This is a genomic window from Streptomyces sp. NBC_00154, assembly GCF_026342835.1.
GTDB lineage: Bacteria > Actinomycetota > Actinomycetes > Streptomycetales > Streptomycetaceae > Streptomyces.
Window position 1 is genome coordinate 7,605,619 of the sequence record NZ_JAPEMI010000001.1, and the last position, 56,097, is coordinate 7,661,715.

The 56,097-nt window shown below is 69.0% G+C and carries 51 protein-coding genes and 10 pseudogenes (2 of these 61 cut by a window edge); 29 read left to right on the forward strand and 32 right to left on the reverse strand.

Annotated features, from left to right (window positions below):
* Positions 1-103: the start of an MFS transporter gene (locus OHA03_RS34165; RefSeq protein WP_267007536.1), read on the reverse strand. 1,121 nt of this gene lie to the left of the window's left edge; the window shows 103 of its 1,224 coding nt (coding positions 1-103); its start codon is at positions 101-103; its stop codon lies off the left edge, out of view.
* 72 nt (positions 104-175) lie between these two features.
* On the opposite strand from OHA03_RS34165, the gene OHA03_RS34170 reads away from it, so the two are divergent.
* Positions 176-1,018 carry a LysR family transcriptional regulator gene (locus OHA03_RS34170; RefSeq protein WP_267007537.1) on the forward strand — a complete coding sequence of 281 codons (843 nt, stop codon included), beginning with the start codon at positions 176-178 and terminating at the stop codon, positions 1,016-1,018.
* Between the two features lie 880 nt (positions 1,019-1,898).
* Here the strand turns inward: OHA03_RS34170 and OHA03_RS34175 are convergent.
* Complete coding sequence (locus OHA03_RS34175; RefSeq protein ID WP_267007538.1) at positions 1,899-2,030, reverse strand: hypothetical protein; 132 nt, start codon at positions 2,028-2,030, stop codon at positions 1,899-1,901.
* 108 nt (positions 2,031-2,138) lie between these two features.
* Positions 2,139-3,047, reverse strand: a complete 909-nt coding sequence (locus OHA03_RS34180; protein ID WP_267007539.1) for an aminoglycoside phosphotransferase family protein — start codon at positions 3,045-3,047, stop codon at positions 2,139-2,141.
* Positions 3,048-3,293: 246 nt separating this feature from the next.
* Here OHA03_RS34180 and OHA03_RS34185 point away from each other — a divergent pair, with 246 nt between their 5' ends.
* Positions 3,294-3,716, forward strand: a complete 423-nt coding sequence (locus tag OHA03_RS34185) for a hypothetical protein (protein ID WP_267007540.1) — start codon at positions 3,294-3,296, stop codon at positions 3,714-3,716.
* Positions 3,717-3,816: 100 nt separating this feature from the next.
* Here OHA03_RS34185 and OHA03_RS34190 read toward each other — a convergent pair whose 3' ends face one another.
* On the reverse strand, positions 3,817-4,221 hold the full coding sequence (locus tag OHA03_RS34190; RefSeq protein WP_267007541.1) for a hypothetical protein: 405 nt from the start codon (positions 4,219-4,221) through the stop codon (positions 3,817-3,819).
* Entirely contained in the window at positions 4,218-5,066 is an 849-nt protein-coding gene (locus OHA03_RS34195; RefSeq protein ID WP_267007542.1) for an IS5 family transposase, read from the reverse strand. The genes OHA03_RS34190 and OHA03_RS34195 overlap by 4 nt, the downstream gene beginning before the upstream one ends.
* A 184-nt stretch (positions 5,067-5,250) precedes the next feature.
* Between OHA03_RS34195 and OHA03_RS34200 the strand changes: the two genes are divergently transcribed.
* Positions 5,251-5,961: a hypothetical protein gene (locus OHA03_RS34200; protein ID WP_267007543.1), complete on the forward strand. Its 711-nt coding sequence runs from the start codon at positions 5,251-5,253 to the stop codon at positions 5,959-5,961.
* Positions 5,962-6,412: 451 nt separating this feature from the next.
* Here OHA03_RS34200 and OHA03_RS34205 read toward each other — a convergent pair whose 3' ends face one another.
* Positions 6,413-7,279, reverse strand: coding sequence for a class I SAM-dependent methyltransferase (locus tag OHA03_RS34205; RefSeq protein ID WP_267007544.1), 867 nt, complete (start codon positions 7,277-7,279; stop codon positions 6,413-6,415).
* Positions 7,280-7,304: 25 nt separating this feature from the next.
* Positions 7,305-7,691: a hypothetical protein gene (locus OHA03_RS34210; RefSeq protein ID WP_267007545.1), complete on the reverse strand. Its 387-nt coding sequence runs from the start codon at positions 7,689-7,691 to the stop codon at positions 7,305-7,307.
* Between the two features lie 24 nt (positions 7,692-7,715).
* Between OHA03_RS34210 and OHA03_RS34215 the strand changes: the two are divergent.
* Both OHA03_RS34215 and OHA03_RS34220 read left to right on the forward strand, forming a co-directional pair.
* Positions 7,716-8,091: pseudogene (locus tag OHA03_RS34215) on the forward strand (substrate-binding domain-containing protein); the annotation flags it as partial.
* A 236-nt stretch (positions 8,092-8,327) separates the two neighbouring features.
* Positions 8,328-9,671: an amidase gene (locus tag OHA03_RS34220; RefSeq protein WP_267007546.1), complete on the forward strand. Its 1,344-nt coding sequence runs from the start codon at positions 8,328-8,330 to the stop codon at positions 9,669-9,671.
* A 56-nt stretch (positions 9,672-9,727) separates the two neighbouring features.
* On the opposite strand, the pseudogene OHA03_RS34225 reads toward OHA03_RS34220, so the two are convergent.
* A pseudogene (locus tag OHA03_RS34225) lies at positions 9,728-9,823 on the reverse strand (GNAT family N-acetyltransferase); the annotation flags it as partial.
* Here OHA03_RS34225 and OHA03_RS34230 point away from each other — a divergent pair.
* Together OHA03_RS34230 and OHA03_RS34235 are read left to right on the forward strand one after the other, a co-directional pair.
* Complete coding sequence (locus tag OHA03_RS34230) at positions 9,810-9,953, forward strand: hypothetical protein (RefSeq protein WP_267008290.1); 144 nt, start codon at positions 9,810-9,812, stop codon at positions 9,951-9,953. The pseudogene OHA03_RS34225 and the gene OHA03_RS34230 overlap by 14 nt on opposite strands.
* Positions 9,954-10,038: 85 nt before the next feature.
* Positions 10,039-10,686, forward strand: coding sequence for an SDR family NAD(P)-dependent oxidoreductase (locus OHA03_RS34235; protein ID WP_267007547.1), 648 nt, complete (start codon positions 10,039-10,041; stop codon positions 10,684-10,686).
* A 101-nt stretch (positions 10,687-10,787) separates the two neighbouring features.
* On the opposite strand, the pseudogene OHA03_RS34240 reads toward OHA03_RS34235, so the two are convergent.
* Both OHA03_RS34240 and OHA03_RS34245 read right to left on the reverse strand, forming a co-directional pair.
* Positions 10,788-11,033: pseudogene (locus OHA03_RS34240) on the reverse strand (transposase); the annotation flags it as partial.
* 12 nt (positions 11,034-11,045) lie between these two features.
* Complete coding sequence (locus OHA03_RS34245) at positions 11,046-11,825, reverse strand: hypothetical protein (protein WP_267007548.1); 780 nt, start codon at positions 11,823-11,825, stop codon at positions 11,046-11,048.
* A 757-nt stretch (positions 11,826-12,582) separates the two neighbouring features.
* Here OHA03_RS34245 and OHA03_RS34250 point away from each other — a divergent pair.
* A pseudogene (locus OHA03_RS34250) lies at positions 12,583-12,818 on the forward strand (HU family DNA-binding protein); the annotation flags it as partial.
* A gap of 28 nt (positions 12,819-12,846) precedes the next feature.
* A pseudogene (locus tag OHA03_RS34255) lies at positions 12,847-13,511 on the forward strand (transposase); the annotation flags it as partial.
* Positions 13,512-13,518: 7 nt separating this feature from the next.
* Here OHA03_RS34255 and OHA03_RS34260 read toward each other — a convergent pair.
* From OHA03_RS34260 to tnpA, 3 genes are all read right to left on the reverse strand, one after another.
* On the reverse strand, positions 13,519-13,959 hold the full coding sequence (locus OHA03_RS34260; protein WP_267007549.1) for a hypothetical protein: 441 nt from the start codon (positions 13,957-13,959) through the stop codon (positions 13,519-13,521).
* A 471-nt stretch (positions 13,960-14,430) separates the two neighbouring features.
* Positions 14,431-15,369 carry a sigma-70 family RNA polymerase sigma factor gene (locus OHA03_RS34265; RefSeq protein ID WP_267007550.1) on the reverse strand — a complete coding sequence of 313 codons (939 nt, stop codon included), beginning with the start codon at positions 15,367-15,369 and terminating at the stop codon, positions 14,431-14,433.
* Positions 15,370-15,472: 103 nt separating this feature from the next.
* Entirely contained in the window at positions 15,473-15,901 is a 429-nt protein-coding gene (tnpA, locus tag OHA03_RS34270) for an IS200/IS605 family transposase (protein ID WP_267007551.1), read from the reverse strand.
* A gap of 60 nt (positions 15,902-15,961) precedes the next feature.
* Between tnpA and OHA03_RS34275 the strand changes: the two genes are divergently transcribed.
* Positions 15,962-17,176: a transposase gene (locus OHA03_RS34275; RefSeq protein ID WP_267007552.1), complete on the forward strand. Its 1,215-nt coding sequence runs from the start codon at positions 15,962-15,964 to the stop codon at positions 17,174-17,176.
* A gap of 46 nt (positions 17,177-17,222) precedes the next feature.
* Here the strand turns inward: OHA03_RS34275 and OHA03_RS34280 are convergent, their stop codons facing one another.
* On the reverse strand, positions 17,223-18,413 hold the full coding sequence (locus OHA03_RS34280) for an NAD(P)/FAD-dependent oxidoreductase (RefSeq protein ID WP_267007553.1): 1,191 nt from the start codon (positions 18,411-18,413) through the stop codon (positions 17,223-17,225).
* Positions 18,414-18,534: 121 nt separating this feature from the next.
* Between OHA03_RS34280 and OHA03_RS34285 the strand changes: the two are divergent.
* Positions 18,535-18,816: pseudogene (locus OHA03_RS34285) on the forward strand (amino acid permease); the annotation flags it as partial.
* A gap of 47 nt (positions 18,817-18,863) precedes the next feature.
* Here OHA03_RS34285 and OHA03_RS34290 read toward each other — a convergent pair.
* Positions 18,864-19,223 (reverse strand): DUF6223 family protein, encoded by a 360-nt coding sequence (locus OHA03_RS34290; protein ID WP_267007554.1) that lies wholly within the window; start codon positions 19,221-19,223, stop codon positions 18,864-18,866.
* 230 nt (positions 19,224-19,453) lie between these two features.
* Between OHA03_RS34290 and OHA03_RS34295 the strand changes: the two genes are divergently transcribed.
* The 3 genes from OHA03_RS34295 (at position 19,454) to OHA03_RS34305 (ending at position 22,600) form a co-directional block, all read left to right on the forward strand.
* Positions 19,454-20,581, forward strand: coding sequence for a sensor histidine kinase (locus tag OHA03_RS34295; protein ID WP_267007555.1), 1,128 nt, complete (start codon positions 19,454-19,456; stop codon positions 20,579-20,581).
* On the forward strand, positions 20,578-21,234 hold the full coding sequence (locus tag OHA03_RS34300) for a response regulator transcription factor (RefSeq protein ID WP_267007556.1): 657 nt from the start codon (positions 20,578-20,580) through the stop codon (positions 21,232-21,234). Before OHA03_RS34295 ends, OHA03_RS34300 begins: the two co-directional genes overlap by 4 nt.
* A gap of 151 nt (positions 21,235-21,385) precedes the next feature.
* Positions 21,386-22,600: a transposase gene (locus tag OHA03_RS34305; protein WP_267007557.1), complete on the forward strand. Its 1,215-nt coding sequence runs from the start codon at positions 21,386-21,388 to the stop codon at positions 22,598-22,600.
* Positions 22,601-22,664: 64 nt separating this feature from the next.
* Here OHA03_RS34305 and OHA03_RS34310 read toward each other — a convergent pair whose 3' ends face one another.
* The 4 genes from OHA03_RS34310 to OHA03_RS34325 all read right to left on the reverse strand — a co-directional run bounded on the left by OHA03_RS34310 (position 22,665) and on the right by OHA03_RS34325 (position 26,673).
* On the reverse strand, positions 22,665-23,300 hold the full coding sequence (locus tag OHA03_RS34310) for a class F sortase (protein WP_267007558.1): 636 nt from the start codon (positions 23,298-23,300) through the stop codon (positions 22,665-22,667).
* A gap of 75 nt (positions 23,301-23,375) precedes the next feature.
* Positions 23,376-23,813 carry a hypothetical protein gene (locus tag OHA03_RS34315; RefSeq protein WP_267007559.1) on the reverse strand — a complete coding sequence of 146 codons (438 nt, stop codon included), beginning with the start codon at positions 23,811-23,813 and terminating at the stop codon, positions 23,376-23,378.
* 123 nt (positions 23,814-23,936) lie between these two features.
* Positions 23,937-25,943: a cell wall metabolism sensor histidine kinase WalK gene (locus OHA03_RS34320; RefSeq protein ID WP_267007560.1), complete on the reverse strand. Its 2,007-nt coding sequence runs from the start codon at positions 25,941-25,943 to the stop codon at positions 23,937-23,939.
* Positions 25,930-26,673: a response regulator transcription factor gene (locus tag OHA03_RS34325; protein WP_267007561.1), complete on the reverse strand. Its 744-nt coding sequence runs from the start codon at positions 26,671-26,673 to the stop codon at positions 25,930-25,932. Before OHA03_RS34325 ends, OHA03_RS34320 begins: the two co-directional genes overlap by 14 nt.
* A gap of 1,272 nt (positions 26,674-27,945) precedes the next feature.
* Between OHA03_RS34325 and OHA03_RS34330 the strand changes: the two genes are divergently transcribed.
* The 3 genes and pseudogenes from OHA03_RS34330 to OHA03_RS34340 all read left to right on the forward strand — a co-directional run.
* Complete coding sequence (locus OHA03_RS34330) at positions 27,946-28,569, forward strand: RNA polymerase sigma factor (protein WP_267007562.1); 624 nt, start codon at positions 27,946-27,948, stop codon at positions 28,567-28,569.
* Positions 28,570-28,600: 31 nt separating this feature from the next.
* The gene (locus OHA03_RS34335) at positions 28,601-29,650 is read left to right on the forward strand and encodes a CU044_5270 family protein (protein ID WP_267008262.1); all 1,050 of its coding nucleotides are present in this window, start codon (positions 28,601-28,603) and stop codon (positions 29,648-29,650) included.
* A gap of 147 nt (positions 29,651-29,797) precedes the next feature.
* Positions 29,798-30,042 (forward strand): annotated as a pseudogene (locus OHA03_RS34340) (response regulator); the annotation flags it as partial.
* Positions 30,043-30,358: 316 nt separating this feature from the next.
* On the opposite strand, the gene OHA03_RS34345 reads toward OHA03_RS34340, so the two are convergent.
* Together OHA03_RS34345 and OHA03_RS34350 are read right to left on the reverse strand one after the other, a co-directional pair.
* Entirely contained in the window at positions 30,359-30,547 is a 189-nt protein-coding gene (locus tag OHA03_RS34345; RefSeq protein ID WP_267007563.1) for a hypothetical protein, read from the reverse strand.
* Between the two features lie 64 nt (positions 30,548-30,611).
* Positions 30,612-31,112, reverse strand: coding sequence for a bifunctional 2-polyprenyl-6-hydroxyphenol methylase/3-demethylubiquinol 3-O-methyltransferase UbiG (locus OHA03_RS34350; protein WP_267007564.1), 501 nt, complete (start codon positions 31,110-31,112; stop codon positions 30,612-30,614).
* Positions 31,113-31,844: 732 nt separating this feature from the next.
* On the opposite strand from OHA03_RS34350, the gene OHA03_RS34355 reads away from it, so the two are divergent.
* From OHA03_RS34355 to OHA03_RS34365, 3 genes are all read left to right on the forward strand, one after another.
* Positions 31,845-34,103 carry a M4 family metallopeptidase gene (locus OHA03_RS34355; RefSeq protein WP_267007565.1) on the forward strand — a complete coding sequence of 753 codons (2,259 nt, stop codon included), beginning with the start codon at positions 31,845-31,847 and terminating at the stop codon, positions 34,101-34,103.
* 77 nt (positions 34,104-34,180) lie between these two features.
* A complete protein-coding gene (locus tag OHA03_RS34360) occupies positions 34,181-38,065 on the forward strand; it encodes a S8 family peptidase (RefSeq protein ID WP_267007566.1) in 3,885 nt (1,294 codons plus the stop codon).
* Between the two features lie 324 nt (positions 38,066-38,389).
* Positions 38,390-38,830, forward strand: coding sequence for a LexA family transcriptional regulator (locus tag OHA03_RS34365; RefSeq protein WP_267007567.1), 441 nt, complete (start codon positions 38,390-38,392; stop codon positions 38,828-38,830).
* A gap of 259 nt (positions 38,831-39,089) precedes the next feature.
* On the opposite strand, the gene OHA03_RS34370 is transcribed toward OHA03_RS34365, so the two are convergent.
* Positions 39,090-39,230, reverse strand: a complete 141-nt coding sequence (locus tag OHA03_RS34370; RefSeq protein ID WP_267007568.1) for a hypothetical protein — start codon at positions 39,228-39,230, stop codon at positions 39,090-39,092.
* Between the two features lie 195 nt (positions 39,231-39,425).
* Here OHA03_RS34370 and OHA03_RS34375 point away from each other — a divergent pair, with 195 nt between their 5' ends.
* The 3 genes and pseudogenes from OHA03_RS34375 (at position 39,426) to OHA03_RS34385 (ending at position 40,590) form a co-directional block, all read left to right on the forward strand.
* Positions 39,426-39,836, forward strand: coding sequence for a hypothetical protein (locus OHA03_RS34375; protein WP_267007569.1), 411 nt, complete (start codon positions 39,426-39,428; stop codon positions 39,834-39,836).
* Between the two features lie 217 nt (positions 39,837-40,053).
* Positions 40,054-40,232: pseudogene (locus OHA03_RS34380) on the forward strand (CbtB-domain containing protein).
* Complete coding sequence (locus OHA03_RS34385; protein WP_323181299.1) at positions 40,225-40,590, forward strand: hypothetical protein; 366 nt, start codon at positions 40,225-40,227, stop codon at positions 40,588-40,590. Before OHA03_RS34380 ends, OHA03_RS34385 begins: the two are co-directional and overlap by 8 nt.
* Before the next feature lie 330 nt (positions 40,591-40,920).
* On the opposite strand, the gene OHA03_RS34390 is transcribed toward OHA03_RS34385, so the two are convergent.
* The 6 genes and pseudogenes from OHA03_RS34390 to OHA03_RS34415 form a co-directional block, all read right to left on the reverse strand.
* The gene (locus OHA03_RS34390; protein WP_267007570.1) at positions 40,921-41,373 is read right to left on the reverse strand and encodes a MarR family winged helix-turn-helix transcriptional regulator; all 453 of its coding nucleotides are present in this window, start codon (positions 41,371-41,373) and stop codon (positions 40,921-40,923) included.
* A gap of 478 nt (positions 41,374-41,851) precedes the next feature.
* Positions 41,852-42,754: pseudogene (locus tag OHA03_RS34395) on the reverse strand (alpha/beta hydrolase); the annotation flags it as partial.
* 19 nt (positions 42,755-42,773) lie between these two features.
* Positions 42,774-43,982, reverse strand: a complete 1,209-nt coding sequence (locus tag OHA03_RS34400) for an alpha/beta fold hydrolase (RefSeq protein WP_267007571.1) — start codon at positions 43,980-43,982, stop codon at positions 42,774-42,776.
* A 215-nt stretch (positions 43,983-44,197) separates the two neighbouring features.
* Positions 44,198-44,599: a tautomerase family protein gene (locus OHA03_RS34405; protein ID WP_267007572.1), complete on the reverse strand. Its 402-nt coding sequence runs from the start codon at positions 44,597-44,599 to the stop codon at positions 44,198-44,200.
* A 153-nt stretch (positions 44,600-44,752) separates the two neighbouring features.
* Positions 44,753-45,463 (reverse strand): flavin reductase family protein, encoded by a 711-nt coding sequence (locus OHA03_RS34410; RefSeq protein WP_267007573.1) that lies wholly within the window; start codon positions 45,461-45,463, stop codon positions 44,753-44,755.
* 253 nt (positions 45,464-45,716) lie between these two features.
* Entirely contained in the window at positions 45,717-46,142 is a 426-nt protein-coding gene (locus tag OHA03_RS34415) for a nuclear transport factor 2 family protein (protein ID WP_267007574.1), read from the reverse strand.
* A 291-nt stretch (positions 46,143-46,433) separates the two neighbouring features.
* Between OHA03_RS34415 and OHA03_RS34420 the strand changes: the two genes are divergently transcribed.
* From OHA03_RS34420 to OHA03_RS34435, 4 genes and pseudogenes are all read left to right on the forward strand, one after another.
* Positions 46,434-46,901 carry a helix-turn-helix domain-containing protein gene (locus OHA03_RS34420; protein ID WP_267007575.1) on the forward strand — a complete coding sequence of 156 codons (468 nt, stop codon included), beginning with the start codon at positions 46,434-46,436 and terminating at the stop codon, positions 46,899-46,901.
* A 398-nt stretch (positions 46,902-47,299) separates the two neighbouring features.
* The gene (locus tag OHA03_RS34425; protein ID WP_267007576.1) at positions 47,300-47,905 is read left to right on the forward strand and encodes a CGNR zinc finger domain-containing protein; all 606 of its coding nucleotides are present in this window, start codon (positions 47,300-47,302) and stop codon (positions 47,903-47,905) included.
* Positions 47,906-48,691: 786 nt separating this feature from the next.
* Positions 48,692-49,549, forward strand: a complete 858-nt coding sequence (locus OHA03_RS34430) for an MBL fold metallo-hydrolase (protein ID WP_267007577.1) — start codon at positions 48,692-48,694, stop codon at positions 49,547-49,549.
* A gap of 76 nt (positions 49,550-49,625) precedes the next feature.
* A pseudogene (locus OHA03_RS34435) lies at positions 49,626-50,291 on the forward strand (RNA-guided endonuclease TnpB family protein); the annotation flags it as partial.
* Positions 50,292-50,403: 112 nt separating this feature from the next.
* Here the strand turns inward: OHA03_RS34435 and OHA03_RS34440 are convergent.
* The 3 genes from OHA03_RS34440 to OHA03_RS34450 are packed head-to-tail and all read right to left on the reverse strand — an operon-like array spanning position 50,404 to position 51,507.
* On the reverse strand, positions 50,404-50,862 hold the full coding sequence (locus OHA03_RS34440) for a hypothetical protein (protein WP_267008291.1): 459 nt from the start codon (positions 50,860-50,862) through the stop codon (positions 50,404-50,406).
* Between the two features lie 14 nt (positions 50,863-50,876).
* On the reverse strand, positions 50,877-51,047 hold the full coding sequence (locus tag OHA03_RS34445; RefSeq protein ID WP_267007578.1) for a hypothetical protein: 171 nt from the start codon (positions 51,045-51,047) through the stop codon (positions 50,877-50,879).
* A gap of 43 nt (positions 51,048-51,090) precedes the next feature.
* Positions 51,091-51,507: a hypothetical protein gene (locus OHA03_RS34450; protein ID WP_267007579.1), complete on the reverse strand. Its 417-nt coding sequence runs from the start codon at positions 51,505-51,507 to the stop codon at positions 51,091-51,093.
* Positions 51,508-51,888: 381 nt separating this feature from the next.
* Between OHA03_RS34450 and OHA03_RS34455 the strand changes: the two genes are divergently transcribed.
* Positions 51,889-52,878: a nitrilase-related carbon-nitrogen hydrolase gene (locus OHA03_RS34455; protein WP_267007580.1), complete on the forward strand. Its 990-nt coding sequence runs from the start codon at positions 51,889-51,891 to the stop codon at positions 52,876-52,878.
* 263 nt (positions 52,879-53,141) lie between these two features.
* The gene (locus OHA03_RS34460; RefSeq protein ID WP_267007581.1) at positions 53,142-55,391 is read left to right on the forward strand and encodes a SpoIIE family protein phosphatase; all 2,250 of its coding nucleotides are present in this window, start codon (positions 53,142-53,144) and stop codon (positions 55,389-55,391) included.
* A gap of 493 nt (positions 55,392-55,884) precedes the next feature.
* Here OHA03_RS34460 and OHA03_RS34465 read toward each other — a convergent pair whose 3' ends face one another.
* A protein-coding gene (locus OHA03_RS34465; RefSeq protein WP_267007582.1) for a hypothetical protein crosses the window boundary here: on the reverse strand, positions 55,885-56,097 show its final stretch. It continues 489 nt past the right edge of the window; 213 of the gene's 702 nt are visible here — the last part of the coding sequence; its start codon lies off the right edge, out of view; it ends in the stop codon at positions 55,885-55,887.

Below are 56,097 nucleotides of genomic sequence, written 5' to 3' on the forward strand. Positions count from 1 at the left end.
TCAGTGCCATCACGACAGCCGTGATCGCGGTACGGGCGAGAAAGGAAACGCCCAACAGCGATGCCATCCCTGGCACGGCGAGTATCTGCCGGTATCCGGTCACTTGCGTGACGCTAGATCCTCCGCCATGCCATAGGTAGTGGTTCATTTAATGGGGCTGACATAATGAATCGTTATGGCCAGGGATCTTGAAACCGCATTGCTGCGGTCCTTCGTCACCATCGTGCAAGCGGGCAGCATCAGCCGCGCCGCGATCACGCTTGGACATACCCAGCCCGCGCTCAGCCAGCAGGTGCGCAAGCTTGAGAGGGCCATCGGCCGTCCGCTGCTTTACCGATCACCGTCCGGTGTTTCGCTGACCCGGGCGGGCGAGGAGCTCCTGCCGTATGCCGAACGCATTCTCTCGCTCTCCGCACAGGCACTCACCGAAACCGGGCGCACGCTTACCGGCCGCTGCGGCGTCGGGTTGCTCGAAGACCTCGCTGCGTCCCAGCTTCCGCAGGCCCTCGCCGACCTCGCCCGGCTGCACCCCGGCGCAACCCTGGAGGTGCTCAGCATGTCCAACGCCGCGATGCAGGAGGCCTACGACACGGGCCGCGTCCAACTCGTGCTCAACGAGGTGCCGGCCGTTCCCGGACCGCCGCGCTGGACGGTACGCCGCCCGCTGGTCTGGGCGATCGGCCAGGGTGTGGACGTGGCTGCCGATCCGCTGCCGGTGGTGCTGTTCTCGAACATGTGCTCCTGGCGTACGGCGGTGCTGGAAACCCTGGAACGTGCCGATCGGCCCTGGCGGGTGGCGTTCGAAAGCAACAGCCTGGTCGGTGTGCTCGCCGCGGTACGGGCAGGACTCGGCGTCGCCGCGCTCATGCCCACGAACCTTGAACCGGCCATGGCCTGCCACGACGCGGACGCCCTGCCCACCCTGCCGGACGTCGAGCTCGGCCTCGCACGGCACCCACGATCCGAAGGTGATCCGCTGATCGATGCCGTTGAGACCGCGCTACGACGCATGATCTGAGTTTCGAGGCTGGCCAACGCGCCGGTTTGCGTCCAACCCGCAACGGGAATTGGCCAGGCGCCCATGCGCTGGCGTCGTGAACTTTCCTGCGGTGCCGGAGCTCTGCCGGTCTGGAGCCGAGGTGGGAACGTGGCTCACCCAGGGCGGCTCCGGCCGGGACTTCACGCTCTGCCTCGATCCCGTGAAATGAGCAGTCTCATGAAGGGGTGATTTCGCCGGCGCCCGGCGGTCAGCCTGCCGCCTCGCGCAGCACGTCATTCTCAGCCCCAGCAGGATCGGTGATGTCGCCTGCGCTGCCCTCGTTCTCAACGGGAGCTGGAAGCGATCACCGTTGAGAAAGCCTCACTGAGCCGGATTCCTTCATCATCGACCCGGTCACCTACCAGCTCGGTCGCCTCACCTATCTGGGGTTGATAACTCGCAGCGGTCGACGCCAACGCCCAGTCAGGGGCGCTACGCGATCGCAGTAAGCGGGTGTGGTCTGCGATGGTGATCGGTGCCTGGCGGTGTTGTCCCCTCGAAGCCGATGCCACCGCCAGGCACTCCACGCCGGTCATCTGCCCGCCTGCGAGAAGCTCCTCGACTCCGCGACGGCAGCGTTCCGCCGCGCAGGGCCGAAGCCGACCCACCTGCCGTTGCCACTGCACCGGTGCTCGTTGCCTTCGCGGTACTGGCGGCACGTGCCGTCTCCCCAACTGGGGCCGGACCCGGTGCAGGGCGGGATGCCCGCCGGGAGCGCAGTTGCCCGGGTCGGGGTGCTGCACGGGGTCCCAGCAGGCGTACGAGGCCGGGTGCCGGGCGGCCGGCGAGCGGGCCCGGGTCACGGACGACGCGGCCCGCGACTGAGCGGCTCCGAAGTCGAGCCGGCCACCCCGCCGGATCACCGCCTCGCGTCCAGCGCGGTGCCCGGCCGCAGCGCCATGCCGGCCAGGGCCAGGTCCATCCAGCACGGCGTGACGACCCTCCCGGACCGGGCATACAGGATCACCGTGTCATCGGTACGCCGCAGCACGACTCGGTGTCTGCTGTTCTCCGGACTTCGGTGTGTCTCATGAGACACGAAGTGACCTGTTGGTGGGTGGCGTTGGGCGGTGAGGGAGTGCGCCGGCGTCGGTCCGGGTTACGCGAAGCGTTCGTGGTCGGCCAGCACCGCGTCGATCACATCGAGATGGATGGCGACTCGCTCGTCCCTGGGATCGGAGCACTGGGTCAACGTCAGCAGGGACTTCCACAGCGCCCAGCCCCTGGCTCTGGCCCAGGTGCCGTCATCCTGGTCGACTGTGTGCCGGAATGCCTCGCGGCTTTCCTCGCGGAGCATCGTCCAGGAGATCACGAGATCGCAGGCGGGGTCGCCGGTGCCCGAGGTGCCGAAGTCGATGACGGCCGACAGCTTGCCGTCGGTGACAAGCAGGTTGTTGCCGCCGATGTCGCCGTGGAACCACACCGGCGTTCCACGCCATTGGGCCTCGAGTGCCGCTTGCCAGGTCTCGGTGGCCCTCACGGTGTCGATCCGGCCGCTCAGAGCGGTGATGCAGCGACGCGTCTCGTCGTCGTAGTGGGCGGGTGATGCGCCGCGATAGCCGCTGTGCGCCCCGGCGAGAGGGCCGCCCTTGGGGTCACAGCGCTGAAGGGCGAGGATGAATCCGGCGAGACTGGTGGCGAACTGGGTCATGTCGTCGATGCGTTCGGGAGAAGCCGTCTCGCCGGGCAGCCAGCCGCGCACGGACCAGGGGTAGGGGTATCCCGCGCCGGGGGCTCCCTTGGCCAGGACGGTGGGGACAGCCACCGGCAGCACGGGGGCCAGGCGAGGCAGCCAGTCGCATTCCTTGTCGACCGCAGGGGCGTAGCCGGCTGCGGTGGGCAGGCGGACCGTCATGTCGTCACCGAGGCGGTAGGTGCGGTTGTCCCAGCCGTCCACAGCCACCGGGACCACGGGCAGACGGCTCCACTGAGGGAACTGGGTGGTGATCAACCGCTTCACCAGGGCGGCGTTGATTCCCGCGCGCCCGTCCGACACAGCTGTAAGCACCCGCTGATCCTCACCGGTGAGGTCGTACCAGGCAAGTGATTAACGACGCGAGACACATCTGAATGTCTGGAGAACCGTCGAACTCCGCAAAATCGAGCCGGGCTTGCACTGGAGGCATGGCGGCGGTGGTCTGAGAGGGCGGTTTGAGAGTACTTGATGAGGGGTGGCGGGCGCGGGCCTGGTGGACCTTCATCGGCGACCACTTCCACCACGCTGTACGAGGCGGCGCTACGCGATACTTGTCCTGTGGAGTGGTTCGAGCAGGCCCGGGCAGCGGAACAACTCGGGGATTGGGATGCGGCCATCACGTTGGTAAGCGCCCAGGCCGAGTGCTACTCCACCGATCACTACATGCACAACAACCATCTGTGGCACATGGATTTGCTCGCCCGTTCGGAACGGCTCCCGGAACTCATGGAACTCGCTCGCACGGACGTCCATGCACGTCGGAGACTCAACAGATCGCTTCGCGAGCGGGGGATGGAGGCCGCGCTGCGCAGCCGCGCCAAAGATGGTGACCGTGATGCTCTGTACGTCTTTGTCCGGCTTTTGTGCGAGACAAATCGAGCCCAGACGGCCTATCTAGCGGTCCAGGACTTCGGCCCGGAGGATCAGTACGCACACCAGATCGTGGCCCGCTTTCGATCGCCATCAAGCGGTGCGCAGTAACGCTCGACGCCTGCCTTGTCCGACCTTTCATGAGGCTGTTCGTGGAGTGTCGTTTTCGGGTGAGGCAGTATCAGCGTTGCCGATCGCGGTACTTGGTCCGTTACTGCTTCGTGGCGAAGCTGCCGGCGTCGTCCTCGGTGAGGATGTCCAGTTTGACCAGGCGTTTCAGCGTGGCGCGGGTGCCTTCGATGTTCTTCGGCAGTAGTTCGTGGTCGAGGGCATCGCAGATGTCGCGGGCGCGGAGGGGGCCGGTGGCCTCGTTGAAGACGGCGAGGATGCGGGGGTAGTCCGGGTGCTCGGGCAGGTCCGGCGAGGCGGTTTGGGTAGGGATCCGGTCGGCGAGGGCGGTGACGGTCTTTCGGGTGATCGCGAGGTGCTCGAGGTGGGTCTCGGCCTCCCGTAGTCGGGCCTGTAGCTCTTCGGCTTGGGTTCGGAGGTCGTCGGTCAGGGTCCGGGCTGCGTCTTCCTGGACATCCAGTGCTTCGAGCAGGGGCTGGATGTTCATGCGGTCACGGCCTGCGGGTCGCGCCAGGTGGGGGTGATCGTGCCGGTGAGCCGGCGGGTCATGGTGTGGGTCATCGCCCAGTAGACGCGGGAGGCGGAGGAGGCCGGGTGGTGTTCGTAGTCACGGACCAGGCGCCGGTGCAGTATCAGGATCCCGTAGGTCTGCTCGACCCTCCACCGGATCGGCTGCGGGACGAACCCCCTGTCCTGCAGGTTGCGTTCAACAATCTCGACATCGATACCCATGCCGGAGCCGTGCACGACGACCTGCTTCTTGAAGCCCTGATCGACGAGCGCCTTGCTGACAGTGCCGCCGGTGCGTTCGGCGACCTGGTCCAGCAGGGCGATACCCGCGGCGTTGTCATGCGTGCTGGCGGCGAGCACGATGACGGCGATGACCAGGCCCAGAACATCCACCGCCAGTGCCCGCTTGCGGCCCGGCACCCGTTTCGCCGGGTCCCGCCCGGTCGTGGTGGCGGGGACCCCGGCGGCGACGTGGATGCTCTGCGTGTCCAGCACTACCAGGGTCGGGTCCTCTAATCGGCGGGCTCTCTCACGTACCTGGCAGCGCAGGAGTTCATGGATGACCTGGTCGGTCCCGTCGTCGCGCCACGCGGCGAAGTAGTAGTACGTCGCACTCTTCGGCGGCAGGTCGTGCGGGAGGTAGGCCCACTGGCAGCCGGTCCGGCCCTGGTAGAGAATCGCGTTCACGATCTCCCGCATCGCGTAGGCGCCCTGGTGACCGCTGACCGAACGGTGCCGGTCCTTCCACGCCGTGATCACCGGCTCGATCAACGACCACTGCCCGTCCGACAAGTCGCTCGGGTACGGCTTGCGTTCACTCACCCCGCCACCCCAGCAGACCAACGGCCACGGACCAGCAGATTCCGCCCCCACCCACACCATCAGGTGACGGCAGAACGCATCAATGACTCACAAACCGCCCTCTGAGAGATCGCCGGTGTGGGTCGTTCGCCCACCCTATGATCACGCTGACCCGATCAGCGGGCCGGATCCAAGGGGCGGGGCAGTGGGCAGAGCTGTGGGGAACCGATGCGGGGCCGTCACGCTGGGCGTGGGGATCGTGCTCGGTGTGGGCGCCTGCGGGGGCGGCGAGGAGCCGGCCGAACACGCGGCGGCGAAGCCGCGGGTGGTCGAACGTGTCCTTAGTCAGCGAGAGTTGGAGCACCTGGTCCTGCCCGGCGGCACGAAGCTCGGCAGCGGCACGCGTGGGGTGGGCAACGGAACGCTGAAGGCCGTCTCGCACCACGCCACCCGTCCAGCAGCTTGCGTGCCCGTGCTCGCCGCCACCGATGGTGCGAGCGAGCACGCACCCACGGGCAGCGTGACCCGCATGATGCTTGACCAGGACGGCCTGGTCATCAACCTGGCTGCGTACCAGGGGCAGGACGCCTCCCGCGTCATGGCAGAACTGCGGACCGCGCTGCGCACGTGCCGGAAGTTCCCCGTTGCGGGGACCGGCGGCGTGACTTGGTCCGGTATCCGGTCGACGCGCCAACTCGGGGAAGGCGACCAGGAGATGGCGTTCCGTGGTGAGGTGCAGATGGGTTCCGCGAAGGGCGATCCGATCGTGCCGAATGAGGTGCACGTCATCCGCGTAGGCACGACGATCGCGACGTTCACGTCGCAGAACGTCACCGCGACGGCGGCCTCGCCTGTCGTGCCCCGGGACGTGGTGCATCGCCAGGTCACCGCGCTCATGGCCTTGTCGGCAGGTTGATTCCGGTGGTCCGGATTGGGTAACGACGAATCGGTGTGAGGGCTTGCCCACGACGTCCCGGGCTTGCCCACCGCCCCCGAGGCTTGCCCAACCCGCTGACCTAGAACAACGGCCGACGGGTTCACGTACCGGCATGGGGCGCATCCACTGGCCTGACATGGCTGACCGAGCCCGGGACATCGCGCCCGGCTACGGGAGCTGCGGTGGATGTCCTCGTAGCGATGCTGCGTCCGCTCGATGATCTGAGTGCGGGGTAGTTCCGGAACCGGCGGTTCCATCGGGGCCGGTTCCGGCACGGTCGGCTCCGTCTCCTGCTCGGCGTGTTTGCGCAGGCAGTCTGTCCTGTCGCATTCCACTTGGCAGGAGGAGAGGTCCTGGCCTGCAGGGGTGCCAGGTGGTGTGAAAATGCGGTCCGGCGCCATTCTCAAATGAGTTGGCCTCCGCGGAACGGTCACGCGGTCAGCACGGATCCCGGTTCAACGGGGTCATTCCACCAGACGAAGAACTCGGTGCTCGGCTGGCGCTCAGAGAACCAGCCCGACGGGGAGACTTCCCGCAGCAGTCGACGAAGGTCTGCCTCGAATTCGTCACCGCGCGGGCCGAACAGGTGCGGAGCCGAGAACGACATCGAGAACACCCCCGCGACGACGGCGTCAGCTGTGCGTTCCAGCGGCTGTCCGCCGGGAACGACTTGGCGCTGCGGACCGGAGAAACCCGCCCGGGCGAGCACGGCGGTCTCACCGCCAGGTGTTCCCTGCGGCAGCACGCCCCGGCCGGCTCGTCGGACCGGTCCGAGGTAGTGCCTGACGAGCTCCTCGATCGCGGTATAGGGCACCGCCGGATGTGGAAGACCGTCGACGGTTCGGGACTCCGTTTTCAAGTCCGCGATGTGCACCAGCGCCCCTCCGGGCTGGAGCATGTCCCTGGTGGTCGCCGCCACCAGGACGCGATCCATCCAGTGGAAGGACTGCCCGAAGGTCGCAACGGTGAACGTTCCAAGTCCTGCGGGCAGATCCTCGGCCCGGGCCTGGACCCACTGTGCTTTCCCAGTGATTCCTTGCTCAGCGGCTTCGCGCGTCGCTTCGGCGATCATCCCACTGTCCGGATCCACGCCGACGATCTCGCTGAACAAGTGAGCCAGGCTCAGGGCGAGTGTGCCCGGTCCGCATCCCACGTCGATGAGGCGTCCTCGCCCGTCGAGTTTCAGAACCTTGGCGAGCACGTTCGTCAGTCCGGGGGCGTAAGGGAGCCTCCCGCGCTGGTAGTAGCTGGCCGTGCCCGAGAACAATGTGTCGTCCCATTCCCAGTCGGCAGCCATATCCACCTACCACCCTTCACAGAGATCACGTGCCTATCCGGCGGCCCGATGATTCCACGGCTTGATCGGGTTGAGGAATTGATCCAGGCCGTGGGGCAGGCGGCTGGCAGAGGTGCCGGTAGAGGGGGTCCTGGGTTCCGAGGGTGGTGTAGATCCGCGCGAATCGTCGGCTCAGCTCGGCGGTCGTCGCCAGGTAGAGCTCTTTGGGGTCGAGGGCGGTTGTGGGCGGGTTGAGGATCAGGTGCGTCAGCACCACGATCTCGGGGAACGCCGCGAGGTGACTGCGGTCCTCAGCCGAGATCTTCTTGCTGACGGCGAGAGCTTCGACGCGGTCGAGGCGATCGGTCCACTCCTTCCCGAGGTCGATCGGCATGCCGGAGGCGGACCAGTCCTCGACGACTTTCCGCGCCATGTCGAGGGCCCGGCTGGTCTGCCGGTGACGGAGGTGCGCTCGGTGACCACCGACTACTCGGACGCTCAGGCCGCGGCCGTCACACGCCGCGTGCTGGAGGGCGACACCGCCGACCGCGCTGGTCTACGACAGCGACGTGACGGCCGTCGCCGGGGTCGCCGCCGCGACGGAACTGGGCTTCTCCGTGCCGGGCGATGTGTCGGTCGTCGCCTGGGAGGACTCCGCGCTGTGCCGCATGGTCACGCCCTGGCTGTCGGCGCTCTCCCGCGACACGGTGGAGTTCGGCCGCACCGCGGCCCAGGAGCTGACGGCGCTCCTGGACGGCGGTCCGGCGCGGACGGTGCAGGTTCCGGTGCCCCGGTTGATCGAGCGGGACAGTACGGGGCCCTGCGGGGTGTGAACCGGCAGGAGAGGGCGGCGGACGTCAGCCGTGCCGGTTCAGCGGGTGAGGGTCAGCCGCGCAGGTTCAGCGCGCGGGAGTCAGCATGTCGGTTCATTGGTCGGAGGACTGAAGGTTCAAGGCTGACAGCTCTCGACGCGACACCCCACCCCAGGGCAGAGTGCTCCTCGTAACACCTGACGAGTACGACCACGAGGACGACCACGCGTACGTCCCGACGACAACAAGGAGCGCCCGTGACCACCTGGCTCGGCCGGACCGCGACCGAGATCGCAGCAGCCGTACGCGAGAAGCGCGCCACTCCCCGGGAGGTGGTGGCCGAGCATCTCGCGCGCATCGAACGGCTCGACGGGCGCGTCGGAGCCTTCCGTACGGTCCGGGCGGACGCGGCACTCGCCGAGGCGGACGAGGTGGCGACCCGGTCCGACCTGGCCGAACTCCCCCTCGCGGGTGTGCCCGTGGCCGTGAAGGACAACCTCGCCGTGCGCGGCGAGTCCACCCGTGTCGGCTCCGCCGCGACCCCGGACACGCCCGCCACCGACGACCACGTCACCGTGGCCCGACTACGGGCGGCGGGCGCGGTGGTCGTGGGGCTGACCAACGTGCCCGAGCTCTGCGTCTTCGGCACGACGGAGGGCGTGCTCGGCACCACTCGCAACCCTTGGGACGCCTCGCGCACAGCGGGCGGTTCGTCGGGTGGCAGCGCGGCGGCGGTCGCCGCTGGCATGGTGCCGATCGCCCTCGGCAACGACGGCATGGGCTCCCTGCGGATACCGGCGGCCAACTGCGGCCTGGTCACCATCAAGCCGGGGCACGGGGTCGTGCCCGCGGGCATCAGCGACGGTGACTGGTTCGGCATGTCCGAGAACGGGCCGCTCGCGACGACGGTCGAGGACGCCCGCCTGATGTTCTCGGTCCTCGCGGACACCGAGGTCGTACGCCCGGACGACACCGTCACGCGCAAAGTCGCCGTCTCGCTGCGCAGCCCGCTCGTCGGCGTGACCGTCGGCAAACCGTATACAACCGCGGTCCTGGAGGCCGCCGGGCTGCTGGCCGGGGTGGGTCACCAGGTGCGGCGCGCCGACCCGCCGTATCCGCTGTCGCTCGGTGTCACCTTGCTCCGGCACTGGACGGCGGGCGTGGCGGTGGACGCCAAGGATCTCGACCCACGTCTGTTGACACGGCGCACCCGGGTCCACGCGGCCGTGGGGCGCCTTTTCGTGAACGGGGTCCGTGGGGGCACCGGCCGGGAGCAGCTGCGCCGGCGCCTGGACCCCTTCTTCGCCGAGCACGACGTCCTGCTCACTCCGGCGCTCGCCCGGCGCTCGCCGAAGGCCGGGTCCTGGCACGAGCGGGGCTGGCTGCGCAATGTGCTGGCCAACACGAACTACACACCGCTGACGCCGCCGTGGAACCTCACCGGCTGGCCCGCGATGTCGGTGCCGTTCGGCACGCTGCCCTCGGGCGCCCCCTGCGCCGTACAGCTGGTGGGACGCCCGGGGTCGGAGGCGGCGCTGCTGGAGCTTGCGGAGGAGCTGGAGAAGCTGCGTCCGTGGCAGCGGACGGCGCCGCTCGGCTGAAGCGCGAGGAACGCTGTTGGGGTGCGAGGTGCTCGGTCGGAGCACGCGGAACTCGGCTAGAGAGCGCGGTACATGATGTGCAGCCCGACGCGTCCGTGGCGTGCGTGGTCGTACGCGTCCGGTACGGTGCCCAGGATCGTGAAGCCGGAGGACGCCGTGACGCTGCGGCAGGCCGACGACGCGGGCAAGGTCGTCGGCCTGGACGCCGGGGTCATGGAGGACTGGCGCACGGTCCTGGAACTGGTGGCGGCTCACCATGCGCGACTCGGGGCCGTCGACTGACGGCACTCGCGACTCAGAGCTATCGCCTGACGGCGTTCAGGGCTGGGGACTGTTGACTGACGGCCCGTCATGAGACCGTACGCGGATGACGTCGCCGTACGGGATCGAAGGCAGGGCCGCCATCGTCACCGGAGCCTCGCGCGGGATCGGCCTTGCCGTCGCCGAGGCGCTCGCCGCTGCCGGAGCCCGGGTGTGCGTGACCGCTCGGGATCCCGAGGGGGTGGGCCGGGCCGCCGAGCGGGTCGGCGGTATCGGGCTCGCCGGTTCGGTGGCCGACCCCGCTCATCTGCGGGAGTTGACCGAGCTGGCGCTGCGGGAGTTCGGGCGCATCGACGTCGTGGTGAACAACGCGGCGACCAACCAGCCGTATGGCCCTCTCATGGACGCCGACCCGGACCGCTGGCGCGAGGCGTTCACGGTCAACGTCGAGGCCCCGCTGCGGCTGGTGCAGTGCGTGTGGCGGGGGTGGACGCGCGAGCACGGCGGGGCCGTCGTGAACATCTGCACGGAGGGCGCCGGGCATGTGGGGCCTCATGTGGGCGCGTACGGCACCGGGAGCACCGACTCGAACCGAACCCGGGACACCGCCTCCAGCACGGACTTCCGCAGCCCACCGCCTTCAGCGTCAGCCCACTCGACATCGACCAGCCCCAGATCCATCGCCACCCCCGGCTCCGCGTACCTGCCGAAAACGACCGTGACAGGTACCGCGAGAACCGGACCAGGAAAATGAGATCAAACCCCACGTACGGGGCAAACGCCGCCGCTCATCGCGCGGCGCAATGAGAATCCGACAGCTTCAGTGCGACAGGACACAGTCGCGGGTTGCTGGTGTCAGGTCTTCTCCACTGCGGCAGACAGGTTCTGCAGCAGGTGCCATCTGTCGGCGACTTCGAGGGAGCTGGGGGTGGCTTCCTTGATCGACTTGGTGTAGGCGGTGGCACGGTCGGGGCAGATGATCTCCGCACCGGGATGATCCTTGAGCCAGGCCGCGAATGTCTGCGAGGCGCGGTCGGGCAGCACGTCCACGACCCGGCCGGCCTCGACGTCGACCAGGACCGTGCCGTAGGTGCAGCCCCTGCGGAAGGCGAACTATGAGGCCCGGTCACCCGAAGGCCGGGGTGCCGTCGGCTCGTCGGTGGAGCGCAGCAGGCGCAGGAACGCCTTCACGCCCGCGATGATTTCCTGGTTGTCGGTGAGGCGGTTCACCGTGGACTCGAACTCCCTGCCCAGCGCGGAGATCCTGCGGTTCGCCTCCTCGGTCCGCTCGTACGTGCTCATGGCCAGCGCGTCCACGGTGCGGCGCAGTTCGGCGAGGGCTCGGTACTGTTCCTCCGCCTTCTCCTCCAGGACCCGCGTCCCGGCCGCGGCGCGGTTCAGCCGGGCATGCAGCTCAACGACGTCGTCCCGCGGATACGTGACGTCCCTCAGGAGGGTGCCCAGGCGCCGCCGGAGCTGGCCGAAGTAAGCGCTGGCCGGACGGAAGAAGGTGCTCAGCAGGAAGAATGCGGCGAACCAGTAACCCGTGAACTCGCCCGTCGCCCAGGTGACCGCCAAGACAACGGCCGCCGTCAGGACGTGACCCGCGACCGCCGCCCGGAGCATCGTACGGGCGATGCGCGCGGCCTCGGCATCCCGGGCCGGGGAGACCTCCATGCCCTTCTCACGGCTTACCGCGATCTCGGCGAGCACCGCATGCGCGCGGAAGTACAGGTTCCAGGGCAGCGTGAGCAGGAGCAGCAGCCACAGAAGGCTCAGCACGCCCGCCCCGACGGCGAATACCACTGCGGGCGGTGTCCCCACCACGTATGCGAAGACCAGCGCTGCGGCCCCCGCCCCGACGGCCACCACCGCCCCCAGAAATCTGCCCATGCCCCCGCCTTCCGTCAGTACGCCGACACAGCCCATGGTCCCTGGCGCGGTGCGGGGCGGCATGAGTAGACGTACTCAGTGGAGCGTGCGGAGCGGCAGTGTTCGCCAGTCGTCGATACGGGTGGTCACGGCCGGTTCCCAGATTGGGAACAGGCTGGCGGCGAAGACTTCGAGCGTGATGAGGAAGACCGCGAAGGACGCCGGGACACCCCCGATCGAAACGCCCGCCGATCCGCCTCGGGGAGATCAAGACCAGTCGAATCGTCAACCGCCCGCGGGAGCTGCACGAGTTGGGCGGGGATCCGGCGTACGAGCGCTTCCCTGCCTCGGAGGAGCTACTCGTGTGGAGCACGCGCAGACGTGGGCCGGGAAGCTGAAGCAGCCGAAGGACAGCCTGGTCAACCTGTGGGCGGGGCCGTGGTGCTGCGCGCGAAGTTGTGGCAGTACTTACGCGAGCAGGCCGACGCCGGACAGCTGAAGCCGAGCCCCGCCCCGTCCGCAGCTCAGCCTGACTGGCCGCACTGTGGCCACGGCACCACCCCGGAGGACCCCGTCGCTTGCTCATGAGGGAGGACCCGGTGGCGCCAGGCGGCCCGCAGCGCAGACAGCGCCCTTCTTCCCTACCCGGCGGTCATGGGCAGGTCAATGGCATGGGCTGACAGGGCGAACTGCAGGAGCTCCCGGTCAGGCCTCCGTCGGGAAGCTGAGGCCGTGGCTATCGTCGGACTATTCCCCACCTCCACCTACCGGGATGGACATGAACAAGGCTCAGCTCGTCGAAGCGATTGCTGACAAGCTCGGTGGGCAGCAGCAGGCCGCCCACGCGGTCGATGCGGTCCTCGACGCCATGGTCCGCGCAGTTGTCGCGGGCGAACGGGTGTCGGTCGCCGGAATCGGCAGCTTCGAAAGGCTTGACCGGACCGCTCGTAACGCATGCAAGCCGCAGACCGGCGAGCGCGCGCCCGCCAAGAAGAGTGCCGATTGAAATCCGGCGACGCCCTAGATCTATTTCCTCGGGGCGGCACCGACCCCGGCCCTGACCGCCGAGCTCCCGCTGTGGAAGCTCCGGCTGATGATGCACAACGCGGGCCGCCGGCGCGGTATCAACGAGGACGCCGAGCGTCTGCACACGCTGTTCCGGCAGGCGGCCGCGCGCCGGCCGGCGGCGGTGGAAGAGGCCATGGGCATCCAGGCCAAGGCCCTGTTGGTCCAGTTGAATGCCGTCTGCAAGGCCGTCGACGAGCTGGCCGAGGCGGTGGAGCGGGCCTTCCGCACTCACCCCGACGCGCCGATCATGCTCAGCTTTCCCGGCATCGGACCTGGGGCCGGCGCACGGCTCTGGCCGAGATCGGCGACGACCGCACCCGATTTGGCACCGCCGGCGGCCTGAATGCATACGCCGGCGCGGCCCCGATCACCCTGGCCTCGGGCAAACGCAAGTACGTCGGGCGCCGGTTTGTGAAGAACAACCGGCTCAATCACGCCGGATACCTGTGGGCCTTCGCCACCCTCACCCACTCGCCAGGTGCCAACGCCCACTATCGGCGCCGACGCAAGACCGGGGACTGGCACGCACAGGCCCTGCGCCATCTGTTCGACCGTATGCTCGGACAGCTCCACCGCTGCCTGCTGCACCGATGCGACTTTGATGAAGGCACGGCGTTTCCCTCACCCGCCGTCGGCTGACCTAGCCTCAGAAGTCGATGTCCCATGCTTCGTAGCCCTCCAGCCCAATGGTCAGTAGGGACGGCACCAGTGCGTGGAGGTACCAGCCCACGTCGGTGAAGTCGGACGAGCCGGACAGCTTCCGCGTGTTGATGGTCGGGATGAAACTGCAGGCTGTGCGGCGCGGGAGGAAGAGGAGCTGACCGCCCGTTTCCGCTTGCGCGTGGTAGACGCAGAGGGCGACGTGGTAATCCGTGTTCGCGGGCGAGTCCAGGAGGGTCAGAACTTCTTCCGCGCGGTCGGTGGTGGTGGACAGCCAGTCGTACGAGTCGTCGTTGTCGTTCACTACGTACGAGAGGCCAAGAGGCTCCTCAAGCGACCACCCCGTGGTCGCCAGGGCGTCGACGGTGGACCGGACCGTGACCTCGCGCGTGAACGTGAAGTCGATGTCTGCGCTCCTGGACGACACGGAGGGCTCCTGGGTGAGGTGGTCAGTGGCACCGCATCGTCGCCGACGACGCGGAGGGCTGTCGATCGATTTGACGGCTTGGCCGCATGAGGTCATAGAAGGCAGGACCTCGGCCACACGTGGTGACAACTGGTTCGTTGTGGGCCCCGGCCCTCGTGCGGCACCTGGCCGATCTGGTGGCGTTCGTGCGGCTGCTGCGGGGTGCCGACGACCGGTTCACGGACGAAGTCCGCCACGGCCCTCAATCGTTGGCGCAGAGCGCATTCACCGAGCGCGGCAGGTGCGTCGATGAGGTGCTCAGGTCCCGAGGAGCGGAGCGCCGATGGGCATGGGGAACTGAGATTGCTCAGCGCCGGCAGCAACTCGACCGGGAGATCTACGTGCTTCGCCCCCCGTGCTGCTGTGCAGCGCGGGGGCCGAAGGGGTGTCGTCCTCGCTCCGACTCAGGTCACTGGATTCCGGTGGTTCTGGTCACCATGCGTTGATGACCGGCGCGTCGGGTTCGTGCTGCCGCCAGGCCTTGTTGAGGCGCGCGAGCCGGTCCGCGGCGGCGATGCCGCGCAGGGACGCGACCTTGCCGTCGCTGACTTCGAACGCCACGGCGCCCACGACCCGGTCGTCGACCACGGCGAGGACGGCCGGGGAGCCGTTGACCAGCGCGATATGGATCGCGGGCGAGCCGCCGGCCAGCCGCCGCTTCGCCGGCGTGGGCTTGAAGCCGGCCCGCACGTAGGAGGCGACCCGCTCGCGCGTCTTGTACCGCAACAGCCGCTTGCCCAGTCCGGCGCCGTCCGAGACCGCCGTCACGTCGTCGGTGAGCAGCGCCACCAGCCGTTCGGTGCGCCCCGACGTGGCGGCGGCGAGGAATTCCTTGACGACCCGGCGCGCGGCCGCGGGGTCGGCCTCGCCGCCGCGGCGGCGCTCGGCGGCGACCCGGATCCGGGCTCGGTGGACATGCTGCTGGCTCGCGGATTCGGTGATGTCGAGGATCCCGGCGATCTCGGCATGGCTGTACGAGAAGGCCTCACGCAGGACATAGACGGCCCGCTCGACCGGCGAGAGGCGCTCCAAGAGGGTCAGTACGGCCAAGGACACCGATTCGCGCTGCTCGAAGGTGTCGGCCGGGCCGAGCATCGGGTCGCCCTCGAGGAGCGGCTCGGGCAGCCAGACACCGGCCACTCGCTCGTGGCGCGCCTGCGCCGACCGGAGCCGGTCGAGGCAGAGATTGGTGACGACCTTGGTCAGCCACGCTTCCGGCACCTCGACCCTTTCGCGGTCTGCGGCCAGCCAGCGCAGGAACGTGTCCTGCACGGTGTCCTCGGCGTCGGCGGCCGAGCCGAGCAGACGGTACGCGAGCGAGGCCAGCCGGCCCCGGCTGGCCTCGAACCGATCTATGGCTGCGCTGTCCATCCACTGATCTTCGCAGGGAATCCCGGCCTTCCGGCCGGGGAATGCGATCCTGGGCCCGAAGCCGCGAAGCGGCGGAGTTCCCTGCGAGGACTGGCGCGAAGCGCTAGACCGGGCGCTTCTGGTTCTCGATGTACTCCTTGACGATGCTCAACGGTGCGCCACCGCAGGAGCCCGCGAAGTATGAGGGCGACCAGAGGACGGACCCCGTGCCGATCCGGTTGATCCGGCCGGTGTACTCGGCCCGCAGATACCGGGAGCTGACGCCCTTGAGACTGTTCACCAGCTTGGAAAGGGCAACCTTCGGTGGGTAGTGCACGAGCAGGTGGACGTGGTCGCCCTCCCCGTTGAACTCGCGAAGCTCGGCCTCGAAGGATTGGCACACGTCCCGCATGATCGCTTCGCAGCGCGTCAGCATCTCGTCATCGAAGACGCCACGGCGGTACTTGGTGATAAACACCAAGTGAACGTGCAGGTTGTAGATGACATGGTTTCCTCGACGGATGTCGGGATCCGGCTCCCAGCGCGGTGACATCCACCAAGTCTGACACATGGTAAGGTGATCTCCGAACCCGACTGAAAAGGGGGTGGGCTGATGATCCGTGCGTACAAGTTCCTCATGAGGCCCACCGTGGGCCAGGCCCAAGCCCTCGGCGAGATGCTGCGGGATCACTGCTCGCTCTACAACGGAGCCTTGCAGGAGCGCCGTGACGCCTACCGGCACGTCTCGAAGACCTCGATCAAGTACGGGATGCAGTCCGCTCAGCTCAAGGACATTCGTACCTTCGATCCCGATCGTCAGGGCCGCTGGTCGTTCTCCAGTCAGCAGGCCACCCTGCGGCGTCTCGACAAGGCATTCCAGGCGTTCTTCCGGCGGATCAAGTCCGGTGACGCCCCCGGCCACCCGAGGTTCCGGGGCGCCAACTGGTTCGACACGGTTGAGTTTCCGAGGGACGGGGACGGCTGCTGTTGGGATTCCACTCCGCATGATCCGGTTACTCGCGTCCGGCTCCAGGGCGTCGGGCACGTCAAGGTCAACCAGCACCGAGCCGTGATCGGCAAGGTCAAGACGATCTCTGTGAAGCGTGAAGGCCGGAAGTGGTTCGTCGTGCTCACCGCCGAGCAGGACCGGCCCGAGCCGCTTCCCGCGACCGGCAGCGTCGTCGGTATCGACTTGGGCATAGCCAACTTCCTCGCCGACTCGGGCGGCGGCTTCGTCCAGAATCCCCGCCACGGCCGGTGCGCTGCTGACAAGCTCGAAGCCGCCCAGCGGGCGCTGTGCCGGTTCCCTCGTGTCCGCCGGGACAAGCGCACGCGCAACCATCAGCGCGCGGTGGAGAAGGTCGCCGGCCTGCACGGCAAGGTGCGTCGCCAACGGCTCGACCACGCGCACAAGACCGCGCTCGGCCTGGTCCGGGCGCACGACTTCATCGCGCACGAAGACCTCAAGATCCGCAACATGAGCAAGACTCCCGCGCCGAAGCCGGACCCCGACCAGGCCGGCGTGTTCCTGTCCAACGGGGCCGCAGCCAAGGCCGGGCTGAACCGCTCGATAGCTGACGCCGGTTGGGGGGTGTTCCTGACGATCCTGACGAGCAAGGCTGAGAGTGCCGACCGGGAGGTGATCGCTGTGGACCCCCGCAACACCTCCAGGCGGTGCCCCGCATGCGGGCTCACCGCGAAGGAGAACCGGCCCACCCAGGAGAAGTTCCACTGCGTAGGCTGCGGCTACCTGGCGCACGCTGACACGGTGGGAGCCATCAACGTTCTACGGGCCGGGCTGGCCCGTCGCGAGGCCAAACCGGCTTAGCGAGAAGCCCCGTCATTTATGGCGAGGAGGAGTCACTCGGAACAGCCTATGCGGCGACCGTCACACCGGCCCGGTCAGGCGCGGTGGCCAGACGGCGCTTGCGCTTCGGCATGCCGAAGGTCGGGTGGGCGATGCTCCACCCGGCCCCCTTGAGCACGCCCGACTTGAGCCGCGCGGCGGTCCGGCCGCCCAGATACCAGGACTTCGACCGGACGTCCCCGTCCACCATCTGGAAGATTGCGTCCCGCCGCCCGAGGCTGATGTGGTTGCCGTGGTACTTCAGGCCGGTGGTCGGGACCTTGCTGTTCGTCAGGCGCGCGATGATCGCGGCGGTCGCCTGCATGTTGGTGAAGCCGGCCGAGGCGCAGGACATCGGCAGCGGCCGGCCGTTCTCGCCGATCGCGTAGGCGCAGTCACCGGCGGCGTAGACGTCCGGGTGCGAGACCGAGCGCATGGTGCGGTCGACGACGATCTGGCCGGTCTCGGCGACCTCCAGGCCGCTGGCGGCCGCGATGGGGTGCACGGCGAACCCGGCCGACCACACGGTCACGTCGGCCGGGATGGACGCACCGTCGGCGGCGATCGCCCGTGTCGGCTCGACGGCTTCGATGCCGGTGTGCTCGTGGACGGTGATGCCGAGCCGGTCGAAGGCCTGGCGCAGGTGATGGCGGGCCTTCGGGGAGAGCCAGGCGCCCAGCTCGCCGCGGGCGGCGAGCGCGACCGAGAGGTCGGGCCGGGACTCGGCGAACTCGGTGGCGGTCTCGATGCCGGTCAACCCCTCACCGACGACCAGCACGGTGCCGCCCTCGCCCAGGCCCGCCAGGCGCTCGCGCAGACGCAGCGCCGAGGACCGGCCGGTCACATCGAAGGCGTACTCGGCCACGCCGGGAACGCCATGGTGGGCTACGGAGCTGCCGAGCGCGTAGAGAAGCGTGTCGTACGCGAGTTCGCCGTCGCCGTCCTCGCCGGTCACGGCGACGGTCCTGCGCTCGGGGTCGACGCCGGTGACGCGCGCCAGGCGCAGCCGCACCCCGGTGCCCGCGAATACGTCGGCGAGCTTGCGGAACGCGAGGTCCTGGCCGATCGCGAGCTGGTGGAGCCGCATCCGCTCAACGAAGTCGGGCACGGCGTTGACGACGGTGATCTCGGTGTCGGCGGGGGAGAGCCGGCGGGCCAGGTTTCCGGCGGCGAAGGCCCCGGCGTATCCGGCGCCAAGTACGACGATGCGGTGCTTCATGGCGTTGCTCCTGTCTCGTTCGCGTGCCCTTTGAACGAGACGGCGCCCCGATTGCTGACAGGAGCCTGGTGTGACGCGGGTCACCGAACTAAGAGGGGCGGCTGAGCCTCCGACAGACGCCGGCGCCGTCGTGGCGGTGGTGGCCGCGACGACGGATGTGCGCGGGCGATCGGCTTCTCGTCGTTCGGGGTGCTCGTGTACTACACCGTCGCCATCGTCTCTGCCTGGACCCTGGCCTCGGAAGAAGGCCGCCCCGCACGGGTCATTCCCGGTCCTTGGGCTGGCCGGCTGCCTGATCCTGGCTTTCGTCCTGCCCGTCTCCTCGGTGATCTCCGGGGCCGCGGTGCCGGCGCTTGGTGCTGTCGCCTACGGCATAGGGCGCGGTCTCGCGGCCCGCGCCTGACCGTGTCCGGCCGCGCTCGTATTCGCTGCGGTCAGCCGGTCAGCCGGTCAGCCGGTCAGCACGGTGCGGCGGGAGCGGGTCAGCACCCGGCGGCCGAGAACGATGGCGATCAGTCCCAACGGGACGGCCGCAATGGCTCCGACGAGGCCGTTGCCGGTGCCGGGACCGCCGCTGGAGGTGGCCAGGTGCAGCACCGCGAGGACCGTGCCTGCCAGCCCCGCCGCCATGGCCGACATGGCGCCGGTGCGCGCGTTGCCGGTGCTGATCCGGCCGGCGGCGCGGGCCAGGGCCAGCCAGCCGATGGCCACGCCGACCAGCCCTACCCCGAGGGCCAGGTTGGCGCCGGTCCGCCCGTCGCCGATGACTCCGCCCTCGGCAGCCGCCATCAAAACGTCTGATGCGTTCATGCCTCTCTCCTTCTTCTCGCAGGACAATCCCAGGGTTTCGCTGTGACTTGAGCATGTCCGCAGACCGCACCGCCGGTCGTCCCGTAGACGCAGTCACTTTGCGCTGCCGCCGATGCCGCAGACGCCTGCTGCGGATGCGGCAGAAGCCGCCCGGATACTGCGGGCGCGGTAGCCGGCCGCTCGTCCACGAGCGGGACTTGCCCGCAGCGACACCCGGTTAAGGTGCGCGCATGGACAAAGGACGGTTCGGCGTCCCGGCCGGTGTCAGAGACTGGGCGATCGCCCTCGGTGTGGCGGCCCTGCTGCTGGGCACCGGGCTGTCGAAAGAGCGCCCCGGCACGGACCCCGACATGCTCGGCTACGCGCTGCTGGCAGCCGGCGGCCTCGCGCTGGCCGCGCGTCGCCGCGCTCCGCTGACCGTCCTGGCCGTCACCGGGCTGTGTGCGGTGGGGTATCAGGCGGTGGGTTTCGACGTGCTCGCCGTCTCGTACCTGGTTGCGGTGTACGGCGCGGTGCGGGCCGGGCACCGGGCCGTCACGGTGGCGGCGTCCGTGACCATGCTGGTCGTTCTTCTCCTCACTGCCCTGGTCTTCCACGATGGGCCTGCGGGCGAGGCGTTGGCGCAGGCCCGACACGTCCTGGAGGTTGCCTGGTTGATCGCCGCGTTTGCCGCGGGGGAGGCGCTGCGGCAGGCCGAGCAACGGGCGGACGAAGCCGAGCGCACCCGGGAGGAGACCGCGCGGCGCCGTGCGGATGAGGAGCGGCTGCACATCGCGCGGGAGCTGCATGATTCGCTCACCCACCAGATCTCGATCATCAAGGTGCAGTCTGAAGTCGCCGTCCACGTGGCCCGCAGGCGGGGCGAACAGGTACCCGAGGCCCTGCTGGCGATCCAGGAGGCCGGACGTGAGGCGACCCGGGAGCTGCGCGCCACTCTGGAGGCGCTGCGCGATGACGACACCACCCCGCCCCGCGGGCTCGACCACATTCCGGAGCTGGTGGAGCAGGCAAACAGGGCGGGCCTTGAAGCCACGCTGACGATCGAGGGAGAGCGCACCGACGTGCCGGCCGCGGTGGGCCGGACCGCCTACCGGATCGTTCAGGAGGCGCTGACCAACATCGCCCGGCATGCCTGTGCCCCGACCGCGTCGGTCCGCATCGACTACCGGGCCGACTCACTCGCCATCCAGATCGATGACGACGGCAAGGCCACGCCGGATACGGTGCCGAGGCCCGGCCTGGGGCTGCTCGGCATGCGCGAACGCGTCACCGCCCTCGGCGGCCGGCTGCGCGCGCAGCCGCGCAGCGAGCGCGGCTTCACCGTCCAGGCCGAACTCCCCGTGGAGCGAGCGTCGTGATCCGTGTCCTGCTCGTCGACGACCAGCCGCTCATTCGCAGCGGATTCCGTGCACTCCTCGACCTTGAAGACGACATCGAGGTGGTGGCCGAGGCAGCCGACGGCGAGCAGGGCCTGGCGCTGACCAAGCAGCACCTGCCCGATGTTGTGCTGATCGACATCCAGATGCCGGTCGTCGACGGCATCGAGACCACGCGGCGCATCGCCGCGGACCCGGCGCTTGCCCCGGTGCACGTCGTCATCCTCACCAACTACGGCATGGACGAGTACGTCCTGGACGCGCTGCGCGCCGGCGCCGCCGGTTTCCTCGTCAAGGACATCGTGCCGGACGACTTTGTGCACGCTGTGCGTGTCGCCGCCCGCGGTGACGCGCTGCTCGCGCCGTCCATCACCCGCAAGCTGATCAACCAGTACGTCACCCAGCCGCTCGTCGCCGACACCGGACTGGACGAGCTGACCAGCCGCGAACGCGAGGCCGTCACCTTGGTCGCGCAGGGTCTGTCCAACGACCAGATCGCCGCCCGCATGGTGATCAGTCCAGTGACCGCGAAGACCCACATCAACCGGGCCATGACCAAACTCCACGCCCGCGACCGCGCCCAACTCGTGGTACTCGCCTACGAATCCGGCCTGGTGACTCCGCGCAACTCCTGACATCCATCCCTGATCTTCGCGGGGAATCCCGGCCTTCAGGCCGGGCGGGAATGCGATCCCTGGCCCGGAGGCGTGGAGCGCCGGAGTTCTCTGCGTTGTCAGTGGCGCCAGCTATGTTGACCGGACTGACCCAAAAGGGGGGGTGGGCTGGATGATTCGTGCGTACAAGTTCCTGATGCGGCCCACCACGGGCCAGCAGATCGCGCTTGGCGAGATGCTGCGGGATCACTGCTCGCTCTACAACGGGGCGTTACAGGAGCGACGGGATGCCTACCGGCATGTATCGAGGACCACCGTCCGGTACGGGATGCAGTCCGGGCAGTTGAAGGACATTAGGGCGTTCGATCCTGAGCGTCAGGGGCGCTGGTCGTTCTCCTCGCAGCAGGCGACGCTGCGCCGGCTGGACAAAGCGTTCGCCGCGTTCTTCCGCCGGATCAAGTCCGGTCAGACGCCCGGCTGTCCGCGCTTTCGTTCGGTGAGCTGGTTCGGCATGGTGGAGTTCCCGAAGGACGGGGACGGCTGTCGGTGGGACTCCACCCCGCACGACCCTGTCACCCGCGTGCGGCTGCAAGGGGTCGGGCATGTCAGGGTTAACCAGCACCGTGCGGTGGTCGGCAGGGTCAAGACCGTCTCGGTCAAGCGTGAGGGCCGCAAGTGGTTCGTCGTGCTGACCGCCGAACAGGAGCAGGCCGAACCGCTCCCGACGACCGGCAGCGTGGTCGGTATCGACCTGGGCATAGCCAACTTCCTTGCCGACTCGGGCGGCGAGTTCGTCTCCAACCCGCGCCACGGCCACCGCGCTGCTGCGAAACTCGAAGCCGCACAGCAGGCCCTGTCCAGGTTCCCGCGCCGCAAGGCCAAGGACCGCACCAGGAACCACCAGCGCGCAGTGGACCAGGTCGCCCGGTTGCACGGCAAGGTCCGTCGCCAGCGGCTCGACCACGCGCACAAGACCGCGCTCGACCTGGTCCGGGCGCACGATGTCATCGCGCACGAAGACCTCGAGATCCGCAACATGAGCAGGGCCCCCGCACCGAAGCCCGACCCCGAGCAGGCGGGCGCATTCCTGCCCAATGGGGCAGCGGCGAAGGCTGGACTCAACCGCAGCATTGCCGACGCCGGATGGGGGGTGTTCCTGACGATCCTGTACGCCAAGGCTGAAAGCGCCGGACGGGAAGTGATCGCCGTGGACCCCCGCAACACCTCCCGGACCTGCCCCGAATGCGGGCACGTCTCCAAGGAGAACCGGCCCACACAGGAGACCTTCCTCTGCCAGTCGTGCGGACACACGGCGCACGCCGACACAGTGGGAGCACTCAATGTTCTACGGGCCGGGCTGGTCCGTCGCAACGCCCACACGGCATAGCGAGAAGCCCCGTCCCTTCAGGGCGGGGAGGAGCCACCGGCGTACCAACGGCTGTGGAGGCGCCTCAGCGCAGCGTCGCGTACACGATGAGGTTGTCCACCGGGTGGCCCTGGGCGTCGAATGCGCCGTCGCATGTGATGAGGCGGAGGACGCGGTCGTCGGTCGCGCCGTACACCTTCTTCGTGGGGAACGCCTTCTTGCTCACGGATTCCGTGCCGGTGACGGTGAAGTGGGCCACCTGACCTCGCTCGTTGCGGATGACGATGTCCGCGCCCTTGCCGATCTTCTTCAGATCGTGGAAGACGGCCCTGCCGAATCGGGTGTCGTTGTGCCCGATGACCACGGCTGCTCCGCGCTCGCCGGGGATCGCGCCTCCCGTGTACCAGCCTGCTGTCATGCCCTTCTCCGCCGGTGGGACTTCTACGGTGCCGTCCGTGTTGAGGCCGAGTCGCATCAGGGAACTCGTCACGCCGATCGAGGGGATGGCCACTTGGGTGGGAGCCGCGGGTTGTTCGGCCCTGGGGGTGACGGAGAAGCCGGACGGCGGCGTGGTGGCGGAGCGGTGCGAGGGGGCGTGGGCTGGTTCCTCCGCGGCGTGGGTCATGCAGCCGGTGAGTGGTGCGAGAGCGAGGACGAGGGCAAGGCAGACGTGCGTCGGGTGTGCGGCGGATCGCCGCAGCCGGTGGTGCGTACGGGGCATGTGGGTTCCAGTGCGGAGAGGAGGTGCGGGAACAGGCAGTGGCGCCGCCCCTCAGGGTGGCGCCACTGCTGGTGGTCAGCCGTTGCGGTGCGCGGCCGCGCGGCGGCGCAGTACGAGGGTGCCCGCGCCCGCCAGGACGAACGCGGCAGCGGCCGAGCCCGCGAGGGCAGTGGTGTTGTCGCTCGTCGTTCCCAACGGGCGCTCGCCCGCGGCCACTCCGCCACGGGGCTCGGCGGAGTCGCGCTTCGAGGGACGGGCCGGGACCGCACTGGGCCGGTCGCCCGCGGCCACGCCGCCACGGGGCGCCGCCGACGGCGCCTCGCCCCGGGTGGGCTTGCCCGCATCGGTTCCCCTGGCGGGCGCCGGGGTCCGCTCGGTGGCGGCCACCGAAGGCTTGGGCTTTGCGTCGGAGGCGACCGATGCGACGGCCGTGGCCGACGGGACGAGTACCGCGCCCGCCGCGACAGCGGTCAGGACGGCGGTGCGCAAGGACATTCGGGGACGGTGGGACATACATGGCTCCAGTTCCAGCCCGGCTTTGGTGGTGCCTGGACGCCGATTCGCACCAGGCGCCGGACATGCCGTCAGCCTGGCGGGACCTTGTGAAGAAGCTGTCAGAGCGCTGTGGTCATCGCATCAGCCCGGATGACCGATGGACGATCCCCGACGGTCCGCGCCCTCTGGTTGCCGGCCCGGGACCTGCACCGGCTCGCTCGCTGGCCGGCCTGCCGGCAGCCGTAGCGTGAAGACCGAGCCTTCCCCTTGCGTACTCACCGCGCTCGCGCCGCCACCATGCGCCTCGGCGAGCTTCCTGACGATCGCCAGGCCGAGACCGCTGCCGCCGGTGCGGCGGGTCCGGGATTTCTCGGCTCGCCAGAAGCGGTCGAAGACGTACGGGAGGTCCTCGGCCGAGATACCGGTTCCCGTGTCGGCGACGTCCACGACCACCTCGTCACCCGACTCGGTGCCGTACGCGCACAGGGTCACGCGTCCCCCCGACGGCGTGTGACGCACCGCGTTGGACACCAGGTTGTCGATGGCCTGCCGCAGTCGCACCGGGTCGGCGGTCAGTTCGGGGGACGGGGATCCGGGCGCCGGCCTGCGTACCGTCAGGGTGACACCGGCCGTTTCGGCCCGGGCCCGGTGCGCCGCGGTGATCTGTCCGAGGAGGTCGAGGATCCGTACCGGCTCCGGGTGCAGACGCAGCGCGCCCGCGTCGGCCGCGGCCAGGTCCTGGAGGTCGTCGATGATGTGCTGCAGCTGGACCGCTTCCTCCAGGAGTGAGGAGATGAACGCCGGCTCGGGGTCGGCCAGGCCGTCCTGTGCGGCCTCCAGCCAGCCGCGGATGTTGCTCAGCGGGGTACGCAGCTCGTGGGCGACATCGCTGACCATCATCTTGCGCTGTTCCTCGAGGCGCGCACGGTGCGCCGTCATGTCGTTGAAGGCTGCGGCCAGGCGCCCGATCTCGTTGTCATCGGCGACCAGTACGGCCGCCGATTCCTCACCGTCCCGCATCCGCTGGGCGGCCCCCGTGAGCGCCCGCAGCGGACGTACGAGCCGGGCCCCGGCCAGCACCGAAGCACCGACGGTGAGGGCGAGGACGAGGGCGGCGACGCCTGCGATCCGAGCAGTGTTCGCCGGTGAGAGGTCGAAACCGGGCACGGTGGCGCCGTTCGCGTCCCCGATGAACAGCAGCGCGGGCGAGGCGACATACGAGCTCAACTGCTCGTGGCGGGCGGTGCCCACGCACGACGCGATGGCCCGGTCGGCGTCACTGCTCCGGACGGCCGGTACGGGTGTGGGGGCGGAGGACCGGCGGACCGGTGCCGCGCTCGGCTCAGGCTTGCTTCCCTGGTCCCAGGAGAGGTCCAGCCGCAGGTGGACGACCGTCCGGCCCTGGCGGTCCAGACAGGCATTGGCCAGCTTGTTGAGCGTGCCGAGCGCCTTCTTCTCGGTCCTGGTGGGTTCGTCCAGTGCGTCGGTGCTGCATCTGGTGCCCAGGATGCGGTCGGGATCGTTGCCCACGATCTGGATGCGAGGGCGCCCGCTAGGCCCCTCGACGACGTCCGAGGCGATCCCTACATCATTGAGACACGACACGACTTCGTCGGCGGCTCGGCGCAACTGCGTACGTTCCGCCGTCGGCAACCGGAACGGCCCGACGGCCCGCGGGTCGACGCGGTCGGCCGCTGTGTCGCTCGTACCGGCGGTCTGCGCCGCGAGCGCGGTGTCCACAGACAGCGGGTCGACGATCGCGGAGGCCTGCGTGGGCAACGCCGGCGGCGAGGACCTGGCCGCGGAGTCGGCGATGACCTCCCGGTTCTGGGTGGTCAGTGCGATCCGGCGATCCGACTGGCGGGCCAGATCACGCACCGTCGCCCCGACGTCGTCCCATCGGGGGTGGCCCGCCGCGAAGCCGAGCAGTTCGTTGTAGATCCGGGCGTCGGCGGTCAGGTTCTGGCCCTGCTCCTGCTTGATCGCGCCGGAGGTGGTCTGGACGGCGAGCCATGCGGTGGCCGCCACCGAACAGGCCGCCACCAGCACCGATACGGCAAGCAGTCGTCCGAGCAGGCTCTTGCGGAGCGGCAGCCGCTGCGGGTCCCACGGCCGGCCACGCCGGTCCTTCCGGCTACGACGAGGCACGCGGCGCCCTCTTGGTGGCCGGGTCGGTCAGCTTGTAACCCACGCCGAAGACGGTGAGCAGCCGGGTCGGCTTGCGCGGCGCGGGCTCGATCTTCTTGCGCAGGTTCATGATGTGCACGTCGACCGTGCGGTTGCTGATGTACCGGTCGAAGCCGTGCAGTTCCTCCAGGAGCCGCTGTCTGCTGAAGACCCGCTCGGGTTCGGCGGCCATCGCGGCGAGGATACGGAACTCGCCGGGGGTGCACTCCACGTACGCCCCGTCGACCGACACCTCGTACCGGACGGGGTCGACCCGGAGCGCGCCCACGGACAGCACCTCGTCGGTGGCGCCGGTGGCGGGGGGCGCATCCGGTGTCCGGCGGGTGCGGCGCAGGAGCGTACGGACCCGGGCCATCAGCTCACGCGGGCTGTACGGCTTGGTCATGTAGTCGTCGGCGCCGAGGTCGAGGCCGAGCAGCAGATCGTCCTCGGTGGTGCGGGCCGTCAGCATCAGGACGGGCAGTTCCCGGCGCTCGGCACGCAGCACACGCAGCACGTCCAGACCGTCCGCCCGCTCCATCATCACATCGAGAACAAGTAGGTCGGGCTCTTTGTCTTTGTGCCGCACCTCGTCGAGCGCGGCGAGCCCGTCCCCGACGACCGTGACCGCGTGGCCCTCGTGTTCGAGGTAACGGCGTACGAGTTCGGCCTGCTTCTCGTCGTCTTCGGCGACTATCACGTTTGCGCACACGAGGTCGATCGTAGGCGAGTGCGGGGTGCGGTCCGGTGGGCGAGCCCGCGCGGGGGATGCCTCCCGCCAGCGGGGTGTTGTCGTGCGGGTCGACGGGGTACTCCTCGGAGCGCAGTAGCCGGACGGTCCCAGCGCGCCTGCCCGCTGACGCTCACCCAGTTGAGACTGGCGTTGGCGCAGAGCTTTCCCGAAACAAAGGCCCAAGGTGTTCGGACAAGTTGCCGGCGGCCCAGCTCGACCACGAGGTGGCCGAAGGTCTCAGGCGGAAGCAGGGTCGGCTTCGAGGGCGCGATAGAGGCGTCGGTCCAGATTCCCCCGCGGTCCTGCTCCACGTCGTTCTCCCGGGCTTCCGAGAGTGCCGAGCGCTGGGCCCGCGACTACCTGTCCAGAATCCGCTCCAAGAGCACCTCCTCGCACGCCCGCCAGCACGTCAACGGCCTCGCCAAGGTCGCGGAGACCCTGCGCGCTCCTCGACGCCGAGCGCACCCGTCGGGTGGTCGGCTCGGTCCACGTCCCTTTCGGCACCTGCTCCGAGCCCTCGAACGTCGCCGCCGGTGGAGGCACCTGCCCGCTGCGCGGGCTGCGACCACTTCGCCACCGACGCCTCCTACCTCCCCGAACTCCGTGCTACCTCGACGGCCTGCTACGTACAGGGGGAGAAGCTGCGGTCGATGACCGAGGGTTACGACTGGGCCCGCGCCGAGGTCACCCCGTCCGAGGGGGATCGCCCGCGTCCGGCGCCTGGTCCGTCGTGTGAGTGGGTGGGTTGGTGTCGGTGGGTTGGGTGTCATCCGTGTGGTGAGGGATATCAGCGCGCCGCTGCGCGGGCTTTGTCGCTTGTGTCGCCCTCCCGTGACCGGGTCTTGGCACGCCAGGTAGTGGTGCGTCGTCTGCTCGCTCTGGATGAGTCCGGCAAGCTGGCGTCTGTGCATGTGCGGATCGCCGCCGATACGGCGGGGGCCTGTGTATGTACGGTGTGGCGCTGGCTGGCCGTGGCCCTTGCGTCGGGGTGTGCTGAGACGACGTCGCTGCGGCGTGGTGGTTTCGCGTTCACCAACGAGTTATGGGCCCAACTGTCTGACCTGGGCGGAAACGTAGCGGCGCTCCACCGGCAGCTGCATGTTCTTACGTGGCGCCTGCTATGTCGGAAATCGAACTTGGTCGCGGTGGTGGTTTCCCTGTCTGGGGGAGGGCGTTGGCGTGAACTCGATTCCCTGCTCGTGCGGACAGGGATTGACGGGGCCGTGAGAGTCGCCCGGAGATGTGAGACGAATGGAGCCCGATGTGACAGCGCCTTCCCAGACGGGGGGTCGGCAGGGTCCGGCTGAGGATGCGGTCCTGGTGCTGGAGTCGCGAGGTGATCCGCAGCAGTTTGCCGAACTGTATGACCGGTATGCGCCGGACATCCACCGGTACGTTGCCAGGCGTCTGGGGGACTGGCTGGCGGATGACGTGACGGCGGAGACCTTCCTGGTCGCGTTTCGTCGGCGGTATCGCTTCGACCCGGCCCGGGGGAGCGTTCGCCCGTGGCTGTACGGGATCGCCAGCAATCTGATCGCCGGGCACCGGCGATCAGAGGTGATGCAGTACCGGGTGCTGGCCAGGACAGCCGTAGACCCGGTGGTTGTGGACTACCACGACAGCACGGACAGCCGGGTCGCCGCCGCGGCAGTTAGCCGCCAGCTCGCCGCCGCGCTCGCTCATCTCTCCACAGGTGACCGGGATGTGCTGCTGCTGATCGCGTGGGAGTCCTTGTCCTACGACGAAGTGGCCCAGGCGCTGGGCATCCCTATCGGGACGGTCCGCTCCCGGTTGAACCGCGCGCGCAAGAAGGCACGGAAAGCACTCGGTGGCTTTGACCCCACCACGGCATGCGAGGAGTTCACCCGTGGATGAAATGACACTGCTGCGGCAGATGCGTGCCGAAATGCCCCGCCCGGACAGGGGCCGGCTGGTGACAGGCCGGGAACGGCTGCTGACAGCGATCAGTCAGGAAGCAGCCGAGCATCGCGCTCCTTCGATCCGGCAGCCTTCCGAAAGGAATGACATGACCTTCAACAAAGAGCGAGACGCCGACGCGTCACCGCTCACCGAAGGCGCCCGCCTCCGCTCCCGTACTGGTCGCCGACCGGTGCTGCGCATGGCTCTGGCAGCCGCCGCTGCCGTCGCCGTCGCTGCTACCGGGGTGAGCGTCCTCGACGACAGCGCCCCGGGCACCGTCGCATCGCCGGCCGTTGACTCGCCCCGCATGCAGCCGGTCAACGCAGCAACCGTGCTCAATGCCGCTGCCGTACGTGAGCGTGAACATGAGAAGGCCGTTGCCCCGCGCGGCGATCAGTTCATCTACACGAAAGAGACCGTGAAGGAGACAGAGCGCAAGTCCGGCACGACTAAGTCCTATGTGGACGAGAACTGGAAGTCGGTGAACGGCTCCCAGCGCTCGTGGGTCATGGAGATCGGCAAGGGCTGGTGGGCTCCGCCGGCAAAGCGCCACGAGAAAGTCTGGCCGCCGGCCGACTGGGGCTCCCTCGCAAAGCTGCCCACTGATCCGGAAAAGCTGATCCTTGCCGTGCGGACGCCGGACGGCCCGCCCAAGACACAGCCGAAGTCGGTTGCCGAAATCAAGAGGGAGGAATGGCCGGACATCCACTTCGCGCTGGCCGGTCTGCTCTACCGGACACCGGTAATGCCCGAGGGGCTGCGGCCTGCCGCCTTCGAGGCACTCGCCATGATCCCAGGCATTACTGCCACCCCCGGCGTGAAGGACGCCAAGGGGCGGGCTGGTATCGCGGTCTCCTACAAGGATGACAGCCAGGAATGGACCTGGGGCACGGTATTCATCTTCGCCAAGGACACGCACGAGTTCCTCGGCTTCAAGAGCACCCGAACCTCCGACAGCGGCGGCGGGAAGACCTACGACCAGCTCTCCTCCCTCGACAGCTACGCCGTCGTGGACAAGGTCAAGCAGCGCCCGTAGTCATAGCCGCTGGTCGAGGTGCCGGGAGGCGGCGCCTCGACCAGCGGCGCGAGTACCCACGGCAATTCCTGGCCCGGCCGGCCACATGTGTTTGTGCAGGGGGGGCCTGGAAGCAGGCCCCCCTGCTGGACTGGAACTGGAGACCAGATGCCCCGCGTTCTCGTGCTGGAGGATGATGAGAAGCCATCGGCGAAACCCTCTCCTACCTGCTACGCAGGGAGGGCTTCGAGACCGGTGTCGCCATCACTGGTCCGAATGCACTGCAGCAGTTCCACAGCGACGGGGCCGACCTGATCCTCCTGGACTGGGTCCTGCCCGGCCTCTCCGGACTCGAGGTGTGCCGCGAACTGCGCCACATCTCAAACGTCCCGGTCATCATGGTCACCGACAAGGTCGAGTCCACGTACAAGAAGGACGGCTGCTCCCCGCACCCGCAGGGGATGGTCCCGAGATCGGCACGGTGTTCGCGCCGGCACCCGCCTGCTCCCCGCACCCGCGAGGCCTGCGTCCATGGAGAAGACGGTCGCCGGCCGCAACTGCTCCCCGCACCCGCGGGGGTCCCCGGTCAGACGCACCGCGTGCCGGTGGACGCGTGGTCACGGAAGAGCTCGCGGAACGCCTCGGGTTCGCCTGCCCGTATTCGGGTGTGCAATGAGTAGTCCACGTCAAGCTTTGTCCGGACGGCAGGGCAGGTTCCCGTGGCGTGCGTCACACGGTCAGGAAACATGGGGCTCCGCTGGGTAGTCCGTGACCGGGCGCAGCGCACCACGCTGCGGGGTCGACGACAAGAGCCGTGCCGGTGCTCTCGTCCCAGGTCTCGACAGCCACGGTGCGCCCGATCGCGGACTCCGTGCCGTTGAAGATGGCGAGCCAGCCCGTCAGGTTGAAGTAGCGCATGGGCAACATCGTCTCCCACACTCAACGTCGCCGTCTGGCCGGCCGCTTGTAGAAGGCACCTCGGCTACACCGGCTTTAGGAGATCGGCGGTCTCGGCGTACACCTCCGGTTCTCCCGGCCGGCGGACAACGACGTTGCCGAGCAGCGCCATCCAGCCTCCGGGAAAGAGCGCGTCGTGCGCTCGCTGCCAACCAATCGACGGGTCGACCCAGGGCCACGCCGACGCACCCACGAGGACATCGAAGCGTCCACCGCGGTCGTCCCACTCCTCAAACGTCGACGTCTCGACTTCGACCTTCCGGAAGGTGGCGATCCGTTGGCGAGCGAGTGCAGCCATTTCCGCTCCTGGCTCGATGGCGGTCACTGAGCAGCCGAGCACTGCCAGCGAACGCGTCGCCTGACCGCTACCGCAGCCCACCTCAAGCACCGACGACCTTTCGTCCCTGCCGGTGACGGTGACGAGGTCCGCGAACAACTCGTCAGGATATCCCGGCCGAACCCGGTAGTTGAGCTCCGGCACCTCGTTGAATACCCGTCCGAGGTCACGTTGATTCGGGCTTGTCATCGCACCATCCTGCCGAGACGTCGCCGACGTGCCGAACCCGGGAAAGGACCGGCGAAGCGCTGCACAATCCCGACCCCAACTCTGCACCTTTGTTCGGTAGTTGCGAGTCACATCACACCGTTCGGTGACGCCATTCACCTCGGCCGACGGCGCCAGGATCTGGGTGAAATACGGGATCGGGTAATCCTGCGACGGGACGGTGTGGCGCGCCACGTCAGCGTGCCGGTATGGGGGCCGTGGTTTTGGGATTCCTGTCCTGTCGGCCAGAGCACTGCGTCAGCAAGGCATCCGACAGTGCGGAGAGCACGCACGTGGCTCAGACCAGGCCGGATGAGGTTACCGGCCAGGAGAGGGTGATGGTGCGGATCGCGTCGGTGAGCGGATCGAGGCCAGCCCGACAGGCGGCTCCTTCGGGACGGGACACACGTAATTCCTGACGGTCCACGTCGCGCTGACAGTGTCGCGGCGGCGTGCGGGCGACGCGTGTCGCTAATGAGACATGTCGCAGGTACGACACCCGGCACTAGTGACGCTTCAGGCACTGTTAGCCAATCCTTTCGGAGGGTTTTACCTCTAGCCGTACGCATCGTGTTTTTTACAGCGCAGTAATCGCCCCCACAGCGGCCACATATGGCCTATCCACGCCGTCAGTTCCAACCGAGCAGCGCCGAACGCCCCCTACCCAAGCTGTTCGCCGGCCGCCATCCAGTGGCCGCCGCAGAAGGAGTCCGAGTGAGACGATCCCCTCGCAAGTCGGTTGCAGGCGCGCTGATAGCTGGCGCAACGGTGCTCGCTGTCACCGCGTCGTCCGGCACCGCGATGGCCGGTACGCCCCAGGCACACGCCAGTGCGGTCCGGGTCCAGCCCCGGGCAGGCGCACTGCCCGTCCAGCTCTCAGCCGCGGAGCAGGCGAGGCTCCTCGGAGCGGCTCTGGCGGACCGAGCGGCCACCGCCCGGTCGCTGCACCTGGGAGCACAGGAACAGCTGGTCCCCAAGTCGGTCCTCAAGGACGCCGATGGCTCCGTGCACACCCGCTACGAGCGCACCTTCGCGGGACTCCCGGTCCTCGGCGGCGACTTGATCGTGCACACGGCTGCCGACGGGACCTCGAAAGGGGCCGACAAGGCCACCAACGCGCGCATCAGCGTGCCGAGCATCACCGCGACCCGTTCCGCCGCTTCGGCGAAAACCCTCGCGATCGGCCGCGCCAAGGCCAAAGGGGCCACCAGCCCGACGGTAACCAGCTCCCGCAAGGTGGTCTGGGCGGCCTCCGGAGCCCCGGTCCTGGCCTGGGAGTCCGTGGTCGGCGGTCTACAGCACGACGGCACCCCGAGCCGGCTGCACGTCATCTCGGATGCGAAGACCGGCGTCAAGCTGTTCGAGTATCAGGGGATCGAGACCGGCGCCGGCAACAGTGAGTACAGCGGCAAGGTCACCTTGGGGACCACGCTGTCGGGCTCGACGTACAGCATGACCGACAACACCCGTGGCGGACACAAGACGTACGACCTGAGCCACGGCGGCTCGGGTACCGGCACCCTGTTCACCAACTCCACCGACACCTGGGGGGACGGCTCGCCGTCCAACGCCGAGACCGCCGGTGTGGACGCCGCTTATGGCGCGCAAGTCACCTGGGACTTCTACAAGAACGTGATGGGCCGCAGCGGCATCCGCAACGACGGTGTCGCTGCCTACTCCCGCACCCACTTCGGCGTCGGCTATGAGAACGCCTTCTGGGACGACGGCTGCTTCTGCATGACGTACGGTGACGGCGCCGGCGACAACCACCCGCTGACCTCAGTCGATGTCGCCGGCCACGAGATGAGTCACGGCGTCACCGCCGCCACGGCGGGTCTGGTGTACGGGGGTGAGTCCGGTGGTCTCAACGAGGCGACCTCGGACATTTTCGGCACGTCGGTCGAGTTCTACGCCGACAACGCCAGCGATGCCGGCGACTACCTCATCGGCGAGAAGATCGACCTCTACGGTGACGGCACCCCGCTGCGCTACCAGGACAAGCCCTCGCGGGACGGTATTTCGCCGGACAACTGGTCCCCCAGCCTCGGCAATCTGGATGTGCACTACTCCTCCGGCCCGGCGAACCACTTCTTCTACCTGCTGTCCGAGGGCAGCGGCGCGAAGGTGATCAACGGCGTCAGCTACAACAGCCCCACCGCCGACGGTGTGGCGGTGCCCGGCATCGGCCGGGAGAACGCCGCCAAGCTCTGGTACAAGGCCCTGACCGAGCGCTTCACCTCCACCACCGACTACTCGGGCGCCCGTACCCAGACCCTGCAGGCCGCCGCCGACCTGTGGGGCGCCGGCAGCGCCACCTACAAGACGGTCGCCGACACCTGGGCCGCCATCGGCGTCGTGGCCCGCGTCACGGTCACCAAGCCGGCGGACCAGAACACGGTCGTCAAGACCCCCGTGAGCGTGCAGGTCCAGGCGGGTAGCAACAATCCCGGAGCGCTGACGTACTCCGCCACCGGCCTACCGGCGGGTCTGTCGATCAACGCGACCACGGGCCTGATCTCCGGCACGCCGACGGGTGTCGGCCTCAGTACCGTGACGGTCAAGGCCACGGACTCCTTCAAGGTCGCCGGCTCGGCGACCTTCGGCTGGGGTGTCTCCACGGCCGGCGGCAACGTCTTCACGAACACCACCGACGTGCAGGTCCCGGACGCCGGCGCGGCCGTGTACTCCCCGATCAAGGTCGCCGGCCGGGCGGGTAACGCGCCGAGCACCCTGGCGGTCGGCGTCAACATCGTGCACCCCTACCGCGGTGACCTGGTCGTCGACCTGGTCGCCCCGGACGGCAGCCTCTACCACCTGAAGAAGTCCAACGGCTTCGACTCGGCCGCCAACGTCGTCGCCACCTACACCGTCAATGCCTCCGGTGAGACCGCCAGCGGCACTTGGAAGCTGAAGGTTCAGGACGCGTACCACCTGGACAGCGGCCACATCAACAGCTGGAAGCTCACTTTCTGAGCGGTGCCTCGTCCCCAGCCGGACAGTGCTGGGGATTCCAGCCCGACCATTCCAGCCATACGAGAGGTATCTGACCCATGCTCAAATTCCGCCTGAAGGCGGCAATATCAGCGGGATTGATGCTGGTTGCCGGAGCCGTGCCAGCCGCGTTCGGGGCGCAGCCGGACCGCACCGGGACCGCCACCCCGCCCACCGCCGCGCCGGCGGCCCACTCCGCGACCGTACGGCTGGTGACTGGCGACCGGGTGACCGTGACGACGCTGCCCGGCGGCCGGCACACCGCGTCGGTGCAGCCCGGCCCCGGACGCGAGCACGTCCCCTTCCGGACGCTGGAGGGGGACGACAAGGCACTGACCGTGATGCCGTTCGACGCCCAAGGGCTGGTGTCCGCAGGAACCCTCGACCGACGCCTGTTCGATGTGACGGCCCTGATCGCCGATGGCTACGACGAGGCGCACACCACCGCGCTGCCACTGATCGTCTCCTCGCAGCCGGTACCGTCACGGGCCGGAGCCAGAGTCACGGCGCAGGCGTCGAAGGCCGCCACGGCCACGGCCGACCGGCTCGTGGCGCTCAAGGCGGCCGCGACCCCCTCTCGCGACCTGGAGAGCATCCACGCGCGATCGCTGCGGATCGCCGACCACGACCTGGGCACGTTCTGGAAGACACTGAACCCGGGCGGATCCTCGGACGCCGCCCGCGCGGCGGTCACCCCGCGGATCTCACTGGACGGCAAGGTGAAGGCGCTGCTGGACCGCAGCACCGCGCAGATCAACGCCCCCACCGCGTGGAAGGCGGGCTACGAGGGCCAGGGCGTCAAGGTGGCCGTGCTGGACACCGGCGTTGACGTCACTCACCCCGACCTCGCCGGGCGCATCACGCAGGCCAAGGACTTCTCCGGCAGTGGGAACACCGGTGATCACTTCGGCCACGGCACGCACGTCGCCTCGATCGTCGGCGGCAGCGGCGCGGCGTCCAGCGGGACCCGCCGCGGTGTCGCCCCCAAGGCCGACCTGCTGATCGGCAAGGTCCTGGACGACAACGGCTTCGGCGACGAGTCGGGCATCATCGCCGGCATGGAGTGGGCGACCGACGAGCACGCCAAGGTCGTCAACATGAGCCTCGGCGCGTCCATCGAGACCGACGGCACCGACCCGCTGAGCGAGGCCGTCAACACCCTGACCGCCTCCACCGGCACGCTCTTCGTCGTCGCGGCGGGCAACGACGGCCCGGGGACGTCCACCGTCGGCACGCCGGGCGCCGCCGACGCCGCGCTGACCGTGGGGGCCGTCGACCGTGACGATTCCCTCGCCCCCTTCTCCAGCCGGGGCCCGCGCTTCGGCGACGGGGCGGTCAAGCCCGACGTGACGGCCCCCGGCGTCGGCATCGTCGCCGCCCGCGCGGCCGGCACCACCCTGGGCGACCCGGTCGACGCCAACTATGTCTCGCTGTCCGGGACCTCCATGGCCACCCCGCACGTCGCCGGCGCCGCCGCCCTGCTGGCCCAGCAGCACCCGGACTGGCAGGCGCAGCAGCTCAGGGACGCCCTGACCAGCACCGCCCACGTGGTGCCTGGCACCAAGGTGACCGAGCAGGGTGGCGGTCGCATCGACCTCGCCACGGCCATCGGCGCGGTCACGGCCACCGGCTCCGTCACCCTGAACCCGCTGTACATCGGCGGCGCGGCCCGGCAGCAGCAGACCGCCACCATCCACTACACCAACACAGGCGATCAGCCGCTCACCCTCTCCCTGACGGCCGGCCTGGCCACCGACACCGGCAGAGCGCTCCCGCCCGGAGTGGTCAGCCTCGGCTCCAGCACCGTACAACTGGCCGCCGGGGCCACCGCCGACGTGCCGCTGCGCACCGACGCAACGCACGCCGTCCGCGGCAACTTCTACGGATACGTCACCGCGAAATCCGCGGCCGGCGACGTGGTGGCGCACACCACGGTCTCCCTCGTGGTGCACGCCCCGCAGCACCGGCTGACCGTGGTCGTCCGGGACCGCAACGGCCAGGTCGTGCCGGGCGCGCTGCCGAACATCTGGAGCCCCGCCGGCTGGGCGCAGTACACCGACAGGGACGCGGCGGTCGCCGTCGTCGAAGAAGGCACGTACTACCTCAACTCAGGTTTCTACGAAACGACTTCGGACGGTGACCAGGTGGGCGACGTCGTTGTCCCCGAGGTCAAGGTCACCAAAGACACGACGGTGACGCTGAACGCCGCCGATGTCACGGAGGTGAAGATCCGCACACCGCGCCCCGCCGAGCAGCACGGCGTCATCAGCACCATGCTGTACCGCCAGATCGACGGTCACGGCCTGCTCCAGGGCGCCCTGTACTTCGACACCGTCAATCATCTCTACGTCAGCCCCACCGCTCCGGTCACCGACGGTGCCTTCGAGTACACCTCGCGCTGGCAGATGACGGCCCCGCAGCTGCGGGCGAAGATCTCCGGCAGCTCGGAGGGATTCACCCCGTACTACGAGCCGTTCTCCCCGGTCTTCGGGGACCAGGGCGCGCGGCTGACCGCCGTGGACGCCGGGTCGGTGACGGCGCCCGATCTCCGCAATGTGCGCGGCAAGCTGGCCGTGGCCCGATACTCCTGGCCCACGGGCGACTATGCCGGGTTCTCGCGGCTCGCGGCTGCGGCCGGGGCGAAAGCGGTGCTCTTCGCCTGGGAGCCGGCCGGAGGCGCCGCCTGGACCCGGTGGCAACCGGACGGTGACCGCCTGGAGCTGCCCTCGATGCGGACCAACTGGAAGAACGGGGGCGCCCTGCTGGATCGCATCAAGAAGGGCACCACGACGCTGGAGTTCTCCGGCACGGTGCACAGCCCGTATCTGTACGATGTGATGCCGGTCTCGAAGGGCTCCATCCCCCAGCAGATGGTCTACACCGTCTCGGATCGCAACACCGCGCAGGTCCGCGCCACCTACACCCGCACCGGCGCCTCGACCTGGGCAAGCGAGCAGCGGTTCGGATGGCGGCAGTACCAGGACACCGCGTGGAACCAGTACAGCCGCTACGTGCCGGTGGGTCAGGAACGCCTCGAGTACGTCAGCAGCGACGCGGACACGCTGTGGAACCACACGGTGCACCACAACGTCGTCTGGAACGTCGACTTCGCCCTGCACGCCGGGTCGCAGGACTCCCCGCACACCTACCGGCCCGGTCAGCACGCCACGGAGCGATGGTTCGGAGCGGTGGTCCGCCCCTCGATCCCGCGCGGCTTCGCCCTGAAGTCGGTGCGCAACGGCGACACCCTGTCGGTGTACGTGCCGGAGTTCAACGACTCCGGCACCGGACACTGGTCGTTCTCCGAGTTGCCGGCCTTCGGCGGCGGCGTCGGCGGCGAAGGCGGCACCAGCACGGCCACGGCGAACAACAGCGGGCTCGACACGGTGCCCGACACCGCCACAGCGGTGCTGTACCGCAATGGCAAGCAGATTACCGCGTCCAACAACGGCGCCTGGGGCAACTTGGAGGTGCCCCCGGGCAAGGCCACATACAAACTGGACCTGACGACGGCGCGCGAATCGGACGACTGGCACTTCGCCACCGACACGCACACGTCGTGGACGTTCCACTCGGACACCGCGGCCCGCGCGACCATGCTGCCCCTGCTCCAGCTCGACTATGTCGTACCGGTCGACGCCAAGAACGCGGTGGACCGGGCGCGCACCCACAAGGTCGGCTTCAACGTCCGCATGCAGGACGGGATGCCCGCCCCGCGAGGGGTGAAGCTGAAGGTCGAGGCGTCCTACGAGGACGGGAAGAACTGGACAACGGTGCACGTCGCGCGGCGCGGCAGCGACGGGCAGTTCATCGCCAAACTCCTGCGGCCGTCGTACATACACGGCGACGCGTACGTGACACTGCGGGTGACCGCAACGGACGCGGCCGGCGACAGTATCCAGCAGACCGTGGTCCGCGCATTCCTGCAGCGCGGCCCCAAATGAGTCGCCGGCAACCACCGGTGACGCGAACCGTCCCGGCCTAAGCGCGGCGGGTGCCAGGGCCTTCGGACCCTGGCACCGCCGCGTCGTCTGGCGACGCCCAGGACGCTCGGCGAGATCACCCCGGCAGGCATCGGCACGGGATCATCCGCCACCATCAGCAGCGCCAAGTCGACCGCGTTCGCCAGCGCCTGCACACTGGCCTCGTTTGGGGTAGGTGTTCGACCTCTTCGAGACCACCGCCGTGAAGTACGCGATCCTCGCCCGGCAACTCCTATTCGAACCAATCCGGCGGCGGGGAGCGCAGCGCTGGCCACAGGCTGCTCGGTGAGGCGTCCGGCGAGGGCGGTGCGGGCGGACTGCCCGGCGCCGATCGCGAGGATCAGCCATGCGTACGCCTCGCGCGAGCGGGCAGCGGACCGCGCGGGCCTCATGAGCGCGGGCCGTCCGACTGCCCGGCAGGAGGCGTTCCTGCGGGCGATCCGGGATGTCATCGCGGACACCGGGGATGCCCCCACGGTCGGGGAGATCGGGCAGCGCGTCGGACTGTCCAACTCGGGATCGGTCGCCTACCAGCTCGGCCGCCTGGAGAAGCTCGGCCTGATCAGCCGCAACGGACGGCACTGGCGCTCCTGCCAGCTCGCCGGACGAGGAAGGCTGGCCCCGGGGGGTTGCCGGACCGCCAGACGGAACCTGGCCGGTCAGCCCGCCGCAGAGGGGGCGGAGGGCGGCGCGAACCGGCTCGGATCCTGCAGGTTCTCACGCTGACGGCGTATGCGTGCCGGTGTCGGGGTGGCGCAGCAGGGAGGGGCGGGACCGGCAGATCGTCGGCCCGGAATGGCGGGGGAGAGGTAGCCGCGGTCGAGGGCGGCTTTGATCCACCTTCACGGTGGGCTCGGGCCGGTCGAACTCCTCTGCCAGGCGCCGAGTGAGGCCGGGGCCGCTTGCTGCCTAGCGGAGGTAGGCGTGGGCGGTCTGGGACAGTGCATTCGCGTTTTCCAGGGCTTCCAGGGAAGCCGGGCTGATCTCAAGGTCGGGCTGCCGCCGGCCGACCCAGGACCGTGACGCCTTCCTCCCTCCAGGACTGGTCGGCGAGTTCGGCCTGGGACCGGGCGATGATGATCTGGCCCAGGGGGATACGGCGCAGTACGTCACTGGTGATAGGCACGGGTACGGGAGACGGGAGGTCTTCCTCGTCCTGCCCACACAACAGCTTTCCGCCGGTGCTTCGGCGTCATCAGGGTCTCTTTTGCCTCTTAATAAATAGGAGTATATGCTCTTAAATGCCGGATGGGGCCGTTTCCCCGTCGGCGCCACTCACCCACAACCCGGCCGACGGCCGGACTATCGACGGAGGGACAACATGTCGAACACGGAGAACGGCAACAGTGGGGGCCTGAGCTACTACCCGTGGTGGCTGGACAAGCTGGCCGACAATGTCACCGGGAACGGCTCGTTCATCGACAACGGTCCCATCCAGGGCCCCGAGGCCGTCCGCTCGGTCGTGACCGCCGCCCGCGAGCTTTACGAATTCCAGGACTTCACCTACACCGGCGACTACGGCGACAACGGCTTCATCGAGGAGTACACCACCCAGGTCCAGGGCGAGACCCTCCACGTCGTCGTCACCGTCGCCCGCAACGCCGCCGGCGAGTGCGAGCAGCTCGTCGTGAACCACCGGCCGCGCAACGCGATGCTGCTCTTCTCCCGCGAGATGCACAAGAAGTTCGCCGGCACCCCCCTCGCCAAGCACTTCCTCGCCGACGAGTCCTGAACCGATGGCGTCACCGATCATCCCGGCCCTCGCCAGGGCCGGCCAAGGCATCGCGACGGTAGGCCTTCAGGCCTGACACAGGCCGGGCCGCCGCCGCGGTTGCGGTGGGGGACGCCTGCCGCATCGGCGTCCCACCCCACCAGCACGCCTCCGACACCGCCCGCATCGCCGTGACCGGCGCATCCACGCGCCAGTTCAACCCCCATCCAGGACCTGCCTGGCGCAGCCTGTAGCCCAGTCGTCCGTCTCCACCCCCGTTGTCCCGGCCAAGCTGCCGCTGAAGGAGATAGCCCCATGGGTGATCGTCATCGGCATCCTCATGCTGGTACTGCTCTACTTCGTGGCGCCGAGCAGGGCGCCATTTCCGTCGTCAGCGGCGCGGGCGTCCATGAGTGACGAGGACGCCGTGCCCCATGGAATCCGCACCCGTGAGGAATTCCCTCGTTCGAGGCATGCTCGCCGCCTGGCCGCAGGTGTGCTCGCCCTCGTCGTCGCCTCCTTTCTCGGCGAGCTGAGCGTCGACAGCTCCGTCGGCTCCGAAGAGGCTCATGCCGCGCCCCGCGAGCACGAGGTCGAGATCGTAAGTCGCCACCTGCAGCTGCCCGGAGACTTACCTGCCACGCTGCTGTGGCGCTTGCGACTCTCGGCCGTGGCCATCCACGCGACCATCTGGGGCGCGTTCGCACTCGTCTTCGGAGAGCTGACGCAACGGGCGCTCGAACCGCCGCTCCGCCCCCGAAAGCGCACCCGGTGACGGTTTCCAGCGCCGGCTGACGCATCACCGGTGGTAGCCCCCCGGAACCTGCCCGGGGGTCTGCCACCTCCGTGGCACGGGCCCGCCGATCCCTGGACGCGCCCCCTCTTCGGCACTGCCGGGAGCGCCGACAGCCAGGCGCACCGTGGATGCAGAGTCCGCAGACGAACACTGCATCCCCCGGCCTTGGATGAGTGCGCGGGTGACAGCGGGCGCGGATTCACCGTGGGCACCGCCGACCAGGTCGTCCGAGACGTCCGCCGACCGTGCACCACGCTTGCGTGGGCGCGCTGGGCTCAGGCCCTGCGGAGGGCTCTGGGAATCGTGGCCCTACTCGGCCCAGGGCTCGAAGCCGGTCTCGAGGACGGCTCCGAGGGACGCGCGCAGTCGAGCCGCGTCGGCATCCCCGAACGTCTCCTCGAACCGGGCCTGCACCGCCCGCCACAGGGGCAGCGCCTCCTGGACCCGGGACAGTCCTTCCGGCGTGAGCGTGACAATCCGCGCGCGGCGGTCGACCGCCGACGACTCGATGGTCACCAGACCCTCACGGGCAAGCGGCTTCAGGTTCGAGGCCATCGTCGTACGGTCCATGGCGATCACCTCGGCAAGGCCGGTGATCGTCGTCTCCCCGTACGCACTGAGCTTCTGCAGGATGCTGAACTGCGTCCCGCGCAGACCGACCGGCGCGAGGGCCTTGTCGTAGGCCGCTCCGAGATACCGCGCCGCCTTGCGCAGCGCCAGGTTGTTGCACAGGGCTGCGCCATCCATCGATACAGCGGCCATCGTCGCCTCCAGAAAGTCTCCCACTCATTATATGAGCAAGTGCTCATACAGGCGAAGGGGCTTCATCACACCCGGTGCGCGACACTCACTGCGCCTGACGCCAGAGCGCCGATGGCGACGGCTGGGCCAAAAGGCGAAGCCCGGCCCGGCGAGGAGCAGCCGTACGAAGGATTCTGGCGGTCCTGGGCGCATCCGGGCACCAGCGGCCTTTAATCAACCCCGCTACCAACTTCAGCGCCTTGTGGATGGGTTTCGTGCAGAGCGGTGGCCGGTCTCTCGACTGATGGCTGAAGCCCCATGAACGGCCGGGCGGCTCGCCCGGCGTCCCCGCGCTACTGTCCGAACGCGTGATAAGTGAGTCGAGATTATCGTGGGCGCCCCCGACAGCGCCCTCGCCTATGACCGCCAGATCACACGCGTGGCACCCGCGGGGTGGGCAGCCAGGTCGTACCGGGCGCGGTGGCGTGCGGGGCGCCCCTCAGGCGAGGTGCTCGCGGAACCACTCGACGGCGGCGCTGCTCGCCTTGTCGAACTGGGTGGTGTACGGGTCGAAGTGGCCGCCCGGGATCGTCCGCAGCCGCTTGGGCTCCAGCGCGCGCTCGTAGGCCGCGAGGGCCAGGTCGGTCACGGTGACGGTGTCGTTGAGCGCGACCACCATGAGCAGCGGTGTGGGCGAGACCCTGTTGACCCAGATTCCGGGCTCGTACATGCGCGCGGCCCGGGTGGAGCGGACCGTGACCTCGTTCTCCCACACACCGTCGGGCTTGGGCTGGAGGTAGAAGTCGATGGCTTCCTGTGTCCGGTAGGACGCGGGCACCGTCGGGTCGCTGCTGACGATGGCCAGGGTGCGGGGGGCCTTGCCACGCAACTGGGCGCGCTCGTCCTCGGAGAAGCTTTCCTCCAGGACCGCAACGGCCTCGGGGACGATACGGCGCCGGCCCTGTTCGAAGCCGCTGATGGTCGGCACCTGGGAGACCACGGCCCGCAGCCGGCGGTCGGTCGCGCCCAGGACGATCGCGTGGCCGCCGGCGTAGCTGGTGCCCCACAGGCCGATCCGCTCCGGATCGACCTCGGGGAGGCTCTCCAGGAAGGAGATGGCCCGCCGCCAGTCGGCGATCTGCCGCCATGGGTCGACGTCCTGGCGCGGCTGGCCGTCGCTCCCCCCGAAGCCGCGGTGGTCATGGACCAGGACGACGAAACCGTTCTCGGCGAAGGCCTGCGCGAACGGCTCGAGTCCGTGTTCCTTGACCCCGGCGTAGCCGTGGGCCATGGTGATCGCCGGATGCGGACCCGGGCCGTCCGGCAGGAAGAGCCATCCACGCAGCTGTACCGCGCCGTCGGCCTTGAACTGGACATCCTTGCGCTGAATCATGGAACAACCTTCTGAATAGGCAGGGCCTTCAGCCCTGGTGGAAGTAGTCGGCGTCGATCTCGCCGGCCAGCCGGGTACGCAGTTCCGCGGAGAAGCGGAGCACGCTGCCCAGCGGCCGGTGGTGGATGGCGGCTCGGAAGATCTGGCCGTCCGCATTCTTGGTCAGGATGGTGACGCCCTCGATCGGCAGGCCGCCGAACGCGGTGGCCTCCCACTCCAGGTAGGTTCGCGGGCCGTCGACGGTCTCCCGGGTGAAGCGGAGCGACTCGTAGATCACGCTCGCCGCGCCCATCACCTTCTTCACCTGGTCGCGGCCTTCCACCGGGCGGGTTACGACGCTCGCTTCCAGGACCACGTCCTTGGTGAACGCCTCACCGAACGCGGTGGCGGACTTCTGCGCGAAGGCGTTCGTCCACCCCTGCGGGCGGGAGGTGTTCGCGGCGGGGGCGCTGTCGGTGCCGTGGGCCTCGGCGAGGAGGCGGTCGAGGTGGGTGGCGACGTGGGCCGCCTGCTCGATGTGGGCCCAGTGGCCGGCTTCGGCCACCGATACCGCTGTCATGGCGGTGAAGCGGGGCGCGATCGCGTCGTTGACCATGTCCTCGGTGACGAACCCGTCGCCCTCACCGCGGAGGATGAGCACCGGGCCGGCATAGCTGCTCGGCCCTTCGCCGTGAGGGTGGCCGGTGTTCCAACAGTCGGCGAGGGCGCGGACGACCTCCGGACGCAGATGCCGCCCGGTCGCCACCAGCCGGTCGAGCTCGGCCTCCGGGAACGCGGCGGACAGCTGTTCGCGTACGCCCCGCTGCCCGTCCGCGTCGCCGCCCAGCGAGCGGAACTGTTCGATCATCTCGTCGGGCAGGTGTACGCCCGCGAGGGGGACCGGGGTCACCAGCATGAGTCCGCGGGCCCGGTCGGGTCGCTGCACCGCGACCAGTTCGGCCACGGCGGCGCCCATGCTGTGACCGACGATCACAAAAGGCTTGCCGAGGGCGTCGACCACCCCGCCCGCCTCGTCGGCGAACCGGTCGTAGTCGTAGGGCCCGTCCACCGCGTCGCGGTCGCCGCAGCCGGCCAGGTCGAGTGTGACGCACTCGATGCCGGGTGTGGTGAGCTGGGGGATCAGGCGGTCCCAGGCGTACTGGTCGTCGAGGAAGCCGTGGACGAACACCACGGCCAGGTCTCCGTCGCCGGTGCGCCGATACCGTACGTCGGTGTCGGCGACGCGTTCCGTCTTCATGTATGTCCTCACTGTCCGGGAGCGGACGTCGCCCCGGAAGGGGACCGGTCCTGGCTTTCGATGGGGAAGTCGGTCGGACGGCAGCACCGGTGGTTGCGACGCTCCGGCGACGACGGCCGTGCACCCGCGTCGGGACCGCGCCCGGCCTGCCCCGGTCTCCGGGCTGCTCCGGTCTCCGTCGGACAGGCCCTGGCCGACGGCCGGGGCCGCGGGGTTCACCAGCGCGGAGTCCCTTCGGCCAGCTGCAGTTCGCCCCTTCCGAACGAGAAGCTCTCGTTCGGGACCGGGATCAGGGCGATGAAGATGTCGTCGGGCGAGACACCGAGCGTCTCGACGACCAGCCTGTTGATGGCCGCGGTCACTGCCCGCTTGTCCTCCAGGGGCCGGTGGGTCCCGAGGAGAACCGTGATGATCATGGCGTCTGAGCTGCGCTGCATGCCCATAAACGTCGGGTCTAGGAACAGTTCGTCCTCGCCGTGTTCGCTGATCATGATGAAGCGGTCGCCCTCGGGGATGCCGAGCCCCTGCACCAGCGACTGGTTGAGCGCGTCGGCGAGCGCACGCTTCTGCTGCGACGAGAAGCGGTTGGCGGGGATGTGGGCGTTGAAGACCGGCATGGGGGCTCCTTCGGGGAGTGCGGTGTCGGGTTGCCCGATCGTTCGGAGGGCCTGATCCAGGCCCCGTGGGTACGGTGCTGCCGCCCTGGGTATCCGCGGCGCACGGCGCGAGCCTGCGCGGCGCGGATGCGGTCGGGGTGGGCGTCGGTGCCGTCAGGCCTTGGTGGCTCCGGAGGGGGACCACTCGGCGCTGTCCACCGGCGACCATCCGTCCGGGCGCTCGTCGAGGCGGTGGCTGCGCTTGCCCAGACGCTCGCTCAGTACGTCCGCCGGCAAGGGCGTGACGAACGCGTTGTCGGCCAGGGTGTACTCGGCGGCGAGGCGGCCGACCGCTGGAATTGCCGCGGTGTCGATCCGTCCGTTCTGGGCGTAGACGTCGTCCCGGATGTGGAAGCGCACGACCTTGCCCCAGACGACGTGGTCGTTGACGTCGCCGACCTGGATGATCCGGTCGAGCGTGCATTCCATAGCGATCGGGGCGTCTTTCACACGAGGCACCTTGACCACTTCACAGGCCTCTTTGGTCAGGCCGACCTCATCGAACTCGTCCTGGGAGCTGTCGAACTCGATCGCACTGCGATGCATCTCGTGGGCCTGCGGAAGCGTGACCAGGTTGGTGACGAACTCACCGCTGTCCCGAATGTTGACGAGCGTGTCCTTCAGCGTCCCGTCCGACCGCGGCTGCAGGGTCAGGGACACTATCGGGGGGATCCGGCTCACTACGGTGAAGAACGAGATCGGCGCCAGATTGGCGACACCGGATGACGACAAGGTGCTCACCCAGCCGATCGCGCGCGGTGTGACCGCCCCGATGAGGAGCTTGTACGCGGACGTCGCGTCCAGTTCGTCGCTGTTGATGATCACGTTGATAGCCTCTCTGGCGTGCACGGCTGCATCCCGCCGGTGAAGGTGCGGCTGGTGCGGGCTGGGGACGGGGCAGCGGGGCCATGGGTCAGCCCGGTGTGTGGCACGAGACCGCTGGCGCCCCGCAACGGCTCGGCGCCGGTGAGCCGTACGCGTTCTCGGGGCCGCCCAGGGTTTGCTCCGCGATCAGCGTCACGGTATGGATGGGGTTTCCTTGGGGGGGGAGGTGCGCCGCGCCGTCGCGGTCGCGGGATCAGTTGGCTGCGGAGGGAAAGAACTCAAGGCCCTCGAGCACGTCGCGCCCCTTGGCGGTGTCGGCGTACAGCCGCGCCTCCGTGATCAGTCCGTCGGTCACGGCGAACAGCAGGAGGTGCTCGTTCTCCATCGTGCGGCCGTTCTTCGCCTTCGCTCGGGCCCGGACGGGGACCACCACGTGCGACCCGGCGTCGAGCACCGTGTGCAGGTCGTAGTTGAAGGTCTCGTAGTAGTGGTCGAAGAGGTCCTTGTAGAAGGCCACGAAACCCTCCCGCCCGTGGAACGTCCCGCCGTAGGGCAGTGAGGTGGGGAAGTGGAAGACCACGTCCGGCGACATCAGAGCCACCAGGTCGGACGAGTCGTTCTTCTCGAATCCGGTGTAGGCGCGGTGGCAGGCATCAACAATCGCCTGGTTGCTCGACATGCTTCCTCCATGCTCGTGGCTGAGTGCGGTGCTGGGTGAACATGCGTCCACCCACCTCGGTTTCCGTCCGGTCGTACGCGGAGGGACCGGAGGCAAGGGGGCGGGCCGATCGGCTCGTGAGACGCGCGGCGGGCCGGAAGTCTGACGGGGCTCGGGTGGTCACCGAGCGGCTTCGCGGGCCGAGGGTGCGGTAGTGCCTGCCGGCGGCCCGATGTCAGCTAAGTTCCCATTTGGAACTCAGGAAGTCAAGGGCTGGGTTCCAAATGGCGACCCTGGGGATATCCTGACGATATGGAGTGGCGTGAACTTGATCTGGGCAATTGCAGCGTCGCCGCGGCCCTGGGACTGATCGGCGAGCGGTGGACCCTGCTCATCCTGCGCGAGGTCTTCGCCGGGCTGCACCGCTTCGACGAGATCGCGGAGCACCTCGGGGTCTCCCGTCGCGTCCTGACCGAACGCCTGGGGCAACTCGTCGACGCCGGCCTGCTGGAGCGCCGGAGCTACCACGAGGCCGGACAACGCGCGCGCCAGGAGTACCACCTCACGTCGCCCGCCCACGACCTGCAGTGGATTCTGGCCGCCCTCCTGCAGTACGGAGACACCCATCTCGGCGGCCCGGAGGGCCCGCCGACACTGCTGAACCATGCCGGCTGCGGCGGCCAGGTGCACGTCGAGTTGCGCTGCTCCTGCGGGCAGGAGGTCTCCGGCTCCGACGTGGTGCCGATTACCGGCCCCGGCGCCGTCAGCACGTCCCCCTGACGGCAACCCGCTCCTCGATCACTCCCGCATCCCGGCCGCACAGGGCGACAGGCAGCCTCGGCGTTCCCGCCGGGGTCCGGGCCCGTTGGCCCGCATCGGCCCGGTCGCGCTGCGGCCGGTCGGATCCGGACAGTGTGCGATGACACGAAAGAGGGTCGTCGCACCGAACATCCGTGAGCATGGCAGGCATCGCAAGATGATGTCCCTTTCGGCCAGAGCACTGATACATCGAGCGCCTTTCAGGGGAAACCGATCCTCGGAAACAGCAACTCCCCTTCAGTGCACGCAACTTCGATGAACGACGAGGGAGATCGCCCCAGCTGCCCAGACATTCTCCGAAAGAAGTAAAGTGGTTGTGCACATGTCGTTCGTGTGCCGCAAGGAAGGCGATTCCGAGGATGCCCTGGACTGCGACCGGCCGATACAACCTGGAGCCGGCCCCGGGCGGGCTGGCATTTGTCCAGGACCTGCTCAACACGATCTCCGCGGGCAAGCCGCGCGTCCCCGATCTCCTGGAGGACGTCGAGGACGCGCGGACGTGGCTCGCCCAAGCCTTCGCGAACTGGAGCGCCGAGACCGGCCAGCCCACACCCGTGGTCGAGATCACGGCAGAGGACCTGCAGGAATTGCGCGACTTCCGACACGACCTGCACCGGCACCTGCAGCCAGCGGGAACGGACACCTCGCCGAAGCCGCACCCGGTGGGCACGCCGACGGCCGCGCAGAGCGCCCTCCGGCTCGACGCGGACGGGCACATCCGCGCCGAGGCGCGGGGCAAGGGATGGCGCCAGGTGGCATCCCTCGCCATGATCGAGGCGTATCAGGCCCAGTGCACCGACTCCCTGCGCCGCCTCAAGAGCTGCCGGAACACCCGCTGCACCGTCACCTTCTTCGACCGCTCCCGGAACAACAGCGGCGTCTGGCACGACGTCCGCGTCTGCGGCAACGCGGCGAACCTGCGCAACCACCGCGCCCGTAAGCGGGCGACCGCCGACACCGCCTGACCAACCGCCCCGGAGCCGGCCCGCCCCGGTCCGTCGCCAACCTCGGACAACACCCGTGGGGGAGACACGGATGCCCGCCGCCATCGGCGGGCTCCGCCGCGCCGCACACGCCACAGCGCGCCCTTGGCACGGCATTCATTCGTACGGCGCCGCGCCGATCCGCCCAGGGCCGGGACGCAGTCGCGAACGGGCGGGCGTTCCGCATGCCTGCTCCGGATCCGGCCGCACAGCGATGGCCCCGCACGGGGCGGCGGCACCGCTCGGCCGGGCCGGCGTTCGGGTTGGAACCCGGCGCCCAGGCGCATGAACGGGAGCATGCGCCCGTCGGAGGTGTCGCGGCGTCCCCGGAGATCCACCGCCGCGGAAGAACGCCCCCATCCATGCCTGCACACAGCACGCAGGAGGCGTCCGGTCGTATCCGCGGACGCCGGAGAGTCGGCGGCGGACGGCCGCCGCATCCGGACTCCGTCCGGGGCCCCGGTTCGCCCGAGGCCGTTCGCCCGAGGGGCGAGGGTGACTCCTCCGCAACGGGAGTTGACATAACCAAACGTGTTACGCTTATTTCTTGAGGGTTATACGAAAAGGTCCTGCCACCCCACGCTCGGGCGAGCGTCGGCGGAACACCTTCGACGAGCAGGCCATGCCGGTCCACCACGGTGCCGGGCGTACCGCAGCCGCCGGATCAGACCATCTCAACTGCCCACCCAGACATGTGCCCGGCTCGCGACCCGGCCACGGAGCAGACGGTCGCGTGAGCCACATTCCGCCCCTGAAGGAGGCACCATCATGACCGCATCCGCATCCACTTCCCTGGCGTACGAGGTTCTCGTCCAGGAGGGGACGCCCCGGGCCGGCGGCGAGCGGCTGCCCAACGGTGAAGGGCTCGTCTCCTCGCCCCTAACGTCGACGCTGATCTTTGGGGACGAGGACGCCGTGCTGGTCGACCCGCCTCTCACCATCGAGCAGACACAGCGGGTGGGCGACTGGATCGAGCGCTCCGGCAAGCGCCTGGCCTACATCTACGCCACCCACGGGCATGGCGACCACTGGTTCGGCACCGCCGATCTCGTGAAGCGGTTCCCCGGCGTCACCGTCTACGCGACCCCCGGAACCATCGAGGTCATGCACAAGCAGGCCACCGAGGGGCGCGAGGAACTGTGGGACAAACGCTTCCCCGGTCTGATCCCCGACACCCCGGTCCTGGCCCAGCCCGTCCCCGCCGAGGGCTTCCTGCTGGAGGGCAACCTCATCGAGGCAGTCGAGGTCGGTCACACCGACACCGACAAGACCACGGTCCTGCATGTGCCGTCGATCGGCCTCGTGGTGGCCGGCGACGTCGTCTACAACGGCGTGCACCAGTACATCCTCGAAGGCGGCGGCGGCGGCCTGCAGGAATGGCTCCTGGCCCTCGACCGCGTCGCCGCGCTCCAGCCGCGCTCCGTCGTGGCCGGTCACAAGAACAAGGACCTGCCCGACGACCCGGCCACCATCGAGGAGACCCGTCAGTACCTGCTCGACGCCATCCGGCTGCTCGGCCAGAACCCCACCGCCCGCGCGTACTTCGACCAGATGACGACCCTCTACCCGGATCGACTCAACCCGGGCCCGGTGTGGTACGGAGCGGTCGGCCTGCTCGGAGCCTGACGGAACGAGGGGAACACGAGCCCGACACGGGCCGCGCGGCGCCTCCCACCTGCGGGCCCTCGCCGACGCCGGGAACATGCGGATCCTGTCCGCGACCGCACGTCTTAACCGGGGGCGCTGGTTCGTGTCGTTGCAGGTCGAGGAGAAGCACGAGCTGGTCAAGGTTGCCCGTCCGGACACGGCGGTCGGTATTGACCTCGGCATCAAGACCCTGGCAGTCCTTGCGGACAGCGACGGTGTCCTTGGCGCAGAACCCAACCCACGCCACCTCGACCGCGCGCAGAAACAGCTGCGTCGCGCCAGCCGTGTCGTCTCGCGTCGGCATGGCCCCGACCGGCGCACCGGGCAGCAGGCCTCCCGCCGCTGGGAGAAGGCCAGTCAGGCGCGGAATAAGATCCATCACCGGGTCGCGAACCTCCGCGAGGACACCCTCCACCAGATGACGACCCGCCTCGCCTGCGAGTACGGCACGATCGTCATCGAAGACCTGTGCGTCGCCGGAATGGGCCGCAACCGGCGCCTGTCCCGCCGCGTCGCGGACGCCGCGTTCGGCGAGATCCGACGCCAGCTCACCTACAAGACCCGCCGGCGTGGCACGCGACTCATCGTCGCCGACCGCTGGTACCCCTCCTCGAAGACCTGCTCCCGCTGCGGTGCGGTGAAAACCAAACTGCCCCTCAGCATGCGCATCTTCGAGTGCGACAACTGCGGCCTCGTCCTTAACCGGGACGCCAACGCCGGACACAACCTGGTCGCCCTCGCGGCCCGCACCACAGGTACCGGAGTGGCCGGAGACCTGGACAACGCCGTCGAGGCGGAGTCGAAGCCCCGTGGAGCCGACCGGAAGACCCGCGTCACCCGCCCGCGCCGCAAGGCCGGGACGGGGCGGGCAGGTGGCGCGATCCCCAGCCCCGGGCCGGGAAGGAAACGGGAGACCGCCAACAGGACACCGGCGCGCAACTCGCGCTCTGATGACCCGTTACAGACCATTCCGGTGGAAACCTCGGGATTGCTGAGATCGCTTGATGATCAAAGCAACGGCCGTCCAGGAATGACGTGGGCCGGACGTGGACCACCGGCAGGCCCGACCAGTCGAACACCTGCTCCGCGAGCCAGTGCAGTCGCTGCTGGTGCGACTCCGCGGTGCTGGTGGCGGTCATCTGCGACACCGTCATCTGGGAGAGGTCGACCAGGGCGTCCAGTTCCCCGTGCTCGCGCGCGACGGAGGCCACCACCGTGGCCGCCAGCAGGTGGTCCGGCGACACACGCATCGCGAAGTACATCCGCGTCACGCCCCGCAGCGCGGCCGCCACGGTCTCGGGCCGATTCAGGTCGCCGATGACGACCTCCGCGCCGAGCCTCTGCGCAGCTCGGCGGCTCGCTCGTCCTCGGTGCGGACCATGAACCGCACCGGCACGTCCTGTGCACGCAGCTGTTCGAAGACCGTGCGGCCCACGCCACTGGCGCCGGGGATGAGAACGAGATTGCCGGCAGCCATCAGTTGTCGTCCTTGGTGAGTGATCGGATATCCGAGTTGTGGCTCAGGATTCGTCCTCGGCGAGGAAGTGGTCGGCGACGGGGGTGCCGGCGAACTTCTCGTGCATGAGGCGGGAGAAGAGCAGCATCGCGTTGCGCGGGCGGTGCAGTACCGCGAGGTCCTGGGCCTGCCCGGCGGCGTTGCGGGTGACCGTGACGACGACCTTCAGGGGCTCGCCGTGAATCGAGGAGTCGTAGATCTCGAGGAAGCCGTCGTCGCCGAAGTCGCCGGTGTAGCTGAAGTCCTGGTGCCCGTACAGTTCGCGGGCCTTGACCACGATGGAGCGGACCGTCTCGGCGCCGCGCGCAGTGCCGTTCATCGCCGCGCCTTCCAGGGTGGCGTCGTCGGCCAGGTTGTCCAGCCACCATGGGTAGTAGCTGAGGCCCTGACGGTCGACATCGCCGTTGCCTGCGTTCTGCATGTCGTGTCTCCTTCGAAGATCCCGGCCAAAGGCCGGATGGTGGGGGGTGGTCCGCCGGGGCGGGGCAGCCCCGGCGACACATAGGAGTATATCCTCGTATTTTACTTACGGGCAAGCGGGACGCCCGGCCGCAGGTCCGCCGGGTCACGCCGCCAGTCCTTGCCTCGGAGCCATTGCGAGCATATGCTCCTAAATGTTTCGGGGAAGCCGCTGCCTGCACGTCTGAGCCGGCGGCCCGGCGCGGCGGAATCTTCCGAGCGCACTGCCCAGTGGGGTCAATCGCCTCGACGGCGCCTGCTCTCCCGCCCCCGTCGCACCGACATTCCAGAGGGTGCAAGGCCACATGGCTGCGCCCCGTGCATTGTTCAAAGGAGCCACACCATGACCGTTGTGAGAGCTGCTGCAGTCCAGATAAGTCCCGTGCTCTACAGCCGCGCGGGCACCGTCGAGAAGGTCGTGAAGAAGATCCGGGACCTGGGCGCACAGGGCGTCCAGTTCGCCGTCTTCCCCGAGACCGTCGTCCCCTACTACCCCTACTTCTCCTTCGTGCAGCCGCCCTACGCCATGGCCAAGGAGCACCTGCGCCTCCTCGAAGAGGCGGTGACGGTGCCGTCCGCCGAGACCGACGCGATCGGCGCGGCAGCCCGCGAGGCGGGCGTGGTCGTCTCGATCGGCGTCAACGAACGTGACGGCGGCACCATCTACAACACCCAGCTGCTCTTCGACGCGGACGGCACGCTGATCCAGCGCCGGCGCAAGCTCACGCCGACCTACCACGAGCGGATGATCTGGGGCCAGGGCGATGCTTCGGGACTGCGCGCGGTGGACAGCGCCGTCGGCCGTATCGGCCAACTCGCCTGCTGGGAGCACTACCTGCCGCTGGCTCGCTATGCCCTGATGGCCGATGGCGAGCAGATCCACGCCGCGATGTACCCCGGCTCCTTCGGCGGCGAGCTGTTCGCCGAGCAGATCGAGGTGAACATCCGTCAGCACGCGCTGGAGTCGGCCTGCTTCGTGGTCAACGCCACCGCCTGGCTCGATGCCGGCCAGCAGGCGAAACTCGCCGAGGACACCGGCGCCCCAGCCGCTGCGATGTCCGGCGGCTTCTTCACCGCCATTGTCGACCCCGAGGGCCGCATCATCGGCGAACCGCTCACGTCCGGCGAGGGCGAGGTCATCGCCGACCTGGACTTCGAGCTGATCGACCGACGCAAGCGCCTGGCGGACACGCGCGGCCACTACAGCCGCCCGGAACTGCTCAGCCTCGTGGTCGACCGCACGCCGGCACCCCACCTCCGCGAGCGCGACGCCCACGCCGGAACCCACTCCTTCACGGCACCCGGTGAAGACCGCACCACCGACACCCAGTGAGGCGTTGCACACCTGACTGACCCGAAGACGGCAACGGCGCCGTCCGTAGGGTTCGCGGCCCCGGGGCGTCCCCATGAGGGGGCCTGGTCACAGGAGACCGGGCCCCCGGCGCCAGGCCGGTGGACCTGCCGCAGAACGTGCAGCACCCCCCCGCACGGACGACGACCACGTCTGAGGGCTGCCACGTCCCGCCCGGCAGCGGCTGTGTCGCGCATCATGACGGGCTGCGAATCTATACTCGCCGTTGAGGGAGTCGTCCCACGGTGACCAGCAGCGGAGTCGAAGAGCACCGCCGTCGAGACCGGTCCGCTCACAGTCAGGGCGCGGATCTTGCGGAGGCACTGCACACTGCTGTCCGCAAGACGATGCAGTGGGTTGACGCGGCGGCGGCCGCGGTCTATCTCCTGACCGAGGACGGCACCGAGCTCCGGGCGGCGATGATCGTAGGCGGTGCGCCGTCCCTGTTCACCCTTCCGGCACGGATGCCCCTCAAGTCGGCGTGCGCGACAGCGCGTGCTCTGGCTTCGGGGACAACAGCGCTCCTGGCCGATCCCGACCCCGCACCGACGCAGCAGCAGTACGCCCGGCCCTACCCGTACGCCACGCTTGCGGCCCCGGTCCTTGCCGTCGGCCGGCGTTTCGGTGCCCTGACTGTCCTGCGGCCGGAGACCTGCGGCGACTACCGAGGGGCAGACCATACGGTCGTGCAGGACATCGCGGCCGAACTCGCCGAGGTCCTCGCAGCGCTCGCAGAGAGTGGCGTCACGATCGCCCCCGGGCCCACGCCGGCCCTGGTGCCGGCGAGGTTCGATGCGGATACAAACGCCGACACCCCGGGCTGGGGAGTGTCCGGCGTTCCCGGCTCCTCGGGCGTCAGCCTGATGTATCCACTGCGGCGGCTCTCCGACCTGCTGAACCAGGCCACCACCACGGGCGACATCGTCACAACGGCCCAGGAGTGCATCATGTCGCCGTTGCATGCCGACGCCCTGGTCCTGGCATCGGCCGGCGAGAACCGCCTGTGGGTCCTGGGGCACAGCGGTAGGTCGTCAGGAATGGTCCGAAACGTCCACGGCACCCCCCTCACCGCCCCCACGCCCGCGGCACAGGCTGCCCAGGGACGCCCGCTGTTCATCTCCGCAGGCCACCCGTCGGCTGCCCACCCCGACTGGTACGAGGACTCGCCACGAGCCGAGGCCTTCCTGCCTCTCATCGCCAGCAGCCAGACCACCGACCTGGCTTTCATGGGACACAAGAACGTCGTCGGCGTCTGCTGCCTGTCGTTCCCGGGCCCGCGCGACTTCCCGCCGGGGGAGAGAGCCACCCTGAGCATGATGGCGGCCCTGCTGGGCGCGGCGGTGCAGCGCGTAGGACTGAGCGAGAAGCAGCACCAGACAGCCGAATGCCTTCAACGGCGGCTCCTGCCCTCAACACTGCCCGAGCTGCCCCGACTGACCACGGCGGCGCGGTACCGGCCCGCCACTGTCACGGCGAAAGTGGGCGGCGACTGGTACGACGTGATCAGACTGACGGACGAGCGGATGGTGCTGGTCGTCGGCGACGTGGAAGGACACGCCGTGGAGAGCGCCGCCGTCATGGGCCAGGTACGCACCGCGGTGGCCGCCTACGCGATCGAAGGACACCGGCCCGCCACGGTGATCGACCGGACCGCGCGGCTGCTCACCGCGCTACGCACGGAATTGCTCGTGACCTGCTGCGTCCTCGCGCTGGACACGGCCGACGGCACCACGGAGGTGGCTCTGGCCGGACATCCGGAGCCGCTGGTGCTCCGGCCCGACGCCAGCACCGGCACGCTCGGCGCACCCGCCAACGTCCCGCTCGGCGTCCCAGCGCCCGACGCCTACCGAGGGCGTGAGCACATCCTCCCGCCCGGGACGGTCCTGATGCTGTACTCGAACGGCTTGATCGGCGGAAACGCCACCGACCCGGGATCCAGCGCCCAGGCACTCCTCGACTCCGGCAACCGCGCGGCCGGCACCGATCTCGAGCACCTGGCCGACCACCTCGTCGCCGAGGTCTCCAGCCCGCAGCAACGCCGCGACGACGCGGTGCTGCTCCTGGCCCGCTACGAGGACGCCGCCGGCGCGGGCGCGCCGCGAACGGCCAGCCTATGTATTCAGCGCCAGGACGTCCAAGGGGTCAAAGCGGTACGGAACTTCGTCAGCGACCGGTTGTGTGCCTGGGGGCTTACGGAGGTGTCGGACTCCCTGCAACTCATCGCCTCCGAGATCGTGACCAACGCGCTCATCCATGCGGGCAGCGACGTCGATGTCCGGCTGAGAGCGTTCGCGGATCATGTCCGGCTGGAAGTACGGGACTCCAACAGCAACCCGCCCGTTCCCTCGCCACTGGCGCTCGACGAGGAGGAGAACGCGGAAGCCGAACACGGCCGCGGCCTCCTCATCGTGGAAGCCCTCGCCGGTGGGTGGCACAGCTTCCCCAATGGCCGGGGCAAGACGGTGTCACTGGACATGCCCATCCCGGCTGTCTGAGCCGCGATCATGCTCTCGCTCCGCCCGTGAAACCGCCCGACACGACACACGGCTCCTCGCTTTTGGTGCGTGGCGGAAGGTATGTCAGAGGGGCAGGGGAGCTGCCAGCAGTGCGTGGGCGGCAGCGGCGTCCCCGGTGATCCAGTCCGCGCTCGCGGCCCGGCGCGTCTAGAGGGTGATCAGAAGGTCTGCGGCGCGGGCCTCGACTTCGGCCGCTGCGAACCCCGATCCGACCGGCCGGGGCCGCGGGACACGGCCGGGCTGGACCAGCTAGCTGTGTCCGGTGTCGGTCGTGCGCAAGACCATCGGTGCATGCAGCGCCCGCTGCTCACTGCGGCTCCAGACGATGGCCACCACTGGTCGACGCCATCAGATTGAGGCTGGATCGCGACGCCCGAGTCGTGCGGCTCGTGATCCATGCCCCGAACACGCCTGTGGTGTGCGCTCCCGCGGGAGTGGCGCCACAGGCATGTTCGCAACGTCAGGAGTGGTGCTACTTCGTGGTGCCCCAGAGCTGGCCGGCGGGGACGTGGGACGGGTTGCCCATCAGCCTGTCGACCCGGATCTGGTTGGGAACCAGATGGCCGCCGTGCCCGTGACCGCCGTGCTGGAACGACGCGTGGTGCGTGAAGGTCATCGCATAGGGGTGGGCGAAGTTCCTGGTTGAGCCGCTGACCAGCGGGAAGTGGCCCTGGGAGGCCGTCGC

Coding starts and splice junctions, on each gene's coding strand:
- OHA03_RS34170 (WP_267007537.1), top strand. CDS start 176: ATGGCCAGGGATCTTGAAACCGCATTGCTGCGGTCCTTCGTCACCATC.
- OHA03_RS34190 (WP_267007541.1), bottom strand. CDS start 4,221: ATGAACATCCAGCCCCTGCTCGAAGCACTGGATGTCCAGGAAGACGCA.
- OHA03_RS34205 (WP_267007544.1), bottom strand. CDS start 7,279: ATGGCTGCCGACTGGGAATGGGACGACACATTGTTCTCGGGCACGGCC.
- OHA03_RS34210 (WP_267007545.1), bottom strand. CDS start 7,691: ATGGCGCGGAAAGTCGTCGAGGACTGGTCCGCCTCCGGCATGCCGATC.
- OHA03_RS34235 (WP_267007547.1), top strand. CDS start 10,039: ATGACGTCGCCGTACGGGATCGAAGGCAGGGCCGCCATCGTCACCGGA.
- OHA03_RS34245 (WP_267007548.1), bottom strand. CDS start 11,825: ATGGGCAGATTTCTGGGGGCGGTGGTGGCCGTCGGGGCGGGGGCCGCA.
- OHA03_RS34265 (WP_267007550.1), bottom strand. CDS start 15,369: ATGGACAGCGCAGCCATAGATCGGTTCGAGGCCAGCCGGGGCCGGCTG.
- tnpA (WP_267007551.1), bottom strand. CDS start 15,901: ATGTCACCGCGCTGGGAGCCGGATCCCGACATCCGTCGAGGAAACCAT.
- OHA03_RS34275 (WP_267007552.1), top strand. CDS start 15,962: ATGATCCGTGCGTACAAGTTCCTCATGAGGCCCACCGTGGGCCAGGCC.
- OHA03_RS34280 (WP_267007553.1), bottom strand. CDS start 18,413: ATGAAGCACCGCATCGTCGTACTTGGCGCCGGATACGCCGGGGCCTTC.
- OHA03_RS34290 (WP_267007554.1), bottom strand. CDS start 19,223: ATGAACGCATCAGACGTTTTGATGGCGGCTGCCGAGGGCGGAGTCATC.
- OHA03_RS34295 (WP_267007555.1), top strand. CDS start 19,454: ATGGACAAAGGACGGTTCGGCGTCCCGGCCGGTGTCAGAGACTGGGCG.
- OHA03_RS34305 (WP_267007557.1), top strand. CDS start 21,386: ATGATTCGTGCGTACAAGTTCCTGATGCGGCCCACCACGGGCCAGCAG.
- OHA03_RS34310 (WP_267007558.1), bottom strand. CDS start 23,300: ATGCCCCGTACGCACCACCGGCTGCGGCGATCCGCCGCACACCCGACG.
- OHA03_RS34315 (WP_267007559.1), bottom strand. CDS start 23,813: ATGTCCCACCGTCCCCGAATGTCCTTGCGCACCGCCGTCCTGACCGCT.
- OHA03_RS34330 (WP_267007562.1), top strand. CDS start 27,946: ATGGAGCCCGATGTGACAGCGCCTTCCCAGACGGGGGGTCGGCAGGGT.
- OHA03_RS34335 (WP_267008262.1), top strand. CDS start 28,601: ATGCCCCGCCCGGACAGGGGCCGGCTGGTGACAGGCCGGGAACGGCTG.
- OHA03_RS34345 (WP_267007563.1), bottom strand. CDS start 30,547: ATGCGCTACTTCAACCTGACGGGCTGGCTCGCCATCTTCAACGGCACG.
- OHA03_RS34350 (WP_267007564.1), bottom strand. CDS start 31,112: ATGACAAGCCCGAATCAACGTGACCTCGGACGGGTATTCAACGAGGTG.
- OHA03_RS34360 (WP_267007566.1), top strand. CDS start 34,181: ATGCTCAAATTCCGCCTGAAGGCGGCAATATCAGCGGGATTGATGCTG.
- OHA03_RS34375 (WP_267007569.1), top strand. CDS start 39,426: ATGTCGAACACGGAGAACGGCAACAGTGGGGGCCTGAGCTACTACCCG.
- OHA03_RS34385 (WP_323181299.1), top strand. CDS start 40,225: ATGAGTGACGAGGACGCCGTGCCCCATGGAATCCGCACCCGTGAGGAA.
- OHA03_RS34390 (WP_267007570.1), bottom strand. CDS start 41,373: ATGGCCGCTGTATCGATGGATGGCGCAGCCCTGTGCAACAACCTGGCG.
- OHA03_RS34400 (WP_267007571.1), bottom strand. CDS start 43,982: ATGAAGACGGAACGCGTCGCCGACACCGACGTACGGTATCGGCGCACC.
- OHA03_RS34405 (WP_267007572.1), bottom strand. CDS start 44,599: ATGCCGGTCTTCAACGCCCACATCCCCGCCAACCGCTTCTCGTCGCAG.
- OHA03_RS34415 (WP_267007574.1), bottom strand. CDS start 46,142: ATGTCGAGCAACCAGGCGATTGTTGATGCCTGCCACCGCGCCTACACC.
- OHA03_RS34420 (WP_267007575.1), top strand. CDS start 46,434: ATGGAGTGGCGTGAACTTGATCTGGGCAATTGCAGCGTCGCCGCGGCC.
- OHA03_RS34425 (WP_267007576.1), top strand. CDS start 47,300: ATGCCCTGGACTGCGACCGGCCGATACAACCTGGAGCCGGCCCCGGGC.
- OHA03_RS34430 (WP_267007577.1), top strand. CDS start 48,692: ATGACCGCATCCGCATCCACTTCCCTGGCGTACGAGGTTCTCGTCCAG.
- OHA03_RS34445 (WP_267007578.1), bottom strand. CDS start 51,047: ATGGCTGCCGGCAATCTCGTTCTCATCCCCGGCGCCAGTGGCGTGGGC.
- OHA03_RS34450 (WP_267007579.1), bottom strand. CDS start 51,507: ATGCAGAACGCAGGCAACGGCGATGTCGACCGTCAGGGCCTCAGCTAC.
- OHA03_RS34455 (WP_267007580.1), top strand. CDS start 51,889: ATGACCGTTGTGAGAGCTGCTGCAGTCCAGATAAGTCCCGTGCTCTAC.